This is a genomic window from Streptomyces sp. NPDC005496 (assembly GCF_042872045.1).
Taxonomy (GTDB): domain Bacteria; phylum Actinomycetota; class Actinomycetes; order Streptomycetales; family Streptomycetaceae; genus Streptomyces.
Genome location: NZ_JBIAJQ010000001.1, coordinates 332,483 through 389,984 on the forward strand (window position 1 = coordinate 332,483; position 57,502 = coordinate 389,984).

Here is a 57,502-nt window from a genome sequence, read left to right on the forward strand (position 1 = left end):
CAGGGGCTTGCGGGTGTCGACGCCGAGGTCGCTGTGGCGCCAGGCGTCCAGGTACTTCTCTGGCTGGGCGGCGGTGCCACGGCGGACGGGGATCTTGCCCTCGGGGGCCATGCCGAACCAGGACTCGTAGCCGGCGCCCATCATGTACTCGATGAACTCGCGGGAGGCCGCCGTCTCGGCGGTCTTGGTGGTCACCCAGGAGGTGATCTCGCCGAACTGCGCCGGCCGGGCCGCGCCCGGGCCCTTGAGCGCGGTGACGATCCCGCTGTTGTCCGAGAGGTAGCGGGGGTCCTTCTTGCACTCGGGGCAGCTCGGCAGCGCGTCCTTGCGCAGTCCCGCCAGCTCGTCCAGCAGGAAGGAGGACCAGATGACCATCGAGGAGCGGCCCGCGAAGTAGGTGGCGCGGGTGGAGTCGACGGTCTGGGTGCCGGGTGCCCCGTAGTCGCGGGCGAGTTTGTCGTAGGTGTCGAAGGCGGCCTCGCAGCGCGGTGAGTCGAGGGCGACCTCGTGCCGGTCGTCCACGAGTTGGCAGCCGTTGGCGAGGGCGAGGCTCTCGAAGCTCTGCGAGGTGAAGACGTCACTGGGGTCCGTGGCGGCGGACATCCCGTCGTGGCCCTTGGTGGTGAGCTCCTTCGCCGCCTTCAGGACGCTCGCGTAGGTGTCGGGGGCGCCGAGGCCGGCCTTGTCGAGCTGGTCCTTGCGGTAGACCAGCAGCTGGAGCCAGGCGTCGGAGGGGACTCCGAGGCTCTTGCCGCCGTCGGAGGTCAGGTCCAGGGCGTTGGCGTTGAAGGTGCCGCGGCCCAGTTCCCCGATGATCTCCCGTGGGATGTCGGTGTTGAGTAGCCCGTTGGTGTACATCTGCCAGGTCTGGCCCATGGGGGCCGCGCCGATGACGTCGGGCAGGTCCCCGGCGGCCGCGGCGGACATGATCAGCTGGGGCATCTGGCCTTCGTCGACGCCCACCAGGTGGACCTTGATCCCGGTCTTCTTCTCGAAGCCGTCGACGATCTTCTGGGTCGCGGCCACCCTGTCGGGGAGGTTCTCCTGGGACCAGACGGTGATCTCCCGGTCCGGTCTACCGGGTCCTGTGCTGTTGGCACAGCTGGTGAGCAGTCCGAATGCCAGGGCTGCCGTGACACCGGCCGCGGTCGTCCTCGACCGCCGGGTCCTCGTGCGCATTGCATGTCCTCATCGCCGACTTACGTCTACTGAGCACGCATCTCAGCACTACTTTTGCTGGTTGACAAGACATAAGTGCGAGATATTCTCGACGCAACCGAAGCCCGCAACCCTTCCGGAGCCGTCCGTGGAACGCGTCGTCCAATTCACTGCCCCACGCCAGGTGGAGGTGGCCGAACACCCCCGTGCCGAGCTTCCCCCCGGCCATCTGCGCGTGCGTACCCGCTACTCGGGTATCTCCGCCGGCACCGAACTCACGGCGTACCGCGGCACGAACCCCTATCTGACGCGCACCTGGGACGCCGGGGCACGGCTGTTCCGCGACGGCTCGGCCGGCATCGCCTATCCCGTCGCGGGCTGGGGCTACTCCGAGGTCGGCGAGGTCACCGAGGTCTCCCCCGAGCTGTCCGGCACGCCCGGTCTGCCGGCCCCGGGCGACCTGGTCTGGGGCATCTGGGGGCACCGCAGCGAGGGCGTCGTCCCCGCCGAGCGCATGATCGGCCACACCCTGCCGGCCGGACTGGACCCGCTGGCCGGAGCCTTCGCCCGCGTCGGCGCCATCGCCTACAACGCGGTGCTCGCGGGCGACATCCACGTCGGTGAGGACGTCGCCGTGTTCGGCCAGGGCGTCATCGGCCTGCTGACCACCCGCCTCGCCCAGCTCAACGGCGCCCGCGTCACCGCCGTCGACGCCCTCGACGGACGGCTGGAGACGGCGAAGCGGTACGGCGCCCACCGGACCCTCAACGCCCGCGCCGACTCCGTCGCCGAGCGCGTCCGCGAGGCCACCGGCGGCGCGGGGGCCGACCTCGCCATCGAGATCAGCGGCGCCTACCCGGCCCTGCACGAGGCCCTGCGCTCGGTCGCCGTCGGCGGCCGGGTGGTGGCGTCCGGCTTCTACCAGGGCGACGGCATCGGCCTGCGCCTGGGCGACGAGTTCCACCACAACCGCGTCCAGCTCATCTGCTCCCAGATCGGCGGCGTGCCCCCGCAGTTGTCCGGACGCTGGACGGTCGAGCGGCTCCAGCAGACCTTCCTGCGGCTGGTGGCGGAGGGCCAGGTCGACGTCGCGTCCCTGGTCAGCCATGTCGTACCGGCCGCCGACGCGGCCGACGCGTACGTGCTGCTGGACGAACGCCCCGCCGACGCCCTCCAGGTCGTCCTGGAATTCTGAGAGGCCCCCCGATGCTCAAGACCGCCGCACAAGAACAGCTCCTGCCGGGCGAGACCCTCCAGGAGAAGTGGGAGTTCGCGCAGGACGCCGGCTACGACGCCATCGAGCTGCGCGCCCGGGGCGACCTCCACTTCGCCTCCCGCCTGCCCGAGCTCAGGCAGGCCCGCAAGGACGGCGTCGTCATGCCGACCGTCTGCGTCGACATGCTGCACTTCTTCGGCGCCTTCGACGACGACCTGCGCCGCGACGCCCTCGTACAGATGAAGTCGCAGCTCACCGTGATCGCGGAGATCGGCGGCCTGGGCGCCCAGACGCCCGCCTCCTACGGCATGTTCTCCCGCCGACTGCCCCCCTTCGAGCCGCCCCGCACCGAGGAGCAGGACCGCGAGGTGCTGCTGGCCGGGCTGTCCGAACTCGGCGAGCACGCCCGCTCCGAGGGCGTCACCCTCTTCCTCGAACCGCTCAACCGCTACGAGGACCACATGGTCAACCGCCTGGAGCAGGCGGCCGACCTGATCCGCGAGACGGGCCTGGACTCGGTCAGGATCGGCATCGACAGCTACCACATGAACATCGAGGAGAGCGACCCCGCCGCCGCGATCCTGGCCCACGCCGAGTTCATCGGGCACGCCCAGGTCTCGGACTCCAACCGCTTCCAGCCGGGCGCCGGACACCTCGACTGGCCCGCCTGGCTGGGCGCCCTGCACACCATCGGCTACGACGGCTACCTGGCCGCCGAATGCCGGCTGACGGGCGACCCCGTCGACGCCGTCCGCTCCGTTCCCGCCTTCCTCAAGAGGTCCGGCGCGTGAGGGGAGTTCTCGACCGGCCCGCGCCCACCGCCGCCGCAGACCTGACCCTGGGGCGCGGTGCGGCGCGGGTCCTCATCAACAACTGGACCGGCACCTCGACCGTCCCCTCCCGGACGCTCTACCCGCACCAGTGGAGCTGGGACTCCGCGTTCATCGCGATCGGCCTGCGGCACCTGTCCGTGCGCCGCGCCCAGCGCGAACTCGAAGCGCTGCTCGCGGCCCAGTGGGCGGACGGCCGCATCCCGCACATCGTGTTCAACCCGGCCCTGCCCTTCGACGCCTACTTCCCGAGCCCGGACTTCTGGCAGTCCTCCCGCGCCGGCCGCGACGCCGGGGCACCCGCGGCGACGGAGACCTCGGGCATCGTGCAGCCGCCCGTCCACGCCCTAGCGGCCTGGCTCGTCCACCGGGCCGACCCCGCGGAGTCCGGGCGCCGCGAGTTCCTCACCCGCCTGTATCCCCAACTGGCCGCCTGGCACGACTACTTGCTCACCCGGCGCGATCTGGCGGGCGGCGGTCTCGCGGCGGTCGTCCATCCGTGGGAGCCGGGCATGGACAACAGCCCTTGCTGGGACCGGCCGTTGGCCCGCGTCGTCCCGGCGGCGCCCGGCACGTACCGCAGGGCCGACCTCGACCACGGCCATCCCGCCGACCGGCCCACGGACCTCGACTACGGCCGCTACGTCCAACTGGCCGCCGACTACCGCGCGTCCGGGTACGACGACGCGGATCCGCACACGTTCGCCGTCGAGGACCCCTGCTTCAACGCGCTGCTGGCCGTCAGCGAACTCGCGCTCGCCCGGATCGCCCGCGAGGTCGGCGCCGACCCCGTCCCGCACGAGACCCGCGCCGACGACCTCACCCGGGCCCTGGTGAGCCGCCTGTGGGACGAGGAGAGCGGGCTGTTCCTCGCCCGCGACCTCGCCGACGACCGGCTCGTCCCGGAACGCAGCGTGTCGGGACTGGTCCCCCTCCTCGTCCCCGGGCTGCCGGACCACGTCGTAGAGCGGCTGGCCGGCACCCTGGACGGCCCGCACTTCCACACCGGACCCGGCGCGCTCGTGCCCAGCTACGACCTGACGGGCCACGCCTTCAGCAGCACCAGGTACTGGCGCGGCCCCGCCTGGTTCAACACCGCCTGGCTCATCGAGCGCGGGCTGCGCGTCCACGGCCGCACGGCACGCGCCGACCGCCTGCGCGCCGCCTTCCTCGACACGGCGGGCGCCTCGCGGTTCGCCGAGTACGTCGACTCCGCCACCGGCGAGGGCCGCGGCACCCGCGACTTCTCCTGGACCGCCGCCCTCACCCTCGACCTGCTGCGCGCCGACGGCCTCGACCTGCCGGGCGCCGGTGACAAGGAGCCCGTGCCATGACCGGCACCGCCCGCGTCCAGCTCGTACGGGACGCCACCTTCGCCGTCCTCGGCGACGACGGGAGCGTCAACGGCTCCCGCGGCGCCGCTCCGGACGGTCTCTTCCTGCGCGACGCCCGGCACCTCAGCCGCTGGCGGCTCACCGTCGACGGGGACTCCCCCGGCGTCCTGCTGCCCTCGGCCGCCCGCCCGGACGGCACCGCCGAGTGCGTCCTGACCCCGGCCGGCACCCGCGACGAACCGGCCGCGTACACGGTCTTCCGCCGCCAGGAGGTCACCGCGGGCCGGCTCACCGAGCACCTGCGGCTGGTCAGCAACCGGCCCGATCCGGTGACCGCACGGGTCGAGGTCACCGTCGACGCCGACTTCGCCGACCTGTTCGAACTGCGCGCCGACGACCGCCACTACCCCAAGCCCGACTCCGTCCGACAGGCGCACCCCACCGCGGACGGCGCGCACTTCGACTACCGGCGGGCGGACTGGCACGCGCGGACCACCGTCACGGGCAGCCCGCACCCCGACGCCGTACACGCCGGCCCGGCGGACGCCGACGGGACGGCACACCGGCTGCTGTGGAACCTGCCCCTGCCGCCCCACGGCGAGGCGGAACTCCGGCTGACGGTCGAGGCCCGCCCGCACGGGGTCCCGGACGCCACTCCCGTCGCGCCCGCGCCCGGCCCGGTCGCCGACCTGCCGCCGGGCGAAGACGACGACCTGGACCGGGCGTGCCGCCAGGGCCTGGCCGACCTCGACCTGCTCACCGTCACGGCGACCGGGGTCGACGGCGAACCCGTCGCCGTACCCGCGGCCGGCATCCCGTGGTTCCTCACCCTGTTCGGCCGGGACTCCCTGCTGACGTCCTTCTTCCTGCTCCCCTACCGGCCCTCGGCCGCCGCCGGGACCCTCAGCGCCCTCGCCGCCACCCAGGGCCGCCGCCACGACCCGTTCAGCGGCGAGCAGCCCGGCCGCATCGTCCACGAGATCCGGCACGGCGAACTCGCCCACTTCCGGCAGATCCCCTACGGCCGCTACTACGGGGCGGTCGACGCGACCCCGCTCTTCCTGGTGCTGCTGCACGCGCACCACGAGACGACCGAGGACCCCGCCCTCGCCGTCCGCCTCGAACAGCACGCCCGCGCCGCGGTCGACTGGATGCTGGACGACGGCGGCCTGACCCGCCACGGCTACCTCGTCTACACCCCCGACCCGGGCGGCCTGGTCAACCAGAACTGGAAGGACTCGGCGGGCGCGATCTGCTTCACCGACGGCACCCAGGCCAAGGGCCCCATCGCCGTGTCGGAGGCGCAGGGCTACGCGTACGACGCCCTGCTGCGCACCGCCCGCCTGGCCCGGGAGGTGTGGCACGACGACGCCTACGCCGAGGAGCTGGACCGGCACGCGGACCGGCTGCGCGCCCGGTTCACCCGGGACTTCTGGATGCCGGACGCCGGCTTCCCCGCCCTGGCCCTGGACGGCGAGGGCCGTCAGGTGGACGCCCTGGCCTCGGACGCCGGGCACCTGCTGTGGTCCGGCATCCTGGACGACGAGCACGCCCGCCGGGTGGGCCGCAGACTCCTCGCCCCCGACTTCTTCTCCGGCTGGGCGATCCGCACCCTCGCCGCCGGCCAGCGCCCCTACCACCCGCTCTCCTACCACCGGGGCAGCGCGTGGCCGCACGACAACGCGGTCATCGCGCTGGGCCTGGCCCGGGCGGGCCTCCACGACGAGGTGCGCACGGTGGCGGAGGGACTGACCTCGGCGGCGGCCCACCACGGCCACCGCCTCCCCGAGGTGATGGCGGGCTACGACCGCACCCGCGCCACGGGCCCGGTCCCCTATCCGCACTCGTGCTCGCCCCAGGCGTGGGCCGCGGCGACGCCACTGGCGCTGCGGACGGCGCTGGACGCCGGTTCCGGCTCGTCCTGACCGGGGACTCCGTGGGGCACCGCCGGACGGCGAACGCCGCGACCCGCGCCCCGGTGTCCTCGCAGGTCGCTGCGGCGGTCGTAAGGTTCGGGGTGTTTTATGGTGACTCAAGGAGAATGCCCCTACCGGAGGTGCAATGATGCGCGCCGCGGCAGCGATCGTCTCTCTGGCCCTCAGCGGAGCGCTCGTCGTCGCGACAGCGGCTTGCGACCAGGACGGGTCCGAGGCGTCGGAGGCCCACTACGGCGACTGCGAGGTCTCGGGGCGGTACGGGGAGTTCCACCTGTCGCCCGAGACGGCGGGCGCGCTCACGGTCAAGACGACCCTGCCCGCACCCGGCTGGTGGAACGGCGACGCGGCGGACTCCGTCAAGAGCGGCTACGAGTACTGCATGGCCGCCAACATCGCCTACCGGTCCGGACTCGACCGGGTGAAGGTGGAGAACGCCCCCTTCCCGGAGGTCGTGTCCGGCAGGACCGACGACTTCGACCTCGCCCTGGCTCAGATCACGATCACTCCGGAACGACGCAGGGTCGCCGACTTCTCCCCGCCCTACCTCTCCTCGACCCTGGGAGTACTGATCAGGGACGACGAGAACGTCGGCGCGGACAACATCCGCGACGTGCGCATCGGAGTGGCGGAGGGCACCACGGGCGACGCGTTCGTCGAGGACCGGCTCAAGCCGACCAAACCCGTCACCGCCTTCGCCAACGACCCGGAGATGGTGACGGCGCTGGAGGAGGGCCGGATCGACGCGGTCGTCCACGACACGACCATCCTGCTGGCGTATCCCCAAAAGCGGGAGGGCAGGGTGCGGCTCGTGGGCCAGTACCGCACCGACCAGGGTTACGGCGCCCTGTACCCGAAGGGGTCACCCGACCGGCGCGAACTGGACCGGATCATCGAGCAGCTGATCGACGACGGGACGCTCGCCAAACTGTCGGTCGTCTACCTGGGGGCCGCGTTCGGCCAGGACCCGGCCAAGATCCCGTACTTCACGGTCGCCGCCGGCTCCTGAGCGCTCCGGACGCCTCACCCCCGAGGTGCGCGGCGGTCCGGAGTCCGTCCTGCGTCACAGGTCGGCCAGGAGATCGCCCAGGTCCCAGGCAGGGCCGGCGTCGAGCGCCTGCTCAGCCCAGATGATCTTGCCGCGGTCGGTGTACCGGGTCCCCCAGCGGCGGGACATCTGCGCGACGAGGAACAGACCGCGGCCCCCTTCGTCGGTGAAGGCCGCCCGGCGGAGGTGCGGGGAGGTGCTGGTGCCGTCGGCGACCTCGCAGATCAGGCTGTCGCCGTCGCGCAGCAGCCGCAGACCGATGGGGCTCCCGCCGTACCGGATGGCGTTCGTCACCAGTTCGCTGAGGATCAGCTCGGTCGTGAAGGCGGCCTCGCCGAGCCCCCAGGCTTCCAGTCTGCGGGTGGCCTCGGCGCGGATCCGGGAGACGGCCGCCGGGTCGTCCGGCACCTCCCACTCCGCGACCTGCTCCGGGTCGAGCAGCCGGGTGCGTGCGACGAGCAGGGCCACGTCGTCGACCGAGCCGGTGGGCAGCATCACGTCGAGCACCGCCCGGCAGGTCTCGTCCGGGGTGGCGTCGGCCGTGTCGGCGAGCGCCTCCCTCAGCATGCCGAGCCCGACGTCGATGTCACGGCCGCGGGCCTCGACGAGACCGTCGGTGTAGAGGACCAGCCGGCTGTCGGCGGCCAGCCGGAGTTCGGCGGTCTCGACCGGCAGGCCCCCTCCCACGCCGAGTGGCGGAGCGACGGGGACGTCGGGGAAGGTCACGGAGCCGTCGGGCGAGACCAGCGCGGGCCCGGGGTGACCGGCCCGGGCGACGACGCACCGCCCGGAGACCGGGTCGTAGACCGCGTACAGGCAGGTGGCGCCGGTGACGGACTCGGTGTCGCCCTCGGCCTCGGTGCCCTGGTCGAGCCGGGTGACCAGTTCGTCCAGGTGCGCGAGGAGCTCGTCCGGGGGCAGGTCCAGGGCGGCGAAGTTGTGCACGGCGGTCCTCAGGCGGCCCATCGTCGCGGCGGCGTGCAGACCGTGTCCGACGACGTCGCCGACCACCAGGGCGACCCGGGCACCCGGCAGCGGGATGACGTCGTACCAGTCGCCGCCCACCCCCGCCTGGGCGGGCAGGTACCGGTGCCCGACCTCCAGCGCCGAGAGCTCGGGCAGCGCGCCGGGCAGCAGGCTGCGCTGGAGGGTGACGGCGGTGATGTGCTCGCGGGTGTAGCGGCGCGCGTTGTCGATGCACACGGCCGCCCGGGCGGCGAGCTCCTCGGCCGGGGAGACGTCGTCCGGCTCGAACGGGTCCTGATCCGAGCGCCAGAACTCCACGACCCCGAGCAACTGGCCCCGGGCCCGCAGCGGCACCGAGATCATGGAGTGGACACCGTATTCGATGACCCGCCGGGCCCGCTCCGGGTTCTGGACCCGCCACCCCTCGGCCAGGGCGAGGTCGGTCACCAGGACCGGCCGGCCGGTCGCCATACCGGTGGCCACGGGGTTGCCGGGCGCGTAACGCATCCGCCTTCCCACCGGGTAGAGGGGCACGTCGTCCCGGATGCCCTGGGACGCGACGCGGTACATCTCCGTACTCGCCCCGGTCGGTTCACCACCCCGCAGCACGGGCTCCAGCAGCTCGATGGTGGCGAAGTCGGCGAAGCGCGGGACCGCCACCTCGGTCAGCTCCTCGGCGGTGCGCTGTACGTCGAGGGTGGTGCCGATCCGCGTGCTGGCCTCGTAGAGCAGCTGGAGCCGCACGGCCGCCACGTCCGCACGGCCCGCGAGGGCGCGCAGTTCCGTGGTGTCCCGCAGGGTGGCCACGCTGCCGCCCTTCGCGCCCACCGGGCGCACGTTGACCCCGAGCAGGATGTCCCCGGCCGGGAAGACCTTGTCCGTGACGGCCCGGCCCGACGCCAGCAGCTCGGCCAGGGGCGGGGTCAGCCCGAGTTCGCCGACCGCCCTGCCCTCGGCCTCGGGCGGCAGGGCGAGCAGCCGGCGTGCCTCGTCGTTGGCGAGCAGGAGCCGTCCGTCGCCGTCCAGGATGATCACGCCTTCGCGGACCGCGTGCAGCACCGCCTCGTGGTGTTCGTACATGCGGGTCATCTCCACCGGGCCAAGGCCCCGGGTCTGGCGCCGCAGACGCCCGCTGACCAGCGCCGACCCGCCCGCGGCGAGCAGCAGCGCGACTCCGCCGGCGGCGAAGATCACCGGCAGCTGGTCGTCGACCACACCGGACACCTTGTCCACCGTGACCCCCACGGTGATGAGCCCGACGGCGGTGCCCTGCTCGTCGAACACGGCCACCGTCGAGTCGACCGCCTTCCCCAGGCTGCTGTCGAACGTGGTCTGGTGGGGTTCGCCTTCGAGCGCCTCGCCGTAGGAGGTGGAGACGTGCTTGCCGATCTGCTTCGGGTCCGGGTGGGTCCACCGGAAGCCGTAGGGGCTCAGCGCCACGACGTAGTCGACGCCGGTCTTCTTGCGCACCGCCTCGGCGTGCGGCTGGAGCGCGGCCGTGGGGTCCCGGCTCTTCATCGCCGAGGCGGTGCCGGGGGCGTTGGCGAACGACTCGGCGGCCACCAGGGACCGGTCGCCGGCCTCCTGGATCGCACGGTTGCGGTCCTGGAGCACGAGCACCACCACGGCCGTGGCGATGAGCAGCAGGACGACCACCAGTTGCAGCAGGAAGACCTGACCGGCGACGCTGCGCGGCTTCAGCAACGCCCGCACCCGCCGGCCGGCCGCACGGTGACGGGCCTCCGGGCCCCTTTCCGGCGGCCCGGCCTCCGGCGGCACGCGGTCGCCCCGAAGGATCGCCGTCCCGGATTGCCCAACTTTGCCCATTTTCTCAGTATCAGTGACCTGCCCGCCGGGCGCGGCTCCGGAGGGCCCGGTCCGGTCCCGCCGGGGCCCACCCGGGCGGCAGGAACGACGAAAGCCGGTGATTCATCCGAATCACCGGCTTCTCGTGAACATGACGGGGACGATCGCCTGAACGTCTCCTGTGTTTCTGTGTGTCCGAGGGGGGACTTGAACCCCCACGCCCGATAAAGGGCACTAGCACCTCAAGCTAGCGCGTCTGCCATTCCGCCACCCGGACCAGGTGTCTGCCGCCAGGGCGGGGGTGTTCCCCGCGCGGCGACATGCACAACAATACCAAGCTTTCAGAGTGCCTTTCACCTGCGTTTCCGGGCCGCCGGAGCGGTGCCGCGGGGCCCCGCGGGGGTGCGCCTACAGTCTCACCATGGGTGACTGGACGACTACGGCGGACGGCTGGAAGGGGCGTCGCCCGCGGGCGCTGTCGCCCTTGCGCGAGCACGTGCGCGACACCTTCTGGTTCGCGCCGACCGCGGCCATGCTGCTGGTCCTCCTCGTGTGGGCGGCGGCCGCCGAGGCCGACGCCCGGATCGTGGATGCGCTCCGGGAGTCCGGCGACTACGAGTCGCTCAAGGAGCTTCTGAAGTTCGCCGACGACGCCCGGGTCGTGGTGACCACGGTCAGCGCCGCGATGATGACCTTCATCGGCGTGGTGTTCAGCATCTCGCTGGTCGCCCTGCAGATGGCGAGCGGCCAGTTCAGTCCCCGCGTGGTGCGGATCTTCGTACGGAGCCGGATCAGCAAGGCGACCTTCGCCGTCTTCCTCGCGACGTTCGTGCTGTCGCTGCTCGTGCTGACCGGCTTCGACGGGGAGCGCGACCCCCGGCTCGTCGTGTCCGTGCCCCTGGTGCAGTCGCTCCTGACGCTCTTGATGGTGGGGCTCAGCCTGCTGCTGTTCGTGATGTACGTGAACGCGATGCTGCGGCTCATGCGGGTCGGGCACGTCATCGACCGGATCACCCGGGAGGCGTTCCGTGTCATCGCCCGCACCACCGCCCCGGCGTCCGGGCGTGATCCGGCGCCGGACGCCGGTCCTGTCGCGCTCGGGCCCGTGACCGCGCAGGTGATCCATCACGGGAGGGCAGGGGTGCTGCGGGACGTGCATGTCTCCCGGCTGGTCCGCGCCGCCCGGCGGCAGGGTGTCGTACTGCGGCTGATCCCGCGCATCGGTGACTTCGTCGTGCCGGGCACGCCCGTACTGGCGGTGCACGGAGGCGCCGCTCCCGCCCCGCGCCGGCTGCGCGGCACCGTCTCCGTGGGGGTGGAGCGCACCTTCCACCAGGACCTCTCGTTCGGGCTGCGGCAGCTGTCCGACATCGCGTTGCGCGCGCTGTCCGCCGCCGTGAACGACCCGACCACCGCCGTACAGGCGCTGGACCGCATCGTGCAGTTCCTGGCGGCCGTGGCGGGGCGGCCGCTCGACACCTCGCTGCACCTCGACCGGCGGGGAGAGGTGCGGCTGGTCCAGCCGGTGCCGGGCTGGACGGAGCTGGTCGATCTCGCGTTCACCGAGATCCGGGGGTGCGCCGTCGGCACCCCCCAGGTCACGCGGCGGATGACGGCCGGGCTCGACGACCTGCTGCGGATCACGCCGGCCGGACGGCGCGCGCCCCTCGTACGGCACCGTGAACTGCTGGCGCAGGCCGTGGAGCGCGCGGTGCCGGAGGCCGCCGACCGGGCGTTCGCCCTGACGCCCGACCGGCAGGGCATCGGGTGACCAGGGCCGCGCCCCCGTGGTCCGCCTGCCGGGCGGTACGAGGAGCGGCGCCCCGCTCCGGGACGCCGGCCCACGCACCACGGCTCGCTTCACCGGACCTCACCGGGCGGCGTGCGCCCGGTGACGCCGGCCGCCCTCACCTCACGGCATCAGGTGGTACTCCGGGAAGTTGCCCGGCAGCCGCTCCCCCGCCGGGCCGTGCGTCACCGCGCGGACCAGCAGTTCGCCGCCGACGAAGGCACCGCTCCAGGAGGCGCCGAAACCGCCGAAGAGCTCGTCGCGGTCACCGCGGGAACGCGGCGTCCCGTGCCCGACCTTGAACGCGCGGATCTGCGGCGCCAGCCGGTCGTACGTGGCCCGGTCGTCCGTGGACAGCGTCGCGACCAGGGCGCCGTTGGACGCGTTCATCGCGGCGAGCAGCTCGGCCTCGGTGTCGACCAGGACGATGGTGTCGACCGGACCGAAGGGCTCCGCGTGGTGCAGGGGTGAGGACGGCGGCGGGTTCAGGATCGTGACCGGCTGGACGTACGCCGAGGTGTCCTGTCCGGGCAGGAAGCGCGCGTCCGACAGCTTGCCGCGGTGCAGCGGGACGGCGCCGCGGTCGATGGCCTCGGCGACCTGGTCGTGCAGTTCCTTCGCCTTGGCCGCGTTGATGACGGGCCCGAAGTCCAGTTGCGGACAGGGGTCGTCGGGGTGCTCGACCGCGAGGGGGTGGCCGACCCGCAGGGTGCGGACGGCCGGCAGGTACGCGGCGAGGAATTCGTCGAACAGCGTGCGCTGGACGACGAAGCGCGGATAGGCGGTGCAGCGCTGCTTGCCGTAGTCGAACAGCTTCGGGATGACGGCGGTCAGCGCGTCCCAGTCCGTGTGGTTCCAGATGCCCCAGGTGTTCAGGCCCTCCTGTTCCAGGACGTGCCGCTTGCCGAGGTCGGCGACGGCCGTGGCCACCGCGGCGCCGGTGTCACGGCCGCCGACGAAGGAGACGCAGCCGATCTCCGGTGCCCGCACGAGCGCCTCGGACAGCTGTCCCCCGCTGCCGCTGACGAGGGTGACGGGGATGCCCTCGCGGGCGGCGAGCGCGCAGGCCAGGGTGAGACAGGCGACGCCGCCGTCGGTCGGGGTCTTGGCGATGACCGCGTTGCCCGCCAGCGCCTGCACCAGCATGGCGTGGACGAGCACGCTCATCGGGTAGTTCCAGCTGGCGATGTTGGACACCGGTCCTTCGAGCGGCGTCCGCCCCTCGACCATGGGCTCGATGCCGTCGACGTACCAGCGCACGCCGTCGATCGCCCGGTCGACGTCGGCCTGCGCGAGGCGCCAGGGCTTGCCGATCTCCCAGACGAGCAGCAGGGCGAGCAGTTCACGGTGCCGGGTCAGCGCGTCGAGGGTCGCCGCCACGCGGGCCCGGCGCTCGGCGAGGGGGACGTGGCGCCAGGCGCGGTGCTGGTCGAGCGAGGCGCGTACGGCCTGCTGGGCGGTGGCCGCGTCCAGGCGCGGCGGGCCCGCGATGGGGCCGGCGTCGACGGGGCTGGTGGCGGGCAGCGCGCAGCCGTCGGCCCGCCACTCGGAGCCCCAGAGGTTGAGGACCCGGTCGTCGCGGAACGCCTCGGGGGCGACGGCCAGGCAGCGCTGCCAGGCGTCGGTCCAGGACGTCCCCTTCTTCAGGGTGAGGGTGGGGCGACTCTCGTCGGGGGTTGTTGCCATTCGGATGTCTCCGCTCTCGGTGCACAGTCGGGGGCGGGGGTGCGTGGCTCGGCTGCCGAGCCGGATCGCTCGGCTATCCGTCCCGGCTCCGTGGCCGGTACGGCGCTCCGTCCCGGCTCGGTCAGCCCGGGTATGGCTGTCCGTCCTGGCTTCGGTGACCAGGTACGGCTGTCCGTCCCGGCTCGGTGACCAGGTACGGCTGTCCGTCCCGACGGTGGTCGGGTACGGCGGTTGGTCGTCCCGGGACAGTGGTCGTCCGGGGACGGGGGTCGGGCCGGTCGCGTAGGCGTTCCGCGCTCGGCGCTCGGCGGCTGTCGGGTACGGCGGGCCGGGCGCGCCGTGGGCACGTACGGCTCGGGTGGGTGCGGTGGGCGCGGCCGTGCGGGCGGTGGCCCGGGACCGCGGTCGTGGCGCAGGGTGGTCGTACGCCGGTCCGTGCGCCCAAGTCGGCGCGCACGTACGGACGACGGTAGTGAGGCGGGCCGGTCCGCGACAGTCGGCGCGGGTCAACCATGAGCCACGTCACGCTCCGCCTCCAGGCGGTCCAGCACCAGCCGTGCCGTCTCGGTCGGGGTGCCGCCCACCCGTACCCCGGCCGCCTCCAGGGCCCGCTTCTTCGCCTGCGCGGTGCCCGAGGAGCCGGAGACGATCGCGCCCGCGTGGCCCATGGTCCTGCCCTCGGGCGCGGTGAACCCGGCGATGTACCCGATGACGGGCTTGGTGACGTGGTCGCGGATGTACGCGGCGGCCCGCTCCTCCGCGTCGCCGCCGATCTCGCCGATGAGCACGACGAGTTCGGTCTCCGGGTCGGCCTCGAAGGCCGCGAGGCAGTCGATGTGGGTGGTGCCGACGACGGGATCGCCGCCGATGCCCACGCAGGTGGAGAAGCCGATGTCGCGCAGCTCGTGCATGAGCTGGTAGGTGAGCGTGCCGGACTTGGAGACCAGGCCGATCGGGCCCTGTCCGGTGATGTCGGCGGGGATGATGCCGGCGTTGGACCGGCCGGGGCTGATCAGTCCCGGGCAGTTGGGGCCGACGACCCGGGTGCCGCGCCGCGCGGCGTACGCCTGGAAGGCGACGGTGTCGTGGACGGGGACGCCCTCGGTGATCACGACGGCGAGGCCGATCCCGGCGTCCGCGGCCTCCATGACGGCCGCCCTCGTGAAGGCGGGCGGCACGAAGACCACGCTGACGTCGGCTCCGGTGGCCTCGACGCCCTCGCGTACCGAGCCGAAGACGGGCACGGTCACGGAGGCGCCGGTCAGGCCCCCGGGACCGGCGGCCAGGTCGAACTCGACGCTGCGGCCTGCCTTGCGCGGGTTGACCCCGCCGACCACGTCGGTGCCGGACGCGAGCATCCGCCGGGTGTGCTTCATGCCCTCGGCGCCGGTCATGCCCTGGACGAGGACCTTGGAGTCCTTGGTGAGGAAGACAGCCATGTCCCGCTCCTTCAGGTGGAGTTGGCGAGTTCGGCGGCACGGCGGGCGGCGCCGTCCATGGTGGTGGCCTGCCGCACCATCGGGTGCGCGTGGGCGTCGAGGACCGCGCGGCCGCGCGCGGCGTTGTTGCCGTCCAGGCGCACGACGAGGGGCTTGGTCGGCCGGACGGTGTCCAGGGCCCGCACGATCCCCTCCGCGACCGTGTCGCAGGCGGTGATGCCGCCGAAGACGTTGACGAGGACGGACCTGACGTCGGGGTCGGAGAGGACGACCGAGAGTCCGTCGGCCATGATCTGGGCGGACGCGCCGCCGCCGATGTCGAGGAAGTTGGCGGGGCGGGCTCCGCAGCCGGCGACGACGTCGAGGGTCGACATGACCAGTCCCGCGCCGTTGCCGATGATGCCGACCTCGCCGTCGAGCTTCACGTAGTTGAGGCCCTTGGCGGCGGCGGCCGCCTCCAGCGGGTCGTCGTGGGCGGACTTCTGCTCGCCCCAACGTGCCTGCCGGAAGCGGGCGTTGTCGTCCAGGGTGACCTTGCCGTCCAGGGCGACGAGTTGTCCCTGGACGGTGCGGACCAGGGGGTTCACCTCGACGAGGACGGCGTCCTCACGGGTCAGCACCTCCCACAGCCGCACCAGGACGTCGACGGCCTGCGGGGGCAGTCCCGCCGCCTCGGCGATCTCGGCCGCCTTCGCCGAGGTGACTCCGCGGGCCGGGTCGATGTGGACGCGCGCCACGGCCTCGGGGCGGCTCGCGGCGACCTCCTCGATCTCCGTGCCGCCCTCTGCGGAGGCGATCGCCAGGAAGCGTCCGGCGGCCCGGTCGAGGACGTAGCCGACGAAGAACTCGCTCTCGATGTCGACCGGTTGGGCCAGCATCACCTCGCGGACCGTGTGGCCCTTGATGTCCATGCCGAGGATCTGTCGTGCCGTCAGTTCGGCGGCGGCCGGGTCCTCGGCGAGGCGCACCCCGCCGGCCTTGCCGCGTCCGCCGGTCTTCACCTGGGCCTTGACGACGACGCGCCCCCCGAGCCGGCGGGCCGACTCACGTGCCTTCAGCGGGGAGTCGGCGACCTCGGCCCTGGGCACGACGATGCCGTGTTCCTCGAAGAGTGCCCTCGCCTGATGTTCGTACAGGTCCATCTTCGGCTCCTGTCTTGAAAGTGGCGCACGCCCCCTGGACATCACCCATCGGATGCGGGATAACAATCTTCATACAGTATTCGTCGACTGTATGCAATGTGCCAACGGCCGCTTCCAGGCAGCCCGGGAGGGACTTCTCGACTCCCCTTCTCCGAACCCGTGAAGGCGGCTGACCGGCGCCATCACCGTCCGGGGCGGACCGGACGCACAGGCCACCGGAACCCCGAACCTGACGATGCACCAGTGAGGTGACCCGGCATGACCAAAGCCCTCGAAGGCATCCGCGTCCTCGACATGACGCACGTACAGTCCGGTCCTTCCGCGACGCAGCTCCTCGCCTGGCTCGGCGCGGACGTCGTCAAACTGGAGGCGCCGAGCGGAGACATCACACGCAGGCAGCTGCGCGACCTCCCGGACGTCGACTCCCTCTACTTCACGATGCTCAACTGCAACAAGCGCAGCATCACCCTCAACACCAAGACGGAGCGCGGCAAGGAGATCCTCACCGAGCTGATCCGGCGTTCCGACGTGATGGTCGAGAACTTCGGGCCGGGCGCGGTGGACCGGATGGGCTTCACCTGGGACCGCATACGGGAGATCAACCCCCGTATCGTCTACGCCTCCATCAAGGGGTTCGGCGAGGGCCCATACACCGACTTCAAGGCGTACGAGGTCGTCGCGCAGGCCATGGGCGGCTCCATGTCGACCACCGGCTTCGAGGACGGGCCGCCGCTGGCCACCGGGGCGCAGATCGGCGACTCGGGCACGGGCATCCACGCCGTGGCGGGCATCCTCGCGGCGCTGTTCCAGCGGGAGAACACCGGGCGCGGGCAGCGGGTCAACGTGGCCATGCAGCACGCCGTGCTCAACCTCTGCCGGGTGAAGCTACGGGACCAACAGCGCCTGGCGCACGGCCCGTTGGCGGAGTATCCCAACGAGGACTTCGCCGACGAGGTCCCCCGGTCCGGGAACGCGTCCGGCGGCGGGCAGCCCGGGTGGGCGGTCAGGTGCGCGCCGGGCGGCCCGAACGACTACGTGTACGTGATCGTGCAGCCCGTCGGCTGGAAGCCCGTCGCCGAGCTCATCGGCCGGCCCGAGCTCGCCGAGGACCCGGAGTGGGCCACTCCCGAGGCCCGGCTGCCGAAGCTGACGAAGATGTTCCAGCTGATCGAGGAGTGGACCGGCACGCTCCCCAAGTGGCAGGTGCTGGAGAAGCTCAACGCCCACAACATCCCGTGCGGCCCGATCCTGTCCACCCGGGAGATCATCGAGGACGCGTCGCTGGCGGCCAACGAGATGGTCGTGAAGGTGCCGCATCCCGAGCGGGGCGAGTTCGTGACCGTCGGCAGTCCCCTCAAGCTCTCCGACTCCCCCGTGGACGTGACCACCTCGCCGCTGCTCGGCGAGCACAACGAAGAGGTGTACGTCGGCGAACTGGGCCTCGGCGACGGGGAACTGCGCCTGCTCAGGTCGAGCGGGGTGATCTGACGTGACGGACCGGGACCCGGCGTCGAGGGTGCGCGCGCTGCTCGACGCCGTGCGCGCCGAGGGGCGGACCACGCTCACCGCGCCCGAGGGAAAGGTGATCGCCGACGCGTACGGGATCGCCGTACCGGACGAGGCGCTGGCGGCGGACGCCGACGAGGCGGTGGCGCACGCGGCACGCTTCGGCGGGCCCGTCGTGATGAAGATCGTCTCCCCCGACATCACCCACAAGACCGACGCGGGCGGCGTGATCGTCGGCGTCGAGGGCGAGAGCGACGTGCGTGCCGCGTTCGCGGAGATCGTCGCCAACGCCGGGTCCTACGATCCCGAGGCGCGCGTAGAGGGCGTCCAGGTACAGGAGTTGCTGCCCTCGGGGCAGGAGGTCATCGTCGGCGCGGTGACCGACCCGACCTTCGGGAAGGTCGTGGCCTTCGGCCTCGGCGGTGTCCTCGTCGAGGTCCTCAAGGACGTCACCTTCCGGCTCGCCCCCGTCGACGGCGGCGAGGCCCTGTCGATGCTGGACTCGATCCGGGCGGCCGAGGTCCTGCGCGGAGTGCGCGGCGCGCCCGCCGTGGACCGGTCCGCCCTCGCCGAGCAGATCCGCCGGGTCTCCCGGCTCGTCACGGACTTCCCGGAGATCGCGGAGGTGGACCTCAACCCCGTGATCGCCACCCCGGAGGGCGCGGTCGCGGCCGACATCCGCGTGATCCTCGCCGAGGAGGCCCCGAAGGAGCGCCGCACCTACACCCGCGAGGAGATCCTCACCTCGATGCGCCGGCTGATGCGGCCGTCCTCGGTGGCGGTGATCGGCGCGTCCAACGAGGCGGGCAAGATCGGCAATTCGGTCATGCGCAACCTCGTCGACGGCGGATTCGCCGGGGAGATCCACCCGGTGAACCCCAAGGGCGGTGACATCGCGGGCCGCAAGGCGTACAAGAGTGTCACGAACGTTCCCGGTGAGGTGGATGTGGCGGTCTTCGCTGTGCCCGCCAAAGCCGTCGCCTCCGTCCTGGAGGAAGTGGGCCGCAAGGGGATCCCCAACGCCGTGCTCATCCCCTCCGGCTTCGCCGAGACCGGTGAACACGCCCTGCAGGACGAGGTCGTGGCGATCGGCGAGCGCTACGACGTGCGGCTGCTCGGACCGAACATCTACGGCTACTACGCGACGTGGCAGAACCTGTGCGCCACCTTCTGCACGCCGTACGACGTCAAGGGCGGGGTGGCGCTGACGTCGCAGTCCGGCGGTATCGGGATGGCCATCCTGGGTTTCGCGCGGACCACCAGGACGGGCGTCTCCGCGATCGTCGGGCTCGGCAACAAGTCGGACCTGGACGAGGACGACCTGCTCACCTGGTTCGGTGAGGACCCCCGCACCGAGTGCATCGCGATGCACCTGGAGGACCTCAAGGACGGCCGCGCCTTCGTGGCGGCGGCCCGCGCGACGGTGCCGAAGAAGCCGGTGGTGGTCCTCAAGGCGGGGCGCACCGCGGCCGGCGCGAAGGCGGCCGGCTCGCACACGGGCGCGCTCGCCGGAGACGACGCCGTGTACGACGACATCCTCCGGCAGGCCGGTGTCGTCCGGGCGCCGGGCCTCGGCGACATGCTGGAGTACGCGCGCGCGTTGCCGGTGCTCCCGGCTCCCCGGGGCGACAACGTCGTGATCATCACCGGTGCCGGCGGGAGCGGGGTGCTGCTGTCCGACGCGGTGACCGACAACGGCCTGTCCCTGATGGAGATCCCGCCGGACCTGGACGCGTCGTTCCGGGCGTTCATCCCACCCTTCGGCGCCGCCGGCAACCCGGTGGACATCACCGGAGGCGAGCCGCCGTCGACGTACGAGGCGACGATCCGGCTGGGCCTGAGCGACCCGCGCGTCCACGCGCTCGTCCTCGGCTACTGGCACACCCTCGTGACCCCTCCCATGGTCTTCGCCGAGCTCACCGCGCGCGTGGTGGCCGAGTTCCGCGCGCGCGGGATCGAGAAGCCCGTGGTCGCGTCGCTCGCGGGCGACGTCGAGGTCGAGGAGGCCTGCCGGTACCTCTTCGAGCGGGGCGTCGTGGCGTACCCGTACACGACCGAGCTGCCGGTGGCCGTGCTCGGCGCCAAGTACCGCTGGGCCCGTGCGGCAGGGCTGTTGGGGGGCGGGTCCATGACCTGAGTGCACACGGGGGCGGCCGACGGTGCGCGTCGGCCGCCCCCGGGACCCGTGGGCGCACGAAAGGCATTTGGCAGGGGGCGCTGACCAGATCTTTCGACGCAAGGGGTGCTTGAGCACGATGACTACCACCGATTTCTCGACGCCCGTCCCCTACAGAGAGGTGACGGACGTCAACGGCCGCCTGTACCGCATCGGTGAGACCGATCGGGACATCATGGGCCGACCACGCTGGACAATGGTGCTCTTCCCCTGGATGGGGATGCTGGGCATCAGTTCCTCGGAGTACGCGTTCACGTCGGCCGAGGACACACTGCACGATGCCCACCTGTGGAGCAGTGGGCACATCTTCTGGCTGATGGGTGTCTGGGTGTTCTTCCAGGCCGCCGTCGCCTTCCCGGCCGGGCAGCTGCGGGAGAGCGGGAAGCTGCCCGCGCGCTACGCCATGATGCTCGGCGCGCTCGGCACCATCCTGGGCTATCTGTCCCTGGCGTTCGCGCCGCACGTGATCGTCGCGTACCTCGGGTTCGGGATGTTCAGCGGCATCGGGGCCGGACTCGTCTACGCCACCTGCGTCAACATGGTGGGCAAGTGGTACCCGGAGCGCAAGGGCGGCAAGACCGGCCTGGTCAACGGCGGTTTCGCGTACGGCTCCGTGCCCTTCGTCTTCCTGTTCACGTCGTACATGGACCTGAGCAACTACGAGACCGTCCTGGTCGCCGTCGGACTCGTCTGCTGCTCCGTGGTGGCCTTCGCGGGCTGGTTCTTCAAGGACCCGCCGAAGGGCTGGTGGCCGGCGCACGCGGACCCGCTGAAGGTGTCCGACGACCCGAGGGTCCGCCGCGCGCTGGAGAAGAACCCGCCCGCGGTGAAGCAGTACACCCCGAGGGAGGCCGCCCGCACGCCCGTCCTGTGGATGATGTGGTTCTGCCTGCTGTGCACGGCGGGGATCAACATCTTCGGCATCGCCTTCCAGGTGCCGTTCGGCAAGGACATGGGGTTCGCGGGCGGGATCGTGGCCACGGCGATGTCCCTGAAGGCCATCGTCAACGGCACGGGGCGCGGTGTCATCGGCTGGATATCCGACCGCGCCGGGCGCCGTCACACGCTGATCATCGTGTGTCTGGTGCTGGGCACCGCGCAGTTCGGTGTGCTGGTCTCCGGCCAGATGGGCAGCATGCCGTTCTTCCTGTTCTGCTCCATGGTCTCCGGCTTCGGCGGCGGCGCGATCTTCCCGCTGTTCGCGGCCATGACGGCGGACTACTTCGGTGAGAACCACAACGCCTCCAACTACGGCATGGTCTACAGCTCGAAGCTCATCTCCGGGCTCGTGGGCTCCGGCATGGGCGCCGTCGTGGTCGGCGCCTGGGACTACGAGGGCGCCTTCGTCATCGCGGGCTCCATCGGGCTGGCGTCGGCCGTGCTCGCGCTCTTCCTGAAAGCGCCGGGCAGGCCGCAGGCCCGGCAGATCGTCCCCAACCCGCACCCGACAGGCGAGGAGGCGGCTGCATGACGGCGGAACCCGTCGCCGCGAACGACGCGCCGGAGGAACCCGGCGCCGCGCACCGCTCGTACCGTGAAGTCACCGATCCCAGGGGCCGCGTCTACCGCGTGGGCGAGACGGACCGCGACATCCTGGGCCACTCGCGCAAGCTCATGGTGTATCTGCCGTGGATCGCCATGATGGCCATCAGCGTCTTCGAGTACGCGTACGGTTCGGCCGAGGACACGCTGTCCCACGCGCACGGATGGACGCAGAGCAACACGTTCTGGATCCTGAGCGTGTGGGTCTTCTTCCAGGCTGGCATCGCCTTTCCCGCGGGCTGGCTGCGGGAGAGGGGCGTGCTGACCGCCCGCCGGGCCATGTACCTCGGCTCGGGCATGTGCCTGGTCGGGTTCCTCGCCCTCTCGCACCTGAGCGATGTGGTCCTGGCGATCCTCGGCTTCGGCGTCATCGGGGGCATCGGGTCCGGGCTGGTCTACGCGACCTGCATCAACATGGTCGGCAAGTGGTTCCCCGAACGCCGGGGGGCCAGGACCGGGTTCGTCAACGGCGGGTTCGCGTACGGCTCGCTGCCGTTCATCTTCATCTTCAACTACGGCTTCGACACCGCCAATTACCACCGCGTCCTGGACCTCATCGGCTGCTACGTGATGATCGTGGTGCTGTCCTCGGCGTTCTTCTTCAAGGACCCGCCGAAGAACTGGTGGCCGGCGGACATCGACCCGCTGACGTACGGCGGCACGGAGAAGGGCGCGGCGTCCCTGGCCAAGAACCCTCCGGCGGTGAAGCAGTACACGCCGAAGGAGGCGGTCAGGACGGGGATGCTGCCCCTGATGTGGATCGCCCTGGTCATGTCCGCGGGCGTGTCGATCTTCGGGATCTCCTTCCAGGTCGACTTCGCCAAGGAGGTGGGGTTCGGGCCGCTGGTGGCGGCGTCGTCGATGGGGGTCATGGCCGTCGTCAACGGCGTCGGCCGCGGGGTGGTCGGCTGGCTCTCCGACCTCTGGGGGCGCAAGGAGACCCTGGTGTTCGTCATCGTCGTCCTCGGTCTCGCGCAGTTCGGCGTGATCTGGGCGGGTGACGTCCACAGCGAGTGGCTGTTCCTGTTCTTCGCCTTCCTCTCCGGGTTCGGCGGCGGGGCGTTCTACCCGATGTTCGCGGCCCTGACGCCGGACTACTTCGGCGAGAACTACAACGCCACCAACTACGGGCTGGTCTACAGCGGCAAGCTGATCAGCGGCCTCTTCGGCGGCGGACTCGGCTCGATGGTGGTGGCCGCCTGGGGCTACGACGGCGCCTATGCGCTGGCCGGAGGTGTCTCGATGGCCGCGGCGGCCGTCGCCCTGCTGCTCAGGCAGCCGGGACGCACCGCGAAGGCCGGCGGGGCTCCGGGCCCGCAGCCCGCGGGCTGACCGGACGGCCGGCACACCGCACCGCACCGCACCGCACCGGGCGGCCCTCTCCGCGACGCACGTCGGGGAGAGGGCCGCCGCGGCGCGCGACGGGACTCAGCCCACCGCCTGCTTCACCAACGCGCCGATCCGCGCCTCGACGTCGGGCGTGACCTCGGTCAGGGCGAAACCGGCCGCCCACATCGGGCCGTCGTCCAGCTTCGCCAGGTCGCTGAACCCGAGGGTCGCGTAACGCGCCTTGAACTTCGCCGCGCTCTGGAAGAAGCAGACGACCTTGCCGTCCAGCGCGTAGGCGGGCATGCCGTACCAGAGCTTCGGCGCGAGGGACGGGGCCGCGGCCCTGACGACCGCGTGGACGCGCTCGGCCATCACCCGGTCCGAGTCCCCCATCTCGGCGATCTTCGCCAGGACCTCCCGCTCCGCCTCCGCCGCCTTGTCCGCGCGCGAACCACGGCGGGCCGCGGTCTTCAGCTCCTTGGCGTGGTCCTTCATCGCGGCCCGTTCCTCGGCCGTGAACCCCTCGTGCGTGCCGCTCTCTCCGCCGCTCATGCCAGGTCTCCCCCCTGTGCGCGTCCGGGTACTGCTGTCGTGGGGAGGGACTTTATCCCGGGCCACCGACACCGCGGGCGGCCCATGCGCGGAGGGCGTCCGCGCGGTGGTGCGGCGGTGGTCCGGCCGCCGCCGCACCACCGCCGCACGAACCGGGCCGGTCAGCCCGTCAGGGCGGTGCTCACCGGCCGCGCCTGCGCCGCAGCGCCGCGAGGTTGTCGTAGCCCGTCTTCGCGTGGCGCAGCGACTGGCCGGGATCGGTGGCGCTCGGGGCGTTGTCCTGCTCGACCATCGGGTTGTGGTAGTTCCTGTCGCCGACGCGGGAGAAGAACGTCGTGTAGTCGATGACACCGGTGCCGAACGGCACCATGTCGTACCCCATGCCGTTGGTGGTGTTGACGACGCCGTCCTTGGCGTGGAACAGCGGGTAGCGCTTGTTGTGACAGGCGACCAGGCCGGCCGGGTCGAAGACCTTCTCCCGCACCGAGCCGTCGTGGGCGGTGTAGGTGTGGAACTTGTACCGGGCCACGTGGGCCCAGAAGATGTCCATCTCCAACCACACCGCCTTCGGGTCGGTGACCTGGAGGAAGTACTCCAGCTTGCGGATGCCGGAGCTGCGCGTCGGGCGGCCCTCGGCGTCGAGCGGACCTCCGTCGAGCAGGAAGCCGTAGGCCGCGTCGTGGTTGTGGGTGTAGAGCTTGATGCCCTCGCGGCGGGCGATGGCGCCAAGCGCGTTCCACTTGTCCGCGGCCACGTCCCAGTCGGCCCGGTAGGCGCTGCCGGTGGGGTCGCCACCGGTGCCCATGTGGTCCATGCCGAGGATGTTGGCGATCTCCAGGTGCTTCTTGAAGGTGTCGAGGTCGGGGGTCGTCAGCGGCCAGGAACCCGGTATGAAGCCGTGGTTGCCCTGGGCGCGCAGGCCGTGGTCGTCGAGCCAGGAACGCAGCAGCCGGGCGCCCTCGACGGATTCGAGGTTCGCGCCGCCCGGCGCGTTGGCGTGCTGTCCGTAGCCCGCGAACTCCACCTGGCGGTACCCGTACCGCGAGAGCTGCTTGAAGACCTCGCGGAAACCGGAGGGCAGGTCGCTGGAGAGCGGGTCGCGGCCCACGGCGTCACGGACGGTGTAGAGGATGATGCCGCGCCGGGCCGCGGGGACCAGGACGTCGCCGCCGTGTCCGTGGCCTCTGCTCCGGTCCTGGGCCAGGGCCGGCGAGGCGCCGAGGACGGGCGCGGCGATCGCCGCGGTCGCGGCGGCGGTGCAGGTGCTCAGGAAACGGCGGCGGTTGACGCCGAGGGTGCGGCGCAGGGCCTCGCCGGCTCCGGATTCGTCGTTGAACGCGGTCACGGTGTCTCTCTTTCGGGTCGGTGTACGGCTCGGACGGGTGCGGACGCGGCCACGGAGCGGCCCCTGCGTGTGCCGGACACGGCCGTGGCGGCCTGGGTGCGTGCCGGTGGGGCTGCTGCCTGGGTGCGTGCGGGGCGCGTTGTCAGTGGCGCGTGTTTCACTTTCCGTAGTCGCTCGTCACGCCGTGTCAGGCAGGCCGGCGAGGGCGAGCAGGAGCGATTTCACTTCGGTGGCCGCGACGCGGCCGGGGAAGGCGTGGGGGGTGGAGCAGATGATGAGCGGACCTTCGTCGTCGCTCGCGGGGAGGCGGCCGTGGCTGCCGCTGACGGGTGAGGGATCGAGCGGCACGACCGCCATCCGGTACCGCATGCCGAGTTTCTTGCGGGCGAGGGCGCCGGCCGCCTTGACCTTGACGTAGGGGTCGAGGGGGTCCATGAAGAGTTCGGCCGGGTCGTAGCCGGGTTTGCGGTGGATCTCGACGAGCTGCGCGAAGTCGGGAGCGCGCGCGTCGTCGAGCCAGTAGTAGTACGTGAACCAGGCGTCGGGCTCCGCGACGGCCACGAGTTCGCCGGAGCGCGGGTGGTCGAGGTGATGGGCCTTCTTGCCCTCGTCGTCGAGGAGTTGCCCGACGCCGGGCAGTTCGGCGAGCACCGCCCGCACCGCCGCCAGGTCCTCGGGGCGGCGCACGTAGACATGGGCGATCTGGTGGTCGGCGACGGCGAAGGCGCGCGAGGCCATCGGGTCGAGGTACTCCATGCCGTCCTGCGTGTGCACGTCGAGGAAGCCCGCGCGGCGCAGCGCGCGGTTGATGTCGACGGGGCGGTCCGCGCGGGTGATGCCGTACTCGGAGAGCGCGACGACGGTGCGCCCCTCGGCCCCGGCGTCGTCGAGGAGGGGTGCCAGGGCCGCGTCGAGGTCCGCGGCGGCCTGGTGGGAGCGGGGGTCGTCGGGGCCGAAGCGCTGCAGGTCGTAGTCGAGGTGGGGGAGGTAGCAGAGCGTCAGGTCGGGTCCGCGGGTGCGGTTGACGTGCCGGGTCGCGTCGATGATCCACTGGCTGGAGACCAGGTCGGCGCCGGGCCCCCAGAAGTGGAAGAGGGGGAACGTGCCGAGTTTGTCGGTGAGTTCGTCGTGCAGGGCCGGAGGACGGGTGTAGCAGTCGGGTTCTTTGCGGCCGTCGGCGTAGTAGACCGGACGGGGTGTGACGGTGATGTCGGTGTCGGCGCCCATGGCGTACCACCAGCAGATGTTGGCGACGGTGTAGCCGGGGTGCGCGCGCCGGGCCGCGTCCCACAGCTTGTCGCCGGCCACCAGGCCGTTGTGCTGGCGCCACAGGAGTACGTCGCCCAGCTCGCGGAAGTACCAGCCGTTGCCGACGATGCCGTGCTCGCCGGGGTGGGTGCCGGTGAGGAAGGTGGACTGCGCGGCGCAGGTGACGGCGGGCAGCACGGTGCCGAGGGGGGCACGGGAGCCGGCCTGGCCGAGCGTCTTGAGGCGGGGCATGTGGTCGAGGAGGCGGGGGGTCAGGCCGACGACGTCCAGGACGAGGAGAGGGGTGGGCCGGGGGTGTCCGGGTGGGGCCTGGGTCACGGCAGCTCCTTGAGGCCGAGGTCCGTCAGCAGGTCACGGGCGAGGGTGAGTTCGGCGGCGATGCCGTCCGCGAGCTGGGCGCGGGCGCGGGGGCGCAGTTCGGGCGGGAGCGCCTGCCAGGTGTAGGTCTCGACCTCCAGATGGCGGGTGAGGGGCCGGGGGCCGCCGACGAGCCGGGCCAGTGCGGCCTTGAGCACGGGGAGGGTGGAGGTGAGGGGCGCGGCGGGGGCCGCGTGCAGTGGGACGTGGAAGTGGGCGCGCCAGGGTGAGCCGTCGGGCAGGACGTCGCCGCCTGGGTCGTGTCCGCACAGTCCCTTCGTACGCCCGGAGGGCGGGCCCTGCGGCGTCTGGTGCGTGCTCTCGGCGTGCCGGGCGCAGTCCCTCGTACTGGGCGTACTCGGGGCTGTGCCCGGTGCGGCGAGAGGGCGTGCCAGGCGTCGCGGGGCAGGAGGGACTGTGCGGACGCGACCGAGGGCCTCCCCCAGGTCGTCGGTGCCGCGCAGGCCGGCGGAGGTGCGGGTGCGGGTCTGGTGCAGGAAGCGGGGTTCGTCGAAGGCGGCGAGGGCCGTGCGGACCTCGGGCAGGTGGGGGTGTTCGGCGTGCAGGGCGGCGGAGAGCTGGGACTTGACGACGGGGACACCGGCGCGGGCGAGTGCGTCCAGGGCGGTGTCCGGGTCCTCGAAGGAGGTGGCGAGGTGGCAGGTGTCGACGCAGACGCCGATGCGGGGGTGGCCGACCGCGGTGAGGGGGGCGAGGGCGTCGTGGGTGGTCTCGATGACGCAGCCGGGTTCGGGTTCGAGGCCGATCCGGATGGAGCGGCCGGTCGTCTCCGCGAGGGCGTCGAGGCGTTCCGCGAGCGTCGTCAGCGCGGCGCGTGCGGTGGCGGCCCGGCCGTCGTCACAGGCGGTGCGCCAGGCGAGGGGCAGGGTGGAGATGCTGCCCTCGGTGACGTCGTCGGGGAGGAGCTGGGCGAGGACGCGGGCCAGGGCGGTGGTGTGGTCCAGCCGTTCGGGGTCGGCCCAGTCCGGCCGGTACACGCGGTACTTGACCTCCTCGGCGCCGAAGCCCTCGTAGGGGAAGCCGTTGAGGGTGACGACCTCCAGGCCGCGGCGTTCGAGCTCGGTGCGCAGGCCGCGCAGGGCGGCGGGGTCGGTGACGAGGGCGCGGGCGGCGTCCCTGGCGAGCCACAGGCCGATGCCGAGGCGGTCGCGGCCCAGGCGCCGGCGGACCGGTTCGCAGTGGTCGCGGAGCTGGGCGAGGACGCCGTCGAGGGTCTCGGCCGGGTGCACGTTGGTGCAGTAGGCGAGGTGGACGGTGGAGCCGTCGGGGTGGCGGAAGCGCATCGCTCACGCCCCCGTCGCGGGTGTGCCGTCGGGCGCCTCCTCGGGGCTCCCGGGCCCGGGAGCGCCGCGCAGGATGGAGTTGCCCTCGTGGGTGGCGGCCGTGCCTGCGACGTCGAGGTCCAGGCGTCCGCTGAGTCCGTAGAAGGCGACGGGGTTGTGCCACAGCACCCGCTCGACGTCGTCCTCGGTGAACCCGGCCGCGAGCATCGCGTCACCGACCTTGCGGGTCTTCAGCGGGTCGCTCCTGCCCCAGTCCGCCGCGGAGTTGACGAGCACCTTCTCCGGTCCGAACTCCTTCAGGACGGCGACCATGCGCTCCTCGTCCATCTTGGTGTCGGGATAGACGGAGAAGCCGAGCCAGCTGCCGCTGTCCTTGGCCTCCTTGACGGTCGTCTCGTTGAGGTGGTCGAGCAGGACCCGTTCCGGTGCCAGCGCGGAGGCGCGGACGGCGTCGACGGTGCGGCGGAGCCCGGCGAGCTTGTCGCGGTGCGGGGTGTGCACGAGCGCGGGCAGGCCGTGGTCGGCGGCGAGCTGCAGCTGTGCGGCGAGGGCGGCGTCCTCGGCGGGGGTCATCGAGTCGTACCCGATCTCGCCCACGGCGACGACCTGGTCCTTGAGGAGATACCGCGGGAGTTCGTCGAGGACGGGGAGGCAGCGGGGGTCGTTGGCCTCCTTGGGGTTCAGCGCGAGGGTGCAGTGGTGGGCGATGCCGTACTGGGCGGCGCGGAAGGGTTCCCAGCCGAGGAGGGAGTCGAAGTAGTCGAGGAAGGAGGCGGGCGAGGTGCGGGGCTGGCCCAGCCAGAAGGCCGGTTCGACGACGGCGCGGACACCGGCCGCGTACATCGCCTCGTAGTCGTCGGTGGTCCGTGACGTCATGTGGATGTGGGGGTCGAAGATGCGCATCAGGACTCCTTGCCGGACCGGCCGCGGCGGCCGGGCGTGGGGGAGGTACCGGACGGGGGACGCACGCCCGGCTGGGCGGGCGCGCCGGGACCGGGATGGTCGTCGGGGCTGCCGGACGCCCCGGCCGTACGGGGTGTGCCTGGCGGGGCCGCCGCCGGGCCGCGGGACTCGGTCAGCGCCAGGACGCGGCGCAGGTCCTCGGGCACGGGACGGCCCGCGGCGAGGCGTTCCTCGGCGTAGGCGCCGAGCATGCGGGCCAGTTCGCGGTCGCCGTGGGCGCGCCGGGGCAGGTCGCTCACCTCGTCGACCGGGACGCCGGTGAACAGGCATTTCAGGACGGCGTGACGCCAGTTGTGGGCGTCGAGGTGGCGGGCGGCGTACGGGCCGACGGCCGCGGCGACGAGCCGGGTGTCGTTGGTGCGCAGCGCGTCCTCGACCAGGGGCAGCGCGTCCGGGCCGGGCACGAGGTGCGGGAGGGCCTGGAGGACGGCCCGGCGTTCGGCGGCGGTGCCCTGCCGGTAGACGCGGGTGAGGGCGCCGGTGTCGGCCCGGGCCGCGTGCAGGAGCAGGACGCGGACGGCGTCGGCGTGCTCGGGCCCGCACCGGCGGCCCGCCTCGGCGATCCGCAGCTCCCAGACGGAGATGGGCCCGTGGGTCCCCGGATGGTCGGCGGCCTCGTCGAGGGCCTGGTCGAGCCAGGCGCGGGCGGCGCCGCCGAGGCGGGCGTCCAGGCGGGCGCGCAGGGCGGCGACGGCGGTGTCGTCCGCCCTGGTGTGCAGGGTGCGGTGCGTGTGGTTCACGGGGTTCTCCCTTCGGGGCCCTCGGGGGTCGCCCGGGCCGCGCGGTGGAGGAACGGAAGGGATCGGCCGGCGAAGTGGGGGCCCGCGTGGGAGTGGCGGGGCAGTTCGACGACGGTGAGCGCCTGGTAGCCGGTCGCGGCCAGGGCGTCGAGTACGGGCGGGAAGTCGATCTCCCCGTCCCCGAACGGGAGGTGCTCGTGGACGCCTCTGCGCATGTCCTCGATCTGGACGTGGCGCAGCCAGGGTGCGGCGGCGCGCACGCAGTCGGCGGGCGGCAGCGGTTCGAGGCACTGGCAGTGGCCGATGTCCAGGGTGAGGCCGAGGACGCCGGGGTCGCCGAGCGTCTCGCGCAGCCGGTGGAAGTCGGCGAGCGTGGCGAGCAGGTGGCCGGGCTCGGGTTCGACGGCGAGGGGGACGCCCGCCTCGGTCGCGGCCTCCACGACCGGGGTGAGCGCCTCGGCCAGCCGCCTCCAGGCGGTGTCCTCGTCCGTACCGGGCGGGGTGGTCCCGCTGAAGCAGTGCAGGGCGTGGGCTCCCAGGTCGGCGGCCACCCGTACGGCCCGGACGAGCAGGTCCACGCGGCGCGCGCGGTCCTCGGGGTCAGGGTCGAGGAGCGACGGCCCGTGCTTGCGGCGCGGGTCGAGCACATACCGGGCGCCGGTCTCGACGGTGACGTCCAGACCGAGCGCGTCGAGGCGCCGGGCCACCTGCCTGGTGCGGTCGGCGAGGTCGGGGGCCAGCGGATCGAGGTGCATGTGGTCGAGGGTCAGGCCCACGCCGTCGTACCCGAGGTCGGCGAGCAGTCCGAGCGCGTCGTCCAGCCGGAGGTCGGTGAGTCCGTTCGTCCCGTAGCCGAAGCGGAGCGGGTGGGGCGCGGCGTCGGGACGCGCGTACGCGGCCGGGCCCTGGCCGGTGCTCATGTGACACTCACCTTCCTCGCGAACGTGCGTGCCGCCGGGGCCAGCGCCGCCGTCAGGAACGCGACGGCGGGGGCGCCCGCGCGGGCGGTCAGCGCGGCCTGGAGCGGGATGAGCGCGCGGATGCCGCCGCCGACGGCCCGCTGGGTGAGCGGGGGTGACGGATTGAGCGCGGCGTGCAGGAGAGGGCGCGCGGCGGTCGCGGCGTAGCCGACGGTGAGGGCGGCCCGCAAAGCGTCGTGCGCACCCGGGTACGGCGAACGCCCGGGTCTCGGACGCCACGCCCGAAGAGCGACGCCCACCGAACCGGAACCGGCGAACGGGCCCGTACGGGCAACGGTCAGGGCGAGGCCGGCGGGCTCGCCGTTGCGAGCGACGCCCGGGTGAGGAGCGGCAGGCCCGCCCTTGAGAGCAACGCTCGGGTCGGGACCGGGAGCCGCGCCCTTGCCAGCAACGCCTTCTCCGCGAGCGGCAGTTCGCCCCCGGCGAGCAACGCCCTTTCCGGAAGCGGCAGTTCGACCATGGCGAGCAACACCCGGGCCCGGAACGGAAGTTCGGCCCTGGCGAGCAGCAGTCAGGTGAGGACCGTCAGGCTTGCCCTCACCAGCAGCGGACACGTGAGGACCGGTAGCCGTGCCCTGGCGAGCGGCGTCCGCCGGGGTGGCCGGGGGCGTGTGGACGCCGGCTCGGGATCTCGTCAGGTCCCAGGTGAGCGCGGCTGTCGTGGCGAGGGCGGCCAGGGGGGCGAGGTGCGAGCCGCCTCGGGTCTCGCCGCGGGAGACGGTGGTCACCGCGAAGGTGTGCGTGCCCAGTACGAGGGCGGAGGGCAGGGCGCCCCGGGTGCCGCCCGTGGTGGCCGCCGCGCCGAGCAGCAGGTCCAGGCCGCGGGCGGCGCCCATGGCCGCCGGACCGGCGGGGGTGTGCTTGAGGGTGAGGTCGTACGCCCACACCGTGGCCGCGAGGGGCACCGCGACCGCCAGGGCGGAGCGGCCCGCACGGGCGGCCAGGGCGAGCCCCGCCGCCGTGAGCAGGCCGGCCGCCAGCAGGGCGGATGCGGGACGGACGCGGCCGGAGGGCAGCGGGCGGTGCGGGCGTTCGACGGCGTCCTCGGCGCGGTCGGCCCAGTCGTTCAGGGCCATGCCCGCCTCGTACAGGCAGACCGAGGAGCCGATGGCCAGCAGGGTGCGCGGTCCCGGGCGCGCCCCGGCCGCGGCGGCGCCCGTGAGCGCGTCGCCGGGGACGGTGAACAGGGCGGGCAGGCGCAGCAGTTCGGCCCAGGCCCGTGCCGTCGCCCGGGCGCGCGTACCGAGCCGGGGCCTCATCCGGCCGCCCGGGGAAGCGCGCGCAGTCGTGCGGCGAACTCCGCGAGGGCCGCGTACTGCTCGCCCAGGGACGCGGGTCCGTCGCCCACGGGGTCCTTGAAGTAGAAGCCGAGTTCACCGAGCGGACCGGCGAGGCCCGCCTCGTGGGCGCGGGCGGCCAGCCGGGCCAGGTCGAGGACGAGGGGTGCGGCGAGCGCGGAGTCGCAACCCTGCCAGGTGGTCTGCAGAACCATGCGGGTGCCGAGGAAACCGTCGAACGCGATGTGGTCCCAGGCGGTCTTCCAGTCGCCGAGGGCGGGGACGTCGTCGATGTGCACCTCGCCCTGCGGCACCGAGCCCAGGGTGTCCGCGAGCACTCGTTCCTTGCCCGCGTTCTTCGCCGCGGCGGCGGCCGGGTCGGCCAGGGAGGCGCCGTCGCCGCCGCCGAGGAGGTTGGTGCCGGACCAGGCACGGACCCGCAGCGCCCGTTGCGCGAACATCGGACCCAGCACCGACCGCAGCAGGGTCTGGCCGGTCTTGCCGTCACGGCCCGCGTAGGGCAGCGGGGAGGTCTCGGCCATCGCGGCGAGCGCCGGATGGTGCAGGCCCGCCGACGGGGTGAAGTTCACGTAGGCGCAGCCCGCGCGCAGGGCCGCCGCCGCGTAGAGGGAACTGGCGGGGAGCGGCCGTCCGCTCCCCGCGTGCTCCTCGGCGCCGCTCGAAGCCGTGACCGCCTGGGCCGGGCCGGGGGCCGCGCCCGGTGGTTCGGGCTCCGTCGACGCCACGTTCACCACCACGGCTCGGGCGAGCCCTCTGCGCCGTACGAAGTCGCGGATGTCGGCGGCGAAGGTGTCGATCAGTTCACCGGGGCTCCTGGTGTCCCCCGCGACAGGACCGCCCGGCCTGATCTCCCGGTCGGCGTCGAGGAGTTCGGCCCCGACGGCGGAGGGCAGTCCGGGTGGCAGCACTCCCCCGGCGGCCAGCGCCTCCGCCCGCTTGGGGAGGGGACAGTCGTCCGTCTCGTGGCCGCCGAAGACGAGGGAGGACAGGGCGGGCAGGCCGCTGCCGGAGAAGAGGTCCGTCTCCGTCACCATCCCCGTCGGTGGATGCAGACCGGCGGTCGTGGCGGCGCAGCCCGCGACGACGGTGGTGGCGACGGAGCCGCGGGCCCCGATCAGCCACACTCCCACCCGGGGGTCAGAGAGGGACGCGGACATGGGCAGCCTCCTTGTCGTACTTGCCGTACTTTCCGTACGCGACGCGGTGACGCGGTGACGCGGTGACGCGGTGACGCGGATGACTCTGGTGGCGCAGGTGGCGCACGTAGCGCTGGTGAGACATGTGGCGCTGGTGACCGACGTGCGTGTGCCCGGCCGGCCGGTGCGGTGACCGGCCCGGTGCGGACGGCCGGCGCGGCGCGGGGACCTGCGTGGCCGGTGCGGCCGGTGCGGTGCGCTTCGGCGGCGGCCGGCCACGCGGGTCCCCGGGGGCGGAGTCGGGGGTGTGGTCAGGGGTGGGACGACGGGCGGGAGTCCGGCGTCTCCCGCCCGCCGTCGCTCAGTCGCCCGGCGCGGCGGGGCGCGCGGGCAGTTCCTTGATCCGGATGTCCCGGAAGGACACCTGGTCGTCGGGGCCGTGGTTCTGGATGCCGACGTGGCCGTCCCGCAGGCTCCGGGCCGGATCGGTGTTGGTGAAATCGTTGATCTTCACGCCGTTGAGCCAGACGCGGAGCCGTTCGCCCTCCACGCGGATCTCGTACGTGTTCCACTCCCCCGGCGGGTTCAGCGCGCGGTCGCGCTTCTTGAGGTCGGCGGACTGGAAGCTGTACACGGCCCCGGTGGTGCGGTCGGGGGCGTCGGTCGCGTCGATCTGGATCTCGTAGCCGTTGTCCACGGCGGACCAGGGGTCGTCGGAGGCCGGGAAGCCCACGAAGACACCGGAGTTGTCGTCCCCGGCCGTCCGCCAGTCCAGCTTCAGCGAGTACGAGCCGAAGCTCCCGCCGGACCCGGACCCGGACCCGGGACCAGAACCGGGACCGGAACCGGAGTCCGAAGCGGAACCGGAGTGCGCGCCGGCTTCCGTGCCCGCGTACCAGAGCATGCCCAGCCCGCCCGCTGACGTCAGCGACCCGTCGTCGTCCAGCGAGAAGGAGCCCGGTCCCGCCTGCTTCCACCCCGTCAGCGATGCGGCGGTGCCGTCGAAGAGCGGCCGGTAGCCGTTCTCCGGGCGGCAGTCCGCCTGTGCGTCGCCGACGGCGTACCGGATGCCGCCGGACAGGTGCCGCCGGAAGGCGGGGTCGGTGTACGACTCCTTGGTGTGACCGCCCCCGGTGTAGAAGGCGCGGCCGCCCCGGTAGGTCTGGCACCAGGCGATCGGATGGTCGCCGCCCATCGAACCGCCGGTGTACGACGACTCGTCGAGCGAGGCCAGGACGTGCACCCGGTCCCGGGGGTTCGAGCGGTAGTCGTACCACTCGTCGGTACGGTCCCAGGTCGCCTCCAGGTGCGAGGTCGCCGGGTTGCCCCGGTCCTCGACGAGGACCCTCGCGGGCTGGATCGCCGGGTGGGACCGGAAGTAGGCGCCGACGAGGCCGCCGTAGAAGGGCCAGTCGTACTCGGTGTCGGCGGCGGCGTGCACGCCGACGTATCCGCCGCCGCGTCCGATGTACCGCTCGAAGGCGGACTGCTGGGCCGGGTCCAGGACGTCGCCCGTGGTGGACAGGAACACCACGGCCTCGTACCGCGCGAGGTTCGCGGGGGTGAAGGCCGTCGCGTCCTCGGTGGCGTCCACCGCGAAACCGTTCTCGGCGCCCAGTTCACGCACGGCCGCGACTCCCTCGGGAATCGAGTCGTGGCGGAAGCCGGCGGTCTTGGAGAAGACCAGCACCCGTGTCCCGTCGGACCCCTTGGAGGCGGCCGGGCCCGACACGCAGCCGATGAGCAGGGCCGCGGCCGCGGCGGCCGTCATCACTCGCGCCGATGCGCGCATGACACCCACTCTCCTGTCAGCCCGTCGTCGTGAACGTGAAGTCGTCCACGTCGTACAGCGCACCGGTGCCGCCGCCCTTGAAGACCAGGTAGAGCGTGGTCGTGCCCGAGGGTGCCTTGGACAGTGGGGCACTGACGTCCTGGAAGGTGTCCCAGCCGCCGGTCACCGGGACCTTCGCGCTGCCCAGCAGCCGTCCGGCCGGCGAGCCCGCGCGGACTTCGAGCGTGCCGCCCGCCCCGCCGGAGGAGACCCGCGCGGTAAGCGTCCTGGCGTTGCTCAGGACGTAGGGCGTGAAGGAGATCCAGTCCCCGTTGTGGATGTCGCCGACCGTCTTGCCGCCGTGCGCGGTGTCCTTGTTCTGGACCGTGACGCCGGACTGCTTGCCGTAGTGCTCGGCCTGGCGGTGCTTGGGCTGGACGACGTTCTGGTCGTGGGAGGTCAGCGGGTCCTGGCCGCCGCCCCCGCCGTCGGTGTACTCGGCGTCGAAGACCCCGAAGATGTTGGCGTCGTCGTCGTGGCCGCCGTCGGCGCTGGTCTGGATGGTGCCGGAGCAGCCGTTGGCCGAGGTGACGGGGTGGCCGTGGCTGTCGTGCCCGAGGACGAAGGTGACCTTCACCTTGGCGCAGTCGACCGCGTCGCCGTCCTCCGGGTCGGTGACCCGCACCTTGAACGGTATGGCGTCGCCGAAGCTGAACAGCTGCCCGTCCTTGGGGAGTTCGAGGACCACCTCGGGCGCGGTGTTGCCGACGACGATCTGCACGCTCGCGCTTCCGGTGCGGCCGGTCGCGTCCTTGGCCGTCAGCGTCGCGGTGTACGTGCCGTTCGTGCGGTACCTGTGGGTGGGGTTCGCGGCCGTGGAGGTGCCGCCGTCGCCGAAGTCCCAGCTGTAGGTGAGGGCGTCACCGTCGGCGTCGCTCGTGCCGGCGGAGGAGAACCGTACCCGCAGCGGGGCCTGTCCCGAGGTCCGGTTCGCGGCGGCCTGGGCGACGGGTGAGTGCCCGTCGGTGGCGTTCTCGATGCGGTACAGGCCCGAGTGCTCGTCCCCGCCGAACCAGGCGGTGCCGTAGTCGAGGACGTACAGCGCCCCGTCCGGTCCGAAGGCCATGTCCATGACCTGGGTGCCGGTCCAGGGCACGTCGTCGATGGACTGCACGGTGCCGTTGTCGTCCGAGGCGATCCGCTTGATCCAGCGGCGGCCGAACTCGCCCGCGAAGAAGTCCCCGTCGTACGCCTCGGGGAACTTCACCGGGGAGTCGAGCGAGGCGTCGTAGTGGTAGACCGGGCCGCCCATCGGGGACTCCGAGCCGGTGCCGAACTCGGGGACGGAACCGCCGTCGTACGGGATCCAGGCGGCCTGCGCCGGGGGCAGGTCGGTGAGTCCGGTGTTGTGCGGTGAGTCATTCCTCGGTGCCGCGCAGTCGAAGGCGGACCCGGAGGTCTTGGTGCCGAAGTCGTAGTCGACGTAGGCATCGTTGTCACCGGTGCAGTAGGGCCACCCGAAGTTGCCCGGGCGGGTGACGCGGGCGAACTCGACCTGGCCGGCGGGGCCGCGCGCGGGGTCGGCGGCGCCGGCGTCCGGGCCGTAGTCGCCGACGTAGAGGATGCCGGTCTTCTTGTCGACACTGAAGCGGAACGGGTTGCGGAAGCCCATGGCGTAGATCTCGGGCCGGGTCTTGTCGGTGCCCGGGGCGAAGAGGTTGCCCTCGGGTATCGAGTACGAGCCGTCCGCGTTCACCTTGACGCGCAGGATCTTGCCGCGCAGGTCGTTGGTGTTGCCGGAGGTCCGCTGGGCGTCGAAGGCGGGGTTGCGGTCGGTGCGCTCGTCGATGGGGGTGAAGCCGTCCGACTGGAAGGGGTTGGAGTCGTCCCCGGTCGACAGGTAGAGGTTGCCGTCCGCGTCGAAGTCGATGTCGCCGCCGACGTGGCAGCAGATACCGCGGGACGTCCGCACGTCGAGGATCTTCTTCTCGCTCGCCGCGTCGAGGGTGCCGTCGGTCTTCAGGACGAACCGCGAGAGCCGGTTGACGCCGTCGAAGGGGGCGAAGTCGGCGGCGGTCCCGGTCTCGGGGGCGTCGCCGGCGGGGGTGTCGAGGGGCGGCGCGTAGTAGAGGTAGATGAAGCGGTTGTCGGCGAAGTCCGGGTCGACTCCGACGCCCTGCAGGCCTTCCTCGTCGTGCGTGTACACGTCGAGCTTGCCGGCGATCCTGGTGTTGCCCGCGGCGTCGGTCAGGCGGAGTTCGCCGTCGCGGGAGGTGTGCAGGACGGAGCGGTCGGGCAGGACGGCGAGCGACATGGGCTCGCCGACCTCGGGCTCGCCCTTGGCGAGGGTGACCTGCTGGAAGTCCTCCGCGGCGACGGCCGGGGCGTCACCGGGGTCGGCGACGGCGGCGCCGGCCGCCGGTGCGGTCAGGGAGAGGGACGCGGCCGCGAGCAGCGCGCCGCTCAGCAGGGCGAGTGCTCTGCGGAGTCTCGGGCGTCCGGTGTGGCTGTCGGTGTTCCTGTTCCTGCCGTTCGGGTGCACGAAATGCCTCCATGAAGGGGCTGGTCGTACGGGCGGGTGCGGTGTCGCCGGGGTGCGCCGTCACCCCGGAGGTGTGGTGGGTGGCTCTGCGGGGTCCCGCGGCCGGGCCCTGCCCTGGCCGCGGGCGCTCACTGGTCGTTGCCGCCGAAGGCCGCGTCGAAGGAGGCCGAAGGCGGTTCGAAGTCGTACGCCTTGAGGCGGGCCAGGGCCTCCGGGGCGCCCTGGAACCGGTCCATGCCGGCGTCCTCCCATTCGACGGACACCGGACCGGCGTAGTCGATGGAGCGCAGCATCCGGAAGACGTCCTCCCAGGGGACGTCGCCGTGGCCCGCGGAGACGAAGTCCCAGCCGCGCCGCGGGTCGCCCCAGGGCAGGTGGGAGCCGAGGCGGCCGTTGCGGCCGTCGAGCCGCTTGCGGGCCTCTTTGCAGTCGACGTGGTAGATGCGGTCGCGGAAGTCGTAGAGGAACCCGACGGGGTCGAGATCCTGCCAGACGAAGTGGCTGGGGTCGAAGTTGAGGCCGAAGGCGGGACGGTGGTCGACGGCCTCAAGGGCGCGCCGGGTCGTCCAGTAGTCGTAGGCGATCTCGCTGGGGTGGACCTCGTGCGCGAACCGCACGCCCTGTGCGTCGAAGACGTCCAGGATCGGGTGCCAGCGGGTGGCGAAGTCCTCGTAGCCGCGTTCGATCATCGCCTCGGGGACGGGCGGGAACATGGCCACCAGGTGCCAGATCGCGGAGCCGGTGAAGCCGATGACGGTGTCGACGCCGAGGGCGTTCGCGGCGCGCGCGGTGTCGGCGATCTCGGCGGCGGCCCGGCGGCGTACGCCCTCGGGTTCGCCGTCGCCCCAGATCCGGGCGGGCAGGATCGCCTGGTGGCGTTCGTCGATGATCGCGTCGCAGACGGCCTGGCCGACCAGGTGGTTGGAGATCGCCCAGCACTTGAGGCCGTACTTGTCGAGGAGTTCGTGGCGGGACGCGACGTACGAGGGGTCGGCGAGGGCCTTGTCGACCTCGAAGTGGTCGCCCCAGCAGGCGAGTTCGAGTCCGTCGTAGCCGAAGTCGCGGGCGAGCCGGCAGACCTCCTCGAGCGGCAGGTCGGCCCACTGGCCGGTGAAGAGGGTGAAGGTGCGGGGCATGCTCGGGTGCCTCCTCGGGGCGCCGGGACGGTCAGGCCGGGACGGTCGTGTAGACGGAGTTCTTCGCGGCGCTCTCCTCGACGGCGGCCAGCACGCGCTGCACCTGCAGCCCGTCGGCGAAGGACGGCACGGGCGCCCGGTCCGCGGCGATCGCGCGTACGAGGTCGCGGGCCTGGTGGGTGAAGGTGTGCTCGTAGCCGAGGCCGTGGCCCGGCGGCCACCAGGCGTCGAGGTAGGGGTGGTCGGGCTCGGTGACGAGGATGCGGCGGAAGCCCGCGTAGGTGCCCGGCTCGGTGTGGTCGTGGAAGGAGAGCTCGTTGAGCCGCTCCAGGTCGAAGGCGAGCGAGCCGAGTTCGCCGTTGAGTTCGATGCGCAGGGCGTTCTTGCGTCCGGTCGCGAAGCGGGTGGCCTCGAAGGAGGCGAGGGCTCCGGAGGCGAAGCGGCCGGTGAACAGGGCCGCGTCGTCGACGGTGACCGTGCCGAGCGCGGTCGCCGGGTCGTCGGCCCCGGCCTGGATTCCGGCCGCCGACAGGCCGCTGGAGGCGCCGGCGGGCAGCGGCCGCTCCCGCACGAAGGTCTCGGTGAGCGCCGAGACGCCGACGACCGGCTCCCCCGCCAGGTACTGCGCCAGGTCCACGATGTGCGCGCCGAGGTCGCCGAGCGCGCCCGACCCGGCCAGCTCCTTGCGCAGCCGCCAGGTCAGCGGGAAGTCGCGGTCCACCAGCCAGTCCTGGAGGTACGTCACCCGCACGTGCCGCAGGGCTCCGAGGCGGCCCTCGGCGACCATCGACCGGGCGAGCGAAGTGGCGGGCACCCGCCGGTAGTTGAAGCCGACCATGGCCAGCTGGCCGCGTCGTGCGGCCTCCTCGGCGGCCCGGGTCATCGCCTCCGCCTCCTCGACCGAGTTGGCCAGGGGCTTCTCGCACAGCACGTGCTTGCCCGCGGCCAGCGCGGCGACGGCGATCTCGGCGTGGCTGTCGCCGGGGGTGCAGATGTCGACCAGGTCGACGTCGTCACGGGCGATGAGGGCACGCCAGTCGGTCTCGGTCGCGGCCCAGCCGTGCCGGTCGGCCATCTCCCGTACGGCCTGGGCGTCGCGGCCGCAGACGGCGGCGAGGACCGGCCGGCGGGGCAGGTCGAAGACGTGGCCCACGGTGCGCCAGCCCTGGGAGTGGGCGGCGCCCATGAACGCGTAGCCGATCAGGCCCACGCCCAGGGGCGGCTTCGCGGCCTCGGCCCCGGCTTCCTCGCGCTGGTGCGGCTGTCCCATGCCGATGTCCTCCTCGTCGTCGTGGCGCGGTGGGGGGTGGGGCCCGGCCCGGCTGAGCGGGGCCGGGCGGGTCCCGTCACTTGAAGCCGGTGGGCATGTAACGGTCGACGTTCTCCTTGTCGACGACGGCCGAGTAGAGCGTGAGCGAGGCCGGGATCTCGAACTCGGCGAGGCCCCCCACCCCCTTGCTCTGGCCGAGGGCGCGGGCGAGGTCGATCGCGGACGCCGCCATGGTCGGCGGGTAGAGGACGGTGGCCTTGAGCACACTGTCGTCGGCCTCGATGGCCTGGAAGGCGGAGAGCGCGCCGGCGCCGCCGACCATCAGGAAGTCGTCGCGTCCGGCCTGCTTGATCGCGCGCAGCGCGCCCACGCCCTGGTCGTCGTCGTGGTTCCACAGGGCGTCGAACTTCGACTGCGCCTGGAGGAGTTGGGACATCTTCGCCTGGCCGGACTCGACGGTGAACTCGGCGGCCTGGCGGGCCACCTTCTTGATGTTCGGGTAGTTCTTCAGGGCCGCGTCGAAGCCCTCGGTGCGCTGCTTGGTGAGTTCCAGGTTGTCCAGCCCCGCGAGTTCGATGACGCGGGCGTTCTTCTTGTCCTTGAGCTTCTCGCCGATGTAGTGGCCGGCGCTGAGACCCATGCCGTAGTTGTCGCCGCCGATCCAGCAGCGGTACGCCTGCGGGGAGTTGAAGATGCGGTCCAGGTTGATGACGGGGATGCCGGCCCGCATGGCCTTGAGGCCGACCTGGGTGAGCGCCTTGCCGTCGGCGGGCAGCACCACGAGGACGTCGACCTTCTTGTTGATCAGCGTCTCGATCTGGCCGATCTGCGCGGCGGTGTCGTTGGAGCCCTCGGTGATCTCCAGGGTGACGTCCGAGTACTTCTTGGCGCGGTTCTTCGCGTTGTCGTTGATCGCGTTGAGCCAGCCGTGGTCGGCCTGCGGTCCCGCGAAGCCGATGGTGACCTGCTTGCCGGGCTTGTCGTCGGCGGCCGGCTGGTCGTTCGCGGCCGTCTTGTCTTCCTTGGGGTCGTTGCTGGTGCAGGCGGTGAGGAAGGCTCCGGCCGAGACTGCGGCGGTCCCGAAGAGCAGTCCTCTGCGGCTCGTGCGGCTCGTGCGTTCTGGCATGGCGGTGGACCTTTCCGTACGGTGCGGCTCAGGTGGTGTGGGCGGTGCGGCGCTGGGCGAGCATGGCGGCGACGATGATCGCGCCCTTGGCGATCTGCTGGACGTCGCTCTGCAGGTTGTTGAGCGCGAAGAGGTTCGTGATCGTCGTGAAGATCAGGACGCCGAGCACGGACCCGGTGATGGTGCCGCGGCCTCCGCTGAGGAGCGTGCCGCCGATGATGGCGGCCGCGATGGCGTCGAGTTCGTACAGGTTGCCGTTGGTGTTCTGGCCCGAGCCGGACAGGATGATCAGCAGGAACGCGGCGATGCCGCAGCACAGTCCGGAGAGCAGGTACAGGTAGAGCCGCTGCCTGCGTACGTCGATGCCCGCGAGCCGGGCCGCCTCGGCGTTGCCGCCGACGGCGACCGTGCGCCGCCCGAAGGTGGTGCGGTTGAGGACCAGCCAGCCGATGACGGTGACGACGGCGAAGACGAGGACCAGCGGCGGGATGCCCAGCACGTAGGAGTCGCGCTCGCCGAGCTTCAGGACGCCGTCCACGGTGACGATCTGCGTCTTGCCGTCGGTGAGCTGGAGGGCGAGTCCGCGGGCGGAGGCCAGCATGGCGAGCGTCGCGATGAACGGGACCAGCGCCCCGTACGCGATGAGGAGGCCGTTGACCAGGCCGCAGCCCACGCCGACGATCACCGCGGTGAAGAGGATGCCGGCGAAGCCGTACTCCTGGGTGGCGACCGTCGTGGCCCAGACCGAGGCGAGCGCGACGATGGCGCCGACGGACAGGTCGATGCCGCCCGAGATGATGACGAAGGTCATGCCGACGGTGACGACGCCGATCACCGACGCCTGGGTGAGGACGAGTTGGAGGTTGCGGGTGTCGAGGAACTCGTCGGGCTTGGTGATGCCTCCGATGAGGATCAGGACGGCGAGCACGCCGAGGAGGGAAAGGGTGCGGACGTCGGCGCGGACCCCGAGCGTCTGCCACGGTGTGCGGTCCTTGGTCGGTGCCGCCTTGCGGGTGTCATCCCTGGGCGGGGATACGGGCTGCGTCATGACGCCGGGCTCCCTTCACTGGCCACCGGGCCGCCTTCCATGACGAGGTCGAGCACACGGTGTTCGTCGAGTTCGCGGGCGGGCGCCGTGTGGACGACCCGGCCTTCGCGCAGTACGAGTACGCGGTCGGCGAGCCCGAGCACCTCGGGCACTTCGCTGGAGACCAGCAGGACGGCGAGGCCCTCGTCGGCGAGCCGGCGGATGACCGCGTACAGCTCGGCGCGGGCGCCGACGTCGACGCCGCGCGTGGGTTCGTCGAGCAGCAGCACCCGGCAGCCGCGCAGCAGCCAGCGCGCGAGGACGGCCTTCTGCTGGTTGCCGCCGGAGAGGGTGCGCACCGGCGCGGAGGGGTTGTCGGGCCGCAGCGACAACTCCCGGGTCGCCGCGCGCGCCGCGCCGAGCTCGGCCCGCCGGTCCACCCAACCGCCGCGCGAGAAGCGGGACATGGAGGAGACGGACACGTTGCGGGTGACGGACTCCAGCATCAGCAGGCCCTGGGCCTTGCGTTCCTCGGGGGCGAGTCCCAGTCCCGCGCGGACGGCGGCGCGGACGCTGCCGGGCCGCAGCGGGGTGCCGCCGACGACGACCTGCCCTGCGGTCGCCTTGCGCGCGCCGTAGATCGTCTCCAGGATCTCGGAGCGGCCGGAGCCGACCAGTCCCGCGAGGCCCACGATCTCGCCGGGGCGCAGTTCCAGGTCTAGCGGTTCGAACTCCCCCTGCCTGGTGAGTCCCCGGACTTCCAGGACCGGCTCCGACGTGGGTTCGCGGTCCGGCCGGTCCGGGAACACGTACTCGACGTTGCGGCCCGTCATCAGGGCGACCACCTCGCGGGTCGGGGTGGACTTCGCGGGCAGCCCGACCGCCACGGCGCGCCCGTCCTTGAGGACGGTCACGCGGTCCCCGATGCGGCGGATCTCCTCCAGCCGGTGGGAGATGTAGACGACGGCGACGCCGTCCGCGGTGAGGTCGCCGACGATGCGGAAGAGGTTGTCGACCTCGTCGGGGTCGAGTGCCGCGGACGGTTCGTCCATGACGATGAGGCGTACGTCGTGGGAGAGCGCCCGGGCCATGGAGACGATCTGCTGCTGGGCCGCCGAGAGGTCTCCGACCAGTCGTCCCGGGTCGATCTCGGGGTGCCCGAGCCGTGCGAGCAGCGCGCCGGTGGAGTCCCGGGCCGTCTTGCCCCGTACGACGAAGCCGGCGGTGGTGGGTTCGTGCCCGAGGTGGACGTTCTCGGCCACCGACAGGCCCTCCACCAGGTCGAGTTCCTGGTAGATGGTGGCGATGCCGAGGCGCATGGCGGCGATCGGGGACCGGAGCGTGACGGGCTCGCCGCGCCAGCCGATCGTGCCGTCGTCGGGCTGGTGGGCGCCGGCCAGGACCTTGATGAGGGTGGACTTGCCGGCACCGTTCTGGCCGAGGAGGCAGTGCACTTCACCGGCCTGGACCTCCAGGTCGACGCCGTCCAGGGCGCGGACTCCGGGGAACGACTTGGTGATGCCGGACATGGTGAGCAGCGGTGGTTCGGGTGCCATGACGGTTCCCCTCGGCGGGCGTGCGGGCCGGTTGCAGGGCAGGGCGCTTGCGGCGAAGTCGGTTTCGGGGCAGGCGTGTTCGGGACAGGCGTGTTCAGGGCAGGGCGAAGCAGCGGGGCGTGCGGGTGAGATGTGCCGGGGCCTGTCGGCCGCGGGTGCTACGCGGGTGAGAACAGGTGGTCGCTGATGAGCCGGGCCGCGCCGATGACTCCGGCGGTGGGGCCCAACTCGCCCAGGACGATGGGGAGGTTGCCGGTCGCCAGGGGGAGCGACTGGCGGTAGACCTGGGTGCGGATCGCGGCGAGCAGGGTGTGGCCGAGACCCGTCACCCCGCCGCCGATCACCACCAGGCCGGGGTTGAAGAAGCTGACGAGTGCGGCGAGGACCTGGCCGGTCCGGTTGCCGCCCTCGCGGATCAGGTCGAGGGCGGTCGCGTCCCCCGCGGCCGCCGCGGCGGCGACGTCGACGGCGGTGAGCGCGCCCACCGCCTCCAGCCGTGCCGCGAGTTCCTGCGAGAGTCCGTGTTGCGCCGCCTCGGTCGCGTCGCGGGCGAGCGCGGCCCCGCTGAAGTGGGCCTCCAGGCAGCCGCGGTTCCCGCAGGCGCAGGGGCGGCCGTCGGGCACCGCCTGGATGTGCCCGATGTCGCCCGCGCTGCCCGTCGTACCGCGGTACACCTCACCGCCGACGACGATCCCGCAGCCGATGCCGGTACCGATCTTGACGCAGAGGAAGTCGCCCACGGAGCGCGCTACGCCCGCGTGCTGCTCCCCCATGGCCATCAGGTTCACGTCGTTGTCGACCATCACCGGGCAGCCGAGGTCCTGACTGAGGGCCTCGCGGACCGGGAAGCCGTCCCAGCCGGGCATGATCGGCGGCGCGACCGGGACGCCCTCGGGGAAGCGGACCGGCCCCGGGACGCCGATGCCGGCGCCGTCGAAACCCTCCGCGAGCCCGGACGCCCTCAGTTTCGCCGCCATCGCCAGGACCTGCTCGAAGACCGCGACGGGTCCTTCGCGCACGTCCATGGGCTGGTTGATGTGTCCGAGGACCTCCAGCTCGGCGTTGGTGACGGCCACGTCGATCGAGGTCGCCCCGATGTCGACGCCGAGGAAGCGCAGTGCGGGGGCCAGCCGGATGTTGTGGGAGCGGCGGCCACCGCGGGAGGCGGCGAGTCCGTCGGCGACCACGAGGCCGGTCTCCAGGAGCCGTTCCACCTCGACGGCCAGCTTCGACCGGGAGAGGTCGATCTGGTCGCCCAGCTGGGCACGGGAGTTGGGGCCGCCGTCCCGCAACAGGCGCAGCAGCCGCGCCTGGTGGGCGTTCGCGGGTCGAGCCGTCATGCGTCTCACGTGCCCCTCCCCGCCTCAATCGGCCGTCTCCGTCGGGCTTTCGAGGTGAACGTAGCAGCGGCTGCCGGGAGTGGGAAGAAGTCGCGCACGAATTGCCGCAGACTTTCTCCACTCACAGGACAAAGACGGGCGAGGAGAGGGCCCCCGGGGCCAACAGCCCTTGCCCGATGGGCTCTTGAGGGGCACGCAAAAGGGCGGCGGCCGTCGTGGCCACCGCCCTGCCAATAGCTCCCGCCCTGCGGGCCGGCCTTACCGCTCGCGCTCGTGGTACGTCTTGCGGGTGTGCTCCGTGTGGGCGCGGGACACCGCCGTGGCCCGCTCCTCGTCGTGGTCGGCGATCGCGGCGATCAGCTCGCGGTGCTCCTCCCAGGACCGGTGGCCGCGCTGGCGGGCGACGGGGGTGTAGTACCAGCGGACGCGCCGCTCGACCTGCGCGGCGAGTTCCGCGAGGACCGTGTTGCCCGCGAGTTCCATCACCTTGGTGTGGAAGCGGGCGTTCAGGGCGACCGCGGTGTCCACGTCGTCGGCGGCGACCGCGCGCTCGCCCTCGGCGCACAGCTCCTCCAGGACGGCGATGCCCGCGTCGTCCGCCGAGGTGGCGGCGAGCCTGGCCGCCTCGGCCTCCAGGAGCGTACGGACCGTGAGGAGCTGGTCGGCCTCCTGCTCGGTCGGCTCGTGCACGAACGCGCCCTGGGCGGGCCGGAGATCGACCCAGCCCTCGGTGTTGAGCCGCTGGAGTGCCTCGCGTACGGGCTGGCGGGAGACGCCGAGGTGTCCGGCGAGCTCGCTCTCCACCAGGTGCTGCCCCGGCAACAGGGCGCGGGTGATGATGAGTTCGAGCAGGGCCTCGTAGACGCGGTCGCGCAGCGGGCCGGGACGTTCGAGCCTGGGCACCGCCCCCTGCGGCAGTCCGGTGGACAACATCGCGGTCTCCCCTCTGGGCAGCGGCGGCACCGGGCGACCAGTGGTCACGGCGCGGCTCCGTGAAGTCAGTATGAATTGCCTTTCGTCTACAGTCTACGGCGCACAATGACCAGACCGGGCGAGGGTCGCGCTCGTCACACCGCCCCCGACGAGGGCACTCCCTCGGACTCCGGGACCTAGGGCCTGTCGTTTGGATCAGGCCGGTGTCGCGGGGTCTGGCACGCACATCTGCGGCGTTGTCGTCGGTCGCCGACTCCCCCACTCTCGGCTCCGCTCGAGCGGGGGGACCCCCATCGCTTCGACTCCCTCCTCCGCCTTGCAGCTGCACGCACCAGACCCCGCTCGGGTCGGCCGGGACGAACCGTCTGTCACGGCCGACCTGATCCAAACGACAGGCCCTAGGGGCAGCGGACGACCTGTCCCGCGTACGACAGGTTCCCGCCGAAGCCGAACAGCAGGACGGGGTCGCCCGAAGTGATCTCCCCGCGCTCCACGAGCTTGGACAGGGCGAGCGGGATGCTGGCCGCGGAGGTGTTCCCGGAGTCGACCACGTCGCGTGCCACCACCGCGTTCACGGCGCCGATCTTCCCGGCGAGCGGCTCGATGATGCGCAGGTTCGCCTGGTGCAGGACGACCGCGGCGAGGTCCTCGGGGGCGAGTCCGGCGCGTTCGCAGGCCTGGCGGGCGATGGCGGGCAGCTTGGTGGTGGCCCACCGGTAGACGCTCTGGCCCTCCTGCGCGAACCGGGGCGGGGCGCCCTCGATGCGCACGGCGTGGCCCATCTCCGGGACCGAGCCCCACAGCACCGGGCCGATCCCCGGCTCGTCCGACGCCTCGACCACGGCGGCCCCCGCGCCGTCGCCGACCAGGACGCACGTCGTGCGGTCGGTCCAGTCAGTCACCTCGGTCATCTTGTCGGCGCCGATCACCAGCGCCCGGGTCGCCGCCCCGGCCCGCAGCGAGTGGTCGGCGAGGGCGAGGGCGTGGGTGAACCCGGCGCAGACGACGTTGACGTCGAGCGCAGCCGGGGAGGGGACGCCGAGGCGGGCGGCGACCCGGGCCGCCATGTTCGGTGAGCGGTCGATCGCCGTGGAGGTGGCGACGAGCACCAGGTCGATGTCGCGCGGGCCCAGGCCGGCGGCGGCGAGCGCCTTGGCGGCGGCGTGCCCGGCCAGCTCGTCCACCGGTTCGTCGGGCCCGGCGACGTGGCGGGTGCGGATGCCGACGCGGCTCCTGATCCACTCGTCGCTGGTGTCGACCAGGCCCGCCAGGTCCTCGTTGGTGAGCACCTTGGCGGGCTGGTAGTGACCGACGGCGGCGATCCGTGAGCCGTTCATGGGTGGGTCCCCTCGTTGCCTTGGGTAGCGGGATCCACCAGTCTGATCAGTGACTCGCGGGTACGACGGCAGGTGATGCCACAGGATTGCGGCGCCATGCTTGTCGGCTTCTGTCAGGCCGTCGGACGCCGGCACACCTTACGTACGCGTGCCCGCCCTCACCCGGTGAACAGCTGCTTGGCCTTCAGTACGAGCTCGTAGAGCCCGTAGCACAGCGGCGCCCCCACCCAGACCCAGGCGAGCGCCACGAGCCACCGGCGGTCAGGCTGACTCGGACTGCTCTCGCTCGGCATCGGCGGCCTCCCTCGGCGCGGGGATGTGGTGACGGGTGTGGACGGGGCGTACGAACTCGTTGGCGACGAGGCCGACGAGCAGCAGGCCGATCATGATGAGGAACGACAGGCCGTAGAGCGACGCCCCGTGCTTGCCGGCGTCCTCCTGCCGGTCCGCGATCCAGTTGACGATCAGCGGACCGAGGACGCCCGCCGTGGACCAGGCGGTGAGCAGCCTGCCGTGGATCGCGCCGACCTGGTGGGTGCCGAAGAGGTCCTTCAGATAGGCGGGGATCGTCGCGAAGCCGCCGCCGTAGAAGGAGAGGATCACCAGCGCGCAGACGATGAACAGTGGTTTGGAGGAGTCCCCGAACCAGGCGATGAGCGCGTACATCAGGGCGCCCACGCCGAGGTAGACGCGGTAGACGTTCTTGCGGCCGATGAGGTCGGAGGTCGAGGACCAGCCGATGCGGCCGGCCATGTTGGCCGCCGAGAGCAGCGCGACGAACCCGGCGGCGGCGGAGACGGACACCGGTGTCGAGCTGTCGGCGAAGAAGTCGGTGATCATCGGCGCGGCCTTCTCCAGGATGCCGATGCCCGCGGTCACGTTCGTGCAGAGCACGACCCACAGGCACCAGAACTGGGGTGTGCGCACGGCGCTCTTCGCCGTCACCTGGACGCCGTCGACAGCGCTCGGCCCGGCCGCGACCGGCCGCTCACCGCGCGGCACCCGCACCAGCAGCACGCCGAGGGACATGAAGACGGCGTACGTCAGTCCGTGCACCAGGAAGGCGAGGGCGATGCCGGTGGAGTCGGAACCGTAGGACTCCAGCATCCGCGCCGACCAGGGCGAGGCGATGAGCGCGCCGCCGCCGAACCCCATGATCGCGATTCCGGTGGCCATGCCGGGCCGGTCGGGGAACCACTTGATGAGGGTCGACACCGGGGAGATGTAGCCGATGCCGAGGCCTATCCCGCCGACGAAGCCGTAGCCGAGGACGATCAGCCAGTACTGCTCGGTGGCGGCGCCCAGCGAGGCGATGAGGAATCCGGAGGAGAAGCAGACGAGGGCGACCGTCATGGCCCAGCGCGGCCCGTTGCGCTCCACGAGCGTGCCGCCGAAGGCGGCGGACAGGCCGAGCATGACGATGCCGAGCTGGAAGGGCAGGGCGCTCTGGGTGCCGCTCAGGCCGAGCGCGGACTCCAGCGGGGGCTTGAAGACGCTCCAGGCGTAGGCCTGGCCGATGGCGAGGTGGACCGAGAGGGCGGCCGGCGGGACGAGCCAGCGGCTCCAGCCCGGCGGTGCGACAGGGGGGCTCATGATCCCGAACGATAGGAAGCGGTTGCTCCGTTGGGAACCCGCTCGGCGTCGACGGCCGGGCGGTCTGCGACGAGCGGTCCCTCTGGCGCGACGAACGGTCGGTGCGACCGGACGAACGGCTTCCGGATGGCCCCCGCGGGTCCGGCCGGCGGCCTCCCGCGGCGGCCTCGGTCCCCTGCCGGCCGGGGAGGGGCGGTTTGCCCGTGCTGCGCGAAGTATTGCCGCCTCTCATTCCATCCTGTAGACAATATTTCGTCGACACAGTGCGACAGTTCCTCGGTACCCTCGATCGGACGGAGCTCACCAAGTGAAAGTCGCAGTTCTCGGCGCCGGTGCGATCGGCGCCTACGTCGGTGCGGCGCTGCACCGTGCGGGCGCCGACGTGCATCTCGTCGCCCGTGGGCCGCATCTCGCGGCCATGAGGCAGCACGGCGTCCGCGTGCTCAGCCCGCGCGGTGATTTCACCGCGCGCGCCCACGCCACCGACGACCCGGCCGACATCGGCCCGGTCGACTTCGTGTTCCTCGGCCTCAAGGCCAACTCGTACGCGGCGTGCGGGCCGCTGATCGAGCCCCTGCTCCACGACACCACGGCGGTCGTCGCCGCCCAGAACGGCATCCCCTGGTGGTACTTCCACCGGCACGGCGGACCCCACGACGGCCACCGCGTCGAGAGCGTGGACCCCGGCGGCGCGGTCAGTGCGGTGCTCGCGCCGGAACGGGCGATCGGCTGCGTGGTGTACGCCGCGACCGAGCTGGCGGGACCGGGCGTCGTCCGCCATCTCGAAGGCACGCGCTTCTCCGTCGGCGAGCCCGACCGCTCGGTGTCGCCGCGCTGCACCGCGTTCAGCGAGGCCATGCAGGCGGGCGGCCTCAAGTGCCCGGTCGAACCCGACCTGCGCAACGACATCTGGCTCAAGCTCCTCGGCAACATCTCCTTCAACCCCATCAGCGCGCTGGCCCGCGCGACGATGCGGCAGATGTGCCTGCACGGCGGAACCCGCAAGGTCATCGAGATCATGATGACCGAGACGCTCGCCGTCGCCGAGGCCCTCGGCTGCGAGGTCGGGGTGTCCATCGAGCGGCGGCTCGCGGGCGCCGAGCGCGTCGGCGACCACCGCACCTCCACGCTCCAGGACCTGGAGCGCGGCAAGCCGCTCGAACTCGACGTGCTGCTGGCCGCCGTCGTCGAACTGGCCGAGATCACCGGCGTCCCGGTGCCCACCCTGCGCACCGTCCACGCCATCTCGGACCTGCTCGCGCTGCGGACGGCCGCCTGAGCGCGCCGGGCGGACCGCCGCCGCGTTCCGCCGGTGCGGGACAATGGGACGCCGGGGGTCACCTCGCCGCACGACGGCCGGTGACCCGCGGGCCACCTCCGCAGCAAGGGCCGCTCTCGGCCACCAGCACGTACAGAACCGGGGCTGATCAGGACATGGGACGAGTCACGGAACGACGCAAGGTGATCCGCGTCCGGGACGGCGTGGTGAGCACCCGCCCCGACACGCTGGTGGCCGAGGAACCGCTGGAGATCCGGCTCAACGGCAAGCCGCTCGCCATCACCATGCGCACGCCGGGCGACGACTTCGCGCTGGCGGCGGGCTTCCTGGTCAGCGAGGGGGTGCTCGGCGCGGCGGACGAGCTGCAGAACATCGCGTACTGCGCCGGCGCGACCGTGGACGGCTCGAACACGTACAACATCGTCGACGTGCGGACCGCTCCCGGCGTGGTCGTCCCGGACATCACGCTGGAACGCAACGTGTACACGACCTCGTCCTGCGGTCTGTGCGGGAAGGCGAGCCTGGACGCGGTCCGCACGACGGCCCGCTGGACGATCGACGACACTCCCCCGGTGCGGCTGGAGCCGGCGCTCCTCGCGGGTCTCCCCGACCGGCTCCGCGAGGCGCAGCGGGTCTTCGACCGGACCGGGGGCCTGCACGCGGCGGCCCTGTTCGACGAGGACGGCGAACTGCTCGACATCCGGGAGGACGTGGGCCGGCACAACGCCGTCGACAAACTCGTCGGCCGGGCGCTTCAGAGCGGCGCGCTGCCGCTGTCGCGGGCGGTGCTGCTGGTCTCGGGCCGGGCCTCCTTCGAGCTGGCGCAGAAGGCGGTGATGGCGGGAATCCCCGTGCTGGCGGCGGTGTCGGCCCCCTCGTCGCTGGCGGTGGACCTGGCCGCCGAGACGGGACTGACGCTGGTCGGCTTCCTGCGCGGCGCCTCCATGAACGTGTACGCGGGTGAGCACCGCATCGCCCTGCGGGCCGCGGTCGCACAGGGCTGACCGGCTCCCCCGCGACACGGCGGCGGGGCCCCGACCGGCGGGGAGCGCCCCCTGCGCCGGCGGGGCCCCGCCCGTATCCGTCCCGTACCCGTCCCGCCGGCCCGTTTCCCCGACCTCAGCCGGTGGTGAAGCGGACCTCCGAGGAGTGCACGACCGTACCGAGGCGCGGGAAGTCCAGGCCGACGGAGGCCTCGTGCTCGGGGGCGGTCAGCGCGGCCATCGCGTCCTCGACGAACACCAGGTCGTAGCCGAGGTCACCGGCGGCGCGGGCGCTCGACTCGACCCCGAGGTTGGTGGCGACACCGCCGAACACCACGGTGGTGACCCCGCGCTCGCGCAGGCGCTCGTCGAGACCGGTGCCCTGGAAGGCGCCGATCGTCCGCTTCACGATCTCGATGTCGCCGTCCGCCGCGAGCCCGGCGACCAGACCGCTGCCGGGCGGCTGTTCGGCGACGCCCTGCCGTTCGACCCGGACGAGTACCACCGGCGCCCCGACGGCCCGGAAGGCGTCGGCCAGCCGCTCGGCGGCCGCGAGGACTTCGGGACCCTTCCGCGGCTCCAGGGGCAGCCCGACGATGCGGTCCATCAGGTCGACGAGGACCAGTGCGGAGCGTGCGGGGTCGAGGGCGAGACGGGGCTCGGCTTCAGGTGCGGTCATGACGGAACGTTAGCCCGCGCCCGCCGTCCGTACCGGAAATCCGGATCGACGGCTGTGTGAACTGCTCCCGTTCGGCGGCCGGGGGCGGGGCCATCCGGGTGCGGTCCCGGCATCGCGCGCGAGGGTGCTTCCGGCGTGCCGCAGGCGATCGGGGCGCGGGCCGGACGCCGCCGCGCCGATCCCCGGCCGCACGGTTCTTGTGGGGCCCGGAAGGCCCAAGTAGCGTCTGTGCCGCGAACGTTGGACGTGGGATGTCCAGAATGTCCAGACGCCTGAAGGGCAGGGCCGCACCATGCCGTCGAGTCTCCGCACCCGTCTGAGATCCACTCTCACCGCCGTCCTCACGACCGCCGCGCTGCTGGCGTTACCCGGCCCCGCGAGCGCCGAACAGGCGCCCGCGGCAGGCGAGTACGAGCAGCAGGTCCTCTTCCGCGCCTCCCAGGACCCCGGCTACGCCTGCTTCCGCATCCCCGCCGTCGTCCGGACCACCGAGGGCACCCTGCTGGCCTTCGCCGAGGGCCGCGTCCTCAACTGCGGCGACTCCGCCGACATAGACATCGTGGTCAAGCGCTCCACGGACGGCGGACGCACCTGGGGCCCGCTGCGGGTCGTGAACGAGGGCGGCGGCGACACGCACGGCAACCCGGCCCCCGTCGTGGACCGCCGCACCGGCCGCATCCTGCTGGCCGAGACCTACAACACGGGCCGCACCGACAGCGGCAGCTGCTCGGTGCCCTGCGACCGGACCCCGCACCTGCAGTACAGCGACGACGACGGCCTGACCTGGTCGCGGGCCCGTGACCTGAGCGACGAGATACTGCCCGCCCACTGGAACTCCTGGTACGCCACCGGTCCCGTGCACGGCGTCCAGCTCACCCGCGGCAAGCACGCCGGACGGCTGGTCCTCACCGTCAACACCGAGACCTGGAACGGCAGCCGTGTCACCGCCAACCACGCCGCGCTGATCACCAGCGACGACGGCGGCGACCACTGGGACATCGGCGCGACGGACTCGTGGCCGGTCGCCGACGACGGCACCTTCCGCCAGAAGCCCTCCGAGATGACCCTCACCGAACGCGCCGACGGGGCCCTCCTGGTCAGCGGCCGCGAACAGGACGGCACCGACCTCGGCCACCGCACCCAGACCCTCAGCCATGACGGCGGCGACAGCTTCGTGACGCCCTTCCGCGACATCCCCGACCTCTACACCCCCCAGGTCCAGGGCTCCGTGCTGCGCCTCGGCGGCCGGCTGCTGCTGGCCTGCCCCGGCGACCCGGACCGCCGGCGCACCATGATGATCCGCTCCTCCTACGACGGCGGGCGCACCTGGGAGAGCGTGGACCGCGGGACGGTCGTCACCACCGACTGGTCCGGCTACTCCGACCTGGTGCGGGTCGACGGGGAACGCGTGGGGCTGCTGTACGAGGGCGGCGCGGTCGACGCCCGCGACGAGATCCGCTTCGCCCGGTTCACCGAGGACTGGCTCGCCCCCCGCCGCGGCCCGGACCCGACCACGGCCGACCGCGCTCCCCACGCCCGGCGCGCCCTGGTCCTCGGCGGCGCCGGCACCACGGCGGGCGTGAGCGGGAACGCCCTCCTGTTCGACGGCACCGACGACGCCGTACGGCTGCCGTACAGCGAGCGGCTGCCGCTCGGGACCAAGGACTTCACGGCCTCCCTGTGGTTCCGCTACACCGCCACCGCCGGCGAGCAGCCGCTGCTGTGGATGGGCGGCATCGGCACCTCCCAGCCGCAGGTGTGGCTGCGCGGCGAGCCCGCGTCCCACCGGATCACCGGGCTGATCACCGCGAGGAACGGCGCGGCGCCCCCGGCCACCGCCTCGGTGCGCACCGCCGACGCGTACAACGACGGCGAGTGGCACCATCTCGCGCTGCGCCGCGGCGGCGGACGGCTCACCCTCCTCGTCGACGGCGCGGCGCTCGGCACGGCGGACGTCCCGGGGTCGGTGAGCCGCAACTCGCCGTTCGGGGTGCACGTCGGGCAACGCATGGACGGCCGCGCCCACTTCACCGGCGCGGTCGACGAGGTCAGGGTCTACGACCGGGCGCTGAGCAACGAGGAACTGGCAGCCGTCCGCTCGGGTGAGCCCGCCGGGACCCGGGACACCGTCCTGTGGCTGCCCATGGACCGGGTGACCGCGGGCCACTAACGTCCCGTCCGTGCCCGACGACCCACGAGCACGACGACGGACGGGAACCGGCCTCGGTGTCCTGCTGGCCCTGGTCTGCGCGGCCGTGCTGCTCACCGCCCTCCCGGACCACGACCGGGAGGGCGGCGGGGCGTGCGCGGCCCGCACGTTCACGTCCTGGAAGACCGAGGGGAGGCTGACGGACGAGTTCGCCCGGTACGGCGACGACCCGGCGCGCACCGACGACTGGACCGGCGGCGACGGCACCCACTCGCTGCGGCTGCCGGACGGCCGGGTCCTGTGGCTGTTCTCCGACACCTACCTCGGCCGGGTGCACGGGCCGCCCAACCCGGTCGGCGAGTCCTACGCCTGGCGCGACACGACCGCGCCGCTCGTGCGCAACTCGGCGGTGCTGATGTCCCGGTCGGGCCGCCTGGAGCGCACGCTGCCCGCGCCGCTGTTCCCCGATCCCGGGGCCGGGCAGTGGCGCTGGCCGGTGGCGGCCCGGGTCGAGCCCCGCTCTCCCGGCTCCCCGGACCGGGTGGTCCGCGTACTGCTGTGGACCCGCGCGGCGGGAGCGGCGCCGTGGATCTACGGCGTGCCCACGGCCACCGAGGTGGCCACCCTCTCACTGCCCGGACTGCGGCTCGAAGGCGTCCGGACGGTCCTCGACCAGCGCTCCGTCGCGGACGCCTCCCGGCGCGTGCTGTTCGGCACCACGACGCTGGACGAGGGCGACTGGACGTACGTCTTCGGCGGCACCGACGCGCAGGCGACGGCGCGTCCCACCTCCACGGCGTACGTGGCGCGCGCACCGCGCGGCCGGCTCGGCGAGCCGGGCGCCTGGGAGTACTGGGACGGCTCGCAGTGGGCGGCGCGGGCCCGCCCGGCCCCGGTGCTCGGGGACGGCCGCCGCCGCGGCGTGGGCAGCGCGTTCACGGTGGTGCGCGACGGCGGCACGTACGTCCTGTTCACGATGGCCGCCGGCACCCGGGGCCTGACCACGGTCACGTCGTACTGGGCGTGCTCGCCGACCGGCCCGTGGCGCGGGCCCGCACGGGGTTTCAGCCCCCCGCTGCCCGCAGGCGAGGTGGCCGCGTACAACCCGCAGGCGCATCCGGCGCTCGGCGCCGACGGCCGCCTGGTCCTCAGCTACGACGTCAACTGGCTGGATCCGACGGGGGTTTCCGCGCAGGCGAACCTGAGCCGGAACGTGTCCCTGTACCGACCGCGATTCGTGACGCTGCGGCTGGGGCCGCCTCGCTGACCGGCAGCGGGTCGCGGGAGCGGCGCTTGGCGATCACCGCGCACACCATCAGCTGCATCTGGTGGAAGAGCATCAGCGGCAGCACCGCGAGCGAGGCGTGGGCGCCGAACAGGACGCTGGCCATGGGCAGCCCCGAGGCGAGGGACTTCTTGGAGCCGGCGAACTGGATCGCGATGCGGTCCTCGCGGTCGAAGCGCAGCGCCTTGGTGCCGTACCAGGTGAGTGCCAGCATCACGGCGAGCAGGACGGCCTCGACGACCAGCAGTCCGGCCAGCCGCGCGGCACTGACCTGGTGCCAGATGCCCTGCACCATGCCCTCGCTGAACGCGGTGTAGACGACCAGCAGGATCGAGCCGCGGTCGACGTACCCGAGGACCTTCTTGTGACGGGTGACGAACCCGCCGATCCAGCGGCGGAGCAGCTGCCCGGCGAGGAACGGGACGAGCAGCTGAAGCACGATCTTCACCAGCGAGTCGGCGGAGAAGCCGCCGCCGCTGTTGCCGAGCAGCGCCGCCGCGAGCAGCGGGGTGAGCACGATGCCGGCGAGGGAGGAGAAGGAGCCCGCGCAGATCGCGGCGGGCACGTTGCCGCGCGCGATGGAGGTGAAGGCGATCGACGACTGGATGGTCGACGGTACGAGTGTCAGGAACAGCAGGCCCTGGTACAGCGGGTCGGTCAGGAGGACCGGCACGAGTCCGCGGGCGGCCAGGCCGAGCAGCGGGAAAACCACGAACGTGCAGACCAGGACGGTGACGTGGAGCCGCCAGTGGCGCAGTCCGTCCATCGCCTCGCGGGTGGACAGCCGCGCTCCGTAGAGGAAGAAGAGGAAGGCGATCGCGACCGTGGACGCGCCCGACGCCACGTCGGCCCCCGTACCCCGCGCCGGGAAGAGGGCCGCCAGGCCCACCGTCCCGAGCAACAGCAGGATGTACGGGTCGATCGGCATCCAGCTGGGCCACTGCAGGCGTTTCACGGTGCTCCACTGCTTCGTTCGGTGCGTCGTTCGTCTCGGACGGGGCGTGCCCTCTCCATCGTCCTCCTCCGGGCCATGATCGGGAATCCGTCATACCGCTCTTACTGTCATCGCGTACCGCGATAGCGTGGGGGCGTGTACGACCCCTCTCATCTGCGTACCTTCCTGGCCGTGGCTCAGACACTGAGTTTCACCCAGGCCGCCCGCAGGCTCGGGCTGCGCCAGTCCACCGTGAGCCAGCACGTACGCCGCCTGGAGGACGCCGCGGGCCGCAGGCTCTTCACGCGGGACACCCACTCCGTGGAGCTGACGGAGGACGGCGAGGCGATGCTCGGCTTCGCGCGGCGGATCCTGGAGGTGCACGAGCAGGCGAGCGCGTTCTTCGCCGGGACGCGGCTGCGCGGCCGGCTGCGCTTCGGCGCGTCGGAGGACTTCGTGCTCACCCGGCTGCCGGAGATCCTCGAAGGTTTCCGTCATGACCATCCCGAGGTCGACCTGGAACTGACGGTGGAGCTGTCGGGCACCCTCCACGAGCGGCTGGCCGGGGGGAAGCTCGACCTGGTGCTGGCGAAGCGCCGTCCCGAGGACCCGCGCGGCGAGCTGGTCTGGCACGACGAGCTGGTCTGGGTCGGCGCCGAGCGGCTGCGGCTGGAGCCGGACCGCCCGGTCCCGCTCATCGTGTACCCGCCGCCGGGCATCACGCGCGCCCTCGCCTTCGAGGCGCTGGAGCGACAGGGCCGCCCGTGGCGCGTCGTCTGCACGAGCGGCAGCCTCAACGGCCTCATCGCCGCGGCCCGCGCCGGACTCGGCGTGATGGCCCACTCGCGGGGCCTGGTCCCGCCGGGTCTGGTCCGGATGCCGGAGCGGGCGGGACTGCCCGAGCTGGGCGAGGTCGACTTCGTCCTGGTCCACGGCCGGCGCCGTCCCGCGGCCCAGGACGCGGCGGACGCGCTGGCGGCGGCGATCCTGAGCGGCGGCGACCGGCTGCAGCGGGGGCGCGGATAGCGGGCCGACGGGGCCGGCCGGACGGTGCGTGGACACACCGCCCGGCACGACTCCCCCACCCCCGTGACTTGCCGGGGTCTCCGCCCTACGGTCCGCGCCGGACCGCTCCCGCCCGGCGGTTCACGTCCGCGGGACTAGACCCATTGCTGGTAGATGCCGCCGTTGCAGGCGACGAGACGGACTCCCTGGGTGGCGCTCCCGTCCAGGCACCGGCCGGACTGAACGTGCCTGATCTCACCGGTGGTTCCGGTGGGACGCCACTTCTGATAGCTGCTCCCGTTGCAGGCGACGAGACGGACGCCCTGGGTGACGCTCCCGTCGAGGCACCGGCCGGACTGGTAGTGCCTGATCTGGGCGGAGGCGTCCCAGAAGTAGTCCCACTTCTGGTAGGTGCTCCCGTTGCAGGTGTTGAGCCGGACCCCTTGGGACGCACTCCCGTCGAGACACTGATTGGCGTACGCCAGGTTGTCCCAGGTGTTCCAGACGGTCGTCGTCGCCTGGGCCGGTGCGGCGAGCAGGGCGGTCACGGCGAGGGTCGCCGCGGTCCCCCCGGCCAGTGCTGTCGCCCGGGACAGGGCACGTTTGATCATCAACGGTCTCCTTCTCGTCAGTGGCTCTTCGACGGGCGCACCCGGCACGATCGCCGTGCGGTCCGGAGTCCGGCGCCTCCCCCGACGCGCCGGACGCCATG

General features: G+C 72.5%; 43 protein-coding genes, 1 tRNA gene and 2 pseudogenes (1 of these 46 only partly in view). 15 read left to right on the top strand and 31 right to left on the bottom strand.

Annotated features, from left to right (window positions below):
• Positions 1–1,179 carry the 5' portion of an extracellular solute-binding protein gene (locus ACFYQQ_RS01685; protein ID WP_355787161.1) on the bottom strand. 225 nt of this gene lie to the left of the window's left edge, so 1,179 of the gene's 1,404 nt are visible here — the first part of the coding sequence; its start codon is at positions 1,177–1,179; its stop codon lies beyond the left edge, outside the window.
• A gap of 127 nt (positions 1,180–1,306) precedes the next feature.
• On the opposite strand from ACFYQQ_RS01685, the gene ACFYQQ_RS01690 reads away from it, so the two are divergent.
• From ACFYQQ_RS01690 to ACFYQQ_RS01710, 5 genes are all read left to right on the top strand, one after another.
• Positions 1,307–2,353, top strand: coding sequence for a zinc-binding alcohol dehydrogenase (locus ACFYQQ_RS01690; protein WP_356171455.1), 1,047 nt, complete (start codon positions 1,307–1,309; stop codon positions 2,351–2,353).
• Between the two features lie 11 nt (positions 2,354–2,364).
• On the top strand, positions 2,365–3,165 hold the full coding sequence (locus ACFYQQ_RS01695) for a sugar phosphate isomerase/epimerase family protein (RefSeq protein WP_355795777.1): 801 nt from the start codon (positions 2,365–2,367) through the stop codon (positions 3,163–3,165).
• Entirely contained in the window at positions 3,162–4,538 is a 1,377-nt protein-coding gene (locus ACFYQQ_RS01700) for a trehalase family glycosidase (RefSeq protein WP_356171452.1), read from the top strand. The genes ACFYQQ_RS01695 and ACFYQQ_RS01700 overlap by 4 nt, the downstream gene beginning before the upstream one ends.
• Positions 4,535–6,463, top strand: a complete 1,929-nt coding sequence (locus tag ACFYQQ_RS01705) for a glycogen debranching N-terminal domain-containing protein (RefSeq protein ID WP_388902879.1) — start codon at positions 4,535–4,537, stop codon at positions 6,461–6,463. Before ACFYQQ_RS01700 ends, ACFYQQ_RS01705 begins: the two co-directional genes overlap by 4 nt.
• 139 nt (positions 6,464–6,602) lie before the next feature.
• Positions 6,603–7,481, top strand: coding sequence for an ABC transporter substrate-binding protein (locus ACFYQQ_RS01710; protein WP_355790078.1), 879 nt, complete (start codon positions 6,603–6,605; stop codon positions 7,479–7,481).
• Between the two features lie 54 nt (positions 7,482–7,535).
• Here the strand turns inward: ACFYQQ_RS01710 and ACFYQQ_RS01715 are convergent, their stop codons facing one another.
• Together ACFYQQ_RS01715 and ACFYQQ_RS01720 are read right to left on the bottom strand one after the other, a co-directional pair.
• The gene (locus ACFYQQ_RS01715) at positions 7,536–10,313 is read right to left on the bottom strand and encodes a SpoIIE family protein phosphatase (protein WP_355790081.1); all 2,778 of its coding nucleotides are present in this window, start codon (positions 10,311–10,313) and stop codon (positions 7,536–7,538) included.
• A 171-nt stretch (positions 10,314–10,484) separates the two neighbouring features.
• A tRNA-Leu gene (locus ACFYQQ_RS01720) sits at positions 10,485–10,569 on the bottom strand.
• A gap of 144 nt (positions 10,570–10,713) precedes the next feature.
• Between ACFYQQ_RS01720 and ACFYQQ_RS01725 the strand changes: the two genes are divergently transcribed.
• Complete coding sequence (locus ACFYQQ_RS01725; RefSeq protein WP_356237878.1) at positions 10,714–12,063, top strand: DUF2254 domain-containing protein; 1,350 nt, start codon at positions 10,714–10,716, stop codon at positions 12,061–12,063.
• Between the two features lie 141 nt (positions 12,064–12,204).
• Here ACFYQQ_RS01725 and ACFYQQ_RS01730 read toward each other — a convergent pair whose 3' ends face one another.
• From ACFYQQ_RS01730 to sucC, 3 genes are all read right to left on the bottom strand, one after another.
• A complete protein-coding gene (locus ACFYQQ_RS01730; RefSeq protein ID WP_355793136.1) occupies positions 12,205–13,767 on the bottom strand; it encodes an aldehyde dehydrogenase family protein in 1,563 nt (520 codons plus the stop codon).
• Positions 13,768–14,273: 506 nt separating this feature from the next.
• Positions 14,274–15,206: a succinate--CoA ligase subunit alpha gene (gene sucD, locus ACFYQQ_RS01735; protein WP_355789283.1), complete on the bottom strand. Its 933-nt coding sequence runs from the start codon at positions 15,204–15,206 to the stop codon at positions 14,274–14,276.
• A gap of 11 nt (positions 15,207–15,217) precedes the next feature.
• Positions 15,218–16,348, bottom strand: a complete 1,131-nt coding sequence (sucC, locus tag ACFYQQ_RS01740) for an ADP-forming succinate--CoA ligase subunit beta (protein WP_355789280.1) — start codon at positions 16,346–16,348, stop codon at positions 15,218–15,220.
• A gap of 258 nt (positions 16,349–16,606) precedes the next feature.
• Here sucC and frc point away from each other — a divergent pair, with 258 nt between their 5' ends.
• The 4 genes from frc to ACFYQQ_RS01760 all read left to right on the top strand — a co-directional run bounded on the left by frc (position 16,607) and on the right by ACFYQQ_RS01760 (position 22,904).
• Positions 16,607–17,836: a formyl-CoA transferase gene (frc, locus tag ACFYQQ_RS01745; RefSeq protein WP_355789277.1), complete on the top strand. Its 1,230-nt coding sequence runs from the start codon at positions 16,607–16,609 to the stop codon at positions 17,834–17,836.
• Position 17,837: 1 nt separating this feature from the next.
• Positions 17,838–19,991 (top strand): acetate--CoA ligase family protein, encoded by a 2,154-nt coding sequence (locus ACFYQQ_RS01750; RefSeq protein WP_356237877.1) that lies wholly within the window; start codon positions 17,838–17,840, stop codon positions 19,989–19,991.
• A gap of 118 nt (positions 19,992–20,109) precedes the next feature.
• Entirely contained in the window at positions 20,110–21,501 is a 1,392-nt protein-coding gene (locus ACFYQQ_RS01755) for an OFA family MFS transporter (RefSeq protein WP_356237876.1), read from the top strand.
• Entirely contained in the window at positions 21,498–22,904 is a 1,407-nt protein-coding gene (locus tag ACFYQQ_RS01760; RefSeq protein WP_356171428.1) for an OFA family MFS transporter, read from the top strand. The genes ACFYQQ_RS01755 and ACFYQQ_RS01760 overlap by 4 nt, the downstream gene beginning before the upstream one ends.
• A gap of 96 nt (positions 22,905–23,000) precedes the next feature.
• On the opposite strand, the gene ACFYQQ_RS01765 is transcribed toward ACFYQQ_RS01760, so the two are convergent.
• The 22 genes and pseudogenes from ACFYQQ_RS01765 to ACFYQQ_RS01870 all read right to left on the bottom strand — a co-directional run bounded on the left by ACFYQQ_RS01765 (position 23,001) and on the right by ACFYQQ_RS01870 (position 48,476).
• On the bottom strand, positions 23,001–23,453 hold the full coding sequence (locus tag ACFYQQ_RS01765) for a DUF1801 domain-containing protein (RefSeq protein WP_355789768.1): 453 nt from the start codon (positions 23,451–23,453) through the stop codon (positions 23,001–23,003).
• Between the two features lie 181 nt (positions 23,454–23,634).
• Complete coding sequence (locus ACFYQQ_RS01770; protein WP_356237875.1) at positions 23,635–24,798, bottom strand: sugar phosphate isomerase/epimerase family protein; 1,164 nt, start codon at positions 24,796–24,798, stop codon at positions 23,635–23,637.
• Positions 24,799–24,975: 177 nt separating this feature from the next.
• Entirely contained in the window at positions 24,976–26,385 is a 1,410-nt protein-coding gene (locus ACFYQQ_RS01775) for a nucleotide pyrophosphatase/phosphodiesterase family protein (RefSeq protein WP_355789864.1), read from the bottom strand.
• A pseudogene (locus ACFYQQ_RS01780) lies at positions 26,382–26,678 on the bottom strand (xylose isomerase); the annotation flags it as partial. The gene ACFYQQ_RS01775 and the pseudogene ACFYQQ_RS01780, both read right to left, overlap by 4 nt.
• Positions 26,679–26,855: 177 nt before the next feature.
• Positions 26,856–27,728, bottom strand: a pseudogene (gene eboE, locus ACFYQQ_RS01785) (metabolite traffic protein EboE); the annotation flags it as partial.
• Between the two features lie 3 nt (positions 27,729–27,731).
• Positions 27,732–28,631 carry a TatD family hydrolase gene (locus ACFYQQ_RS01790; RefSeq protein WP_356171415.1) on the bottom strand — a complete coding sequence of 300 codons (900 nt, stop codon included), beginning with the start codon at positions 28,629–28,631 and terminating at the stop codon, positions 27,732–27,734.
• Positions 28,631–29,410: an EboA domain-containing protein gene (locus tag ACFYQQ_RS01795; protein ID WP_388903376.1), complete on the bottom strand. Its 780-nt coding sequence runs from the start codon at positions 29,408–29,410 to the stop codon at positions 28,631–28,633. Before ACFYQQ_RS01795 ends, ACFYQQ_RS01790 begins: the two co-directional genes overlap by 1 nt.
• 17 nt (positions 29,411–29,427) lie before the next feature.
• Positions 29,428–30,351: a sugar phosphate isomerase/epimerase family protein gene (locus tag ACFYQQ_RS01800; protein ID WP_388902889.1), complete on the bottom strand. Its 924-nt coding sequence runs from the start codon at positions 30,349–30,351 to the stop codon at positions 29,428–29,430.
• A complete protein-coding gene (locus ACFYQQ_RS01805; protein WP_388902892.1) occupies positions 30,348–31,670 on the bottom strand; it encodes an SCO3242 family prenyltransferase in 1,323 nt (440 codons plus the stop codon). The genes ACFYQQ_RS01800 and ACFYQQ_RS01805 overlap by 4 nt, the downstream gene beginning before the upstream one ends.
• Positions 31,667–32,866: an inositol-3-phosphate synthase gene (locus tag ACFYQQ_RS01810; protein ID WP_355793976.1), complete on the bottom strand. Its 1,200-nt coding sequence runs from the start codon at positions 32,864–32,866 to the stop codon at positions 31,667–31,669. Before ACFYQQ_RS01810 ends, ACFYQQ_RS01805 begins: the two co-directional genes overlap by 4 nt.
• A gap of 340 nt (positions 32,867–33,206) precedes the next feature.
• Positions 33,207–34,637 carry a ThuA domain-containing protein gene (locus ACFYQQ_RS01815; protein WP_355791956.1) on the bottom strand — a complete coding sequence of 477 codons (1,431 nt, stop codon included), beginning with the start codon at positions 34,635–34,637 and terminating at the stop codon, positions 33,207–33,209.
• A 16-nt stretch (positions 34,638–34,653) separates the two neighbouring features.
• Entirely contained in the window at positions 34,654–37,158 is a 2,505-nt protein-coding gene (locus ACFYQQ_RS01820; RefSeq protein WP_356171397.1) for a PQQ-dependent sugar dehydrogenase, read from the bottom strand.
• 128 nt (positions 37,159–37,286) lie between these two features.
• Positions 37,287–38,294 (bottom strand): sugar phosphate isomerase/epimerase family protein, encoded by a 1,008-nt coding sequence (locus tag ACFYQQ_RS01825; protein WP_388902898.1) that lies wholly within the window; start codon positions 38,292–38,294, stop codon positions 37,287–37,289.
• Positions 38,295–38,325: 31 nt separating this feature from the next.
• Positions 38,326–39,564 carry a Gfo/Idh/MocA family protein gene (locus ACFYQQ_RS01830; protein WP_388902901.1) on the bottom strand — a complete coding sequence of 413 codons (1,239 nt, stop codon included), beginning with the start codon at positions 39,562–39,564 and terminating at the stop codon, positions 38,326–38,328.
• 76 nt (positions 39,565–39,640) lie between these two features.
• A complete protein-coding gene (locus ACFYQQ_RS01835; RefSeq protein ID WP_355783716.1) occupies positions 39,641–40,690 on the bottom strand; it encodes a substrate-binding domain-containing protein in 1,050 nt (349 codons plus the stop codon).
• A 28-nt stretch (positions 40,691–40,718) separates the two neighbouring features.
• A complete protein-coding gene (locus ACFYQQ_RS01840; protein WP_355783719.1) occupies positions 40,719–41,738 on the bottom strand; it encodes an ABC transporter permease in 1,020 nt (339 codons plus the stop codon).
• Complete coding sequence (locus ACFYQQ_RS01845; protein ID WP_355783728.1) at positions 41,735–43,273, bottom strand: sugar ABC transporter ATP-binding protein; 1,539 nt, start codon at positions 43,271–43,273, stop codon at positions 41,735–41,737. Before ACFYQQ_RS01845 ends, ACFYQQ_RS01840 begins: the two co-directional genes overlap by 4 nt.
• Positions 43,274–43,431: 158 nt before the next feature.
• Complete coding sequence (locus tag ACFYQQ_RS01850) at positions 43,432–44,613, bottom strand: ROK family transcriptional regulator (RefSeq protein WP_356171385.1); 1,182 nt, start codon at positions 44,611–44,613, stop codon at positions 43,432–43,434.
• Between the two features lie 258 nt (positions 44,614–44,871).
• Positions 44,872–45,546 carry a GntR family transcriptional regulator gene (locus ACFYQQ_RS01855; protein ID WP_355794400.1) on the bottom strand — a complete coding sequence of 225 codons (675 nt, stop codon included), beginning with the start codon at positions 45,544–45,546 and terminating at the stop codon, positions 44,872–44,874.
• A gap of 398 nt (positions 45,547–45,944) precedes the next feature.
• Positions 45,945–46,883: a beta-ketoacyl-ACP synthase III gene (locus tag ACFYQQ_RS01860; RefSeq protein ID WP_355782764.1), complete on the bottom strand. Its 939-nt coding sequence runs from the start codon at positions 46,881–46,883 to the stop codon at positions 45,945–45,947.
• A 158-nt stretch (positions 46,884–47,041) separates the two neighbouring features.
• Positions 47,042–47,176, bottom strand: a complete 135-nt coding sequence (locus ACFYQQ_RS01865; protein WP_356176056.1) for a hypothetical protein — start codon at positions 47,174–47,176, stop codon at positions 47,042–47,044.
• Complete coding sequence (locus ACFYQQ_RS01870) at positions 47,145–48,476, bottom strand: OFA family MFS transporter (protein ID WP_355782761.1); 1,332 nt, start codon at positions 48,474–48,476, stop codon at positions 47,145–47,147. The genes ACFYQQ_RS01865 and ACFYQQ_RS01870 overlap by 32 nt, the downstream gene beginning before the upstream one ends.
• Positions 48,477–48,783: 307 nt before the next feature.
• Between ACFYQQ_RS01870 and ACFYQQ_RS01875 the strand changes: the two genes are divergently transcribed.
• Positions 48,784–49,755: a 2-dehydropantoate 2-reductase gene (locus ACFYQQ_RS01875; RefSeq protein ID WP_355782758.1), complete on the top strand. Its 972-nt coding sequence runs from the start codon at positions 48,784–48,786 to the stop codon at positions 49,753–49,755.
• A 155-nt stretch (positions 49,756–49,910) separates the two neighbouring features.
• Entirely contained in the window at positions 49,911–50,759 is an 849-nt protein-coding gene (gene fdhD, locus ACFYQQ_RS01880) for a formate dehydrogenase accessory sulfurtransferase FdhD (RefSeq protein WP_355782756.1), read from the top strand.
• A gap of 115 nt (positions 50,760–50,874) precedes the next feature.
• Here the strand turns inward: fdhD and ACFYQQ_RS01885 are convergent, their stop codons facing one another.
• Positions 50,875–51,417 carry an isochorismatase family protein gene (locus ACFYQQ_RS01885; RefSeq protein ID WP_355782754.1) on the bottom strand — a complete coding sequence of 181 codons (543 nt, stop codon included), beginning with the start codon at positions 51,415–51,417 and terminating at the stop codon, positions 50,875–50,877.
• Positions 51,418–51,709: 292 nt separating this feature from the next.
• On the opposite strand from ACFYQQ_RS01885, the gene ACFYQQ_RS01890 reads away from it, so the two are divergent.
• Both ACFYQQ_RS01890 and ACFYQQ_RS01895 read left to right on the top strand, forming a co-directional pair.
• Complete coding sequence (locus tag ACFYQQ_RS01890; RefSeq protein ID WP_355782753.1) at positions 51,710–53,587, top strand: sialidase family protein; 1,878 nt, start codon at positions 51,710–51,712, stop codon at positions 53,585–53,587.
• A gap of 10 nt (positions 53,588–53,597) precedes the next feature.
• Positions 53,598–54,833: a hypothetical protein gene (locus tag ACFYQQ_RS01895; protein WP_356176064.1), complete on the top strand. Its 1,236-nt coding sequence runs from the start codon at positions 53,598–53,600 to the stop codon at positions 54,831–54,833.
• Here ACFYQQ_RS01895 and ACFYQQ_RS01900 read toward each other — a convergent pair.
• On the bottom strand, positions 54,727–55,779 hold the full coding sequence (locus ACFYQQ_RS01900) for a bile acid:sodium symporter family protein (RefSeq protein WP_355794395.1): 1,053 nt from the start codon (positions 55,777–55,779) through the stop codon (positions 54,727–54,729). The two genes, ACFYQQ_RS01895 and ACFYQQ_RS01900, sit on opposite strands and share 107 nt — an antisense overlap.
• A gap of 162 nt (positions 55,780–55,941) precedes the next feature.
• Between ACFYQQ_RS01900 and ACFYQQ_RS01905 the strand changes: the two genes are divergently transcribed.
• Positions 55,942–56,811: a LysR substrate-binding domain-containing protein gene (locus ACFYQQ_RS01905; RefSeq protein WP_356176067.1), complete on the top strand. Its 870-nt coding sequence runs from the start codon at positions 55,942–55,944 to the stop codon at positions 56,809–56,811.
• Positions 56,812–56,945: 134 nt separating this feature from the next.
• Here ACFYQQ_RS01905 and ACFYQQ_RS01910 read toward each other — a convergent pair whose 3' ends face one another.
• Positions 56,946–57,401, bottom strand: coding sequence for an RICIN domain-containing protein (locus ACFYQQ_RS01910; protein WP_355786772.1), 456 nt, complete (start codon positions 57,399–57,401; stop codon positions 56,946–56,948).
• Between the last annotated feature and the right edge of the window lie 101 nt (positions 57,402–57,502).

What these genes read in the sequence shown, in the direction of transcription:
- ACFYQQ_RS01695 (WP_355795777.1), top strand. Translation starts at nt 2,365, where the DNA reads ATGCTCAAGACCGCCGCACAAGAACAGCTCCTGCCGGGCGAGACCCTC.
- ACFYQQ_RS01705 (WP_388902879.1), top strand. Translation starts at nt 4,535, where the DNA reads ATGACCGGCACCGCCCGCGTCCAGCTCGTACGGGACGCCACCTTCGCC.
- ACFYQQ_RS01710 (WP_355790078.1), top strand. Translation starts at nt 6,603, where the DNA reads ATGCGCGCCGCGGCAGCGATCGTCTCTCTGGCCCTCAGCGGAGCGCTC.
- ACFYQQ_RS01715 (WP_355790081.1), bottom strand. Translation starts at nt 10,313, where the DNA reads ATGGGCAAAGTTGGGCAATCCGGGACGGCGATCCTTCGGGGCGACCGC.
- ACFYQQ_RS01725 (WP_356237878.1), top strand. Translation starts at nt 10,714, where the DNA reads ATGGGTGACTGGACGACTACGGCGGACGGCTGGAAGGGGCGTCGCCCG.
- ACFYQQ_RS01730 (WP_355793136.1), bottom strand. Translation starts at nt 13,767, where the DNA reads ATGGCAACAACCCCCGACGAGAGTCGCCCCACCCTCACCCTGAAGAAG.
- sucD (WP_355789283.1), bottom strand. Translation starts at nt 15,206, where the DNA reads ATGGCTGTCTTCCTCACCAAGGACTCCAAGGTCCTCGTCCAGGGCATG.
- sucC (WP_355789280.1), bottom strand. Translation starts at nt 16,348, where the DNA reads ATGGACCTGTACGAACATCAGGCGAGGGCACTCTTCGAGGAACACGGC.
- frc (WP_355789277.1), top strand. Translation starts at nt 16,607, where the DNA reads ATGACCAAAGCCCTCGAAGGCATCCGCGTCCTCGACATGACGCACGTA.
- ACFYQQ_RS01755 (WP_356237876.1), top strand. Translation starts at nt 20,110, where the DNA reads ATGACTACCACCGATTTCTCGACGCCCGTCCCCTACAGAGAGGTGACG.
- ACFYQQ_RS01760 (WP_356171428.1), top strand. Translation starts at nt 21,498, where the DNA reads ATGACGGCGGAACCCGTCGCCGCGAACGACGCGCCGGAGGAACCCGGC.
- ACFYQQ_RS01765 (WP_355789768.1), bottom strand. Translation starts at nt 23,453, where the DNA reads ATGAGCGGCGGAGAGAGCGGCACGCACGAGGGGTTCACGGCCGAGGAA.
- ACFYQQ_RS01790 (WP_356171415.1), bottom strand. Translation starts at nt 28,631, where the DNA reads ATGCGCATCTTCGACCCCCACATCCACATGACGTCACGGACCACCGAC.
- ACFYQQ_RS01800 (WP_388902889.1), bottom strand. Translation starts at nt 30,351, where the DNA reads ATGAGCACCGGCCAGGGCCCGGCCGCGTACGCGCGTCCCGACGCCGCG.
- ACFYQQ_RS01805 (WP_388902892.1), bottom strand. Translation starts at nt 31,670, where the DNA reads ATGAGGCCCCGGCTCGGTACGCGCGCCCGGGCGACGGCACGGGCCTGG.
- ACFYQQ_RS01810 (WP_355793976.1), bottom strand. Translation starts at nt 32,866, where the DNA reads ATGTCCGCGTCCCTCTCTGACCCCCGGGTGGGAGTGTGGCTGATCGGG.
- ACFYQQ_RS01815 (WP_355791956.1), bottom strand. Translation starts at nt 34,637, where the DNA reads ATGCGCGCATCGGCGCGAGTGATGACGGCCGCCGCGGCCGCGGCCCTG.
- ACFYQQ_RS01825 (WP_388902898.1), bottom strand. Translation starts at nt 38,294, where the DNA reads ATGCCCCGCACCTTCACCCTCTTCACCGGCCAGTGGGCCGACCTGCCG.
- ACFYQQ_RS01830 (WP_388902901.1), bottom strand. Translation starts at nt 39,564, where the DNA reads ATGGGACAGCCGCACCAGCGCGAGGAAGCCGGGGCCGAGGCCGCGAAG.
- ACFYQQ_RS01835 (WP_355783716.1), bottom strand. Translation starts at nt 40,690, where the DNA reads ATGCCAGAACGCACGAGCCGCACGAGCCGCAGAGGACTGCTCTTCGGG.
- ACFYQQ_RS01840 (WP_355783719.1), bottom strand. Translation starts at nt 41,738, where the DNA reads ATGACGCAGCCCGTATCCCCGCCCAGGGATGACACCCGCAAGGCGGCA.
- ACFYQQ_RS01845 (WP_355783728.1), bottom strand. Translation starts at nt 43,273, where the DNA reads ATGGCACCCGAACCACCGCTGCTCACCATGTCCGGCATCACCAAGTCG.
- ACFYQQ_RS01850 (WP_356171385.1), bottom strand. Translation starts at nt 44,613, where the DNA reads ATGACGGCTCGACCCGCGAACGCCCACCAGGCGCGGCTGCTGCGCCTG.
- ACFYQQ_RS01855 (WP_355794400.1), bottom strand. Translation starts at nt 45,546, where the DNA reads ATGTTGTCCACCGGACTGCCGCAGGGGGCGGTGCCCAGGCTCGAACGT.
- ACFYQQ_RS01860 (WP_355782764.1), bottom strand. Translation starts at nt 46,883, where the DNA reads ATGAACGGCTCACGGATCGCCGCCGTCGGTCACTACCAGCCCGCCAAG.
- ACFYQQ_RS01865 (WP_356176056.1), bottom strand. Translation starts at nt 47,176, where the DNA reads ATGCCGAGCGAGAGCAGTCCGAGTCAGCCTGACCGCCGGTGGCTCGTG.
- ACFYQQ_RS01870 (WP_355782761.1), bottom strand. Translation starts at nt 48,476, where the DNA reads ATGAGCCCCCCTGTCGCACCGCCGGGCTGGAGCCGCTGGCTCGTCCCG.
- fdhD (WP_355782756.1), top strand. Translation starts at nt 49,911, where the DNA reads ATGGGACGAGTCACGGAACGACGCAAGGTGATCCGCGTCCGGGACGGC.
- ACFYQQ_RS01885 (WP_355782754.1), bottom strand. Translation starts at nt 51,417, where the DNA reads ATGACCGCACCTGAAGCCGAGCCCCGTCTCGCCCTCGACCCCGCACGC.
- ACFYQQ_RS01890 (WP_355782753.1), top strand. Translation starts at nt 51,710, where the DNA reads ATGCCGTCGAGTCTCCGCACCCGTCTGAGATCCACTCTCACCGCCGTC.
- ACFYQQ_RS01900 (WP_355794395.1), bottom strand. Translation starts at nt 55,779, where the DNA reads ATGCCGATCGACCCGTACATCCTGCTGTTGCTCGGGACGGTGGGCCTG.
- ACFYQQ_RS01910 (WP_355786772.1), bottom strand. Translation starts at nt 57,401, where the DNA reads ATGATCAAACGTGCCCTGTCCCGGGCGACAGCACTGGCCGGGGGGACC.